56 protein-coding genes (2 of these 56 cut by a window edge) are annotated in these 54,934 nt (G+C 65.3%); 31 read left to right on the top strand and 25 right to left on the bottom strand.

The features are described 5' to 3' along the window. The 3 genes from AB7M16_RS07500 to flaF form a co-directional block, all read left to right on the top strand. Positions 1–1,768, top strand: partial view of a DUF1522 domain-containing protein gene (locus tag AB7M16_RS07500; protein WP_172782861.1) — the 3' portion only. The gene continues 512 nt to the left of window position 1, outside the view; only the last 1,768 of its 2,280 coding nucleotides appear in the window; the start codon falls outside the window, past its left edge; it ends in the stop codon at positions 1,766–1,768. Between the two features lie 219 nt (positions 1,769–1,987). After that, entirely contained in the window at positions 1,988–4,282 is a 2,295-nt protein-coding gene (locus AB7M16_RS07495) for a DUF1522 domain-containing protein (protein WP_172782862.1), read from the top strand. Between the two features lie 292 nt (positions 4,283–4,574). Further along, positions 4,575–4,943 (top strand): flagellar biosynthesis regulator FlaF, encoded by a 369-nt coding sequence (gene flaF / locus AB7M16_RS07490; protein ID WP_018642830.1) that lies wholly within the window; start codon positions 4,575–4,577, stop codon positions 4,941–4,943. A gap of 159 nt (positions 4,944–5,102) precedes the next feature. Here the strand turns inward: flaF and AB7M16_RS07485 are convergent, their stop codons facing one another. From AB7M16_RS07485 to AB7M16_RS07470, 4 genes are all read right to left on the bottom strand, one after another. Then, positions 5,103–5,462, bottom strand: coding sequence for a hypothetical protein (locus tag AB7M16_RS07485; protein WP_172782863.1), 360 nt, complete (start codon positions 5,460–5,462; stop codon positions 5,103–5,105). Positions 5,463–5,621: 159 nt separating this feature from the next. Beyond that, the gene (locus AB7M16_RS07480; RefSeq protein WP_172782864.1) at positions 5,622–6,119 is read right to left on the bottom strand and encodes a hypothetical protein; all 498 of its coding nucleotides are present in this window, start codon (positions 6,117–6,119) and stop codon (positions 5,622–5,624) included. 11 nt (positions 6,120–6,130) lie between these two features. Beyond that, complete coding sequence (gene flgJ, locus AB7M16_RS07475) at positions 6,131–6,499, bottom strand: flagellar assembly peptidoglycan hydrolase FlgJ (protein WP_453943523.1); 369 nt, start codon at positions 6,497–6,499, stop codon at positions 6,131–6,133. Then, entirely contained in the window at positions 6,499–7,617 is a 1,119-nt protein-coding gene (locus tag AB7M16_RS07470) for a flagellar basal body P-ring protein FlgI (protein WP_453943522.1), read from the bottom strand. Before AB7M16_RS07470 ends, flgJ begins: the two co-directional genes overlap by 1 nt. 286 nt (positions 7,618–7,903) lie before the next feature. Here AB7M16_RS07470 and AB7M16_RS07465 point away from each other — a divergent pair, with 286 nt between their 5' ends. Further along, positions 7,904–8,317, top strand: a complete 414-nt coding sequence (locus tag AB7M16_RS07465) for a flagellar assembly protein FliX (protein ID WP_172782866.1) — start codon at positions 7,904–7,906, stop codon at positions 8,315–8,317. Between the two features lie 155 nt (positions 8,318–8,472). On the opposite strand, the gene AB7M16_RS07460 is transcribed toward AB7M16_RS07465, so the two are convergent. Continuing rightward, the gene (locus AB7M16_RS07460; protein WP_025037390.1) at positions 8,473–8,844 is read right to left on the bottom strand and encodes a winged helix-turn-helix transcriptional regulator; all 372 of its coding nucleotides are present in this window, start codon (positions 8,842–8,844) and stop codon (positions 8,473–8,475) included. 163 nt (positions 8,845–9,007) lie between these two features. Here AB7M16_RS07460 and AB7M16_RS07455 point away from each other — a divergent pair, with 163 nt between their 5' ends. The 5 genes from AB7M16_RS07455 (at position 9,008) to AB7M16_RS07435 (ending at position 12,765) form a co-directional block, all read left to right on the top strand. Further along, positions 9,008–9,619, top strand: a complete 612-nt coding sequence (locus AB7M16_RS07455; protein WP_453943521.1) for an NAD(P)-dependent oxidoreductase — start codon at positions 9,008–9,010, stop codon at positions 9,617–9,619. Positions 9,620–9,836: 217 nt separating this feature from the next. Then, on the top strand, positions 9,837–10,202 hold the full coding sequence (gene dksA / locus AB7M16_RS07450) for an RNA polymerase-binding protein DksA (RefSeq protein ID WP_246571501.1): 366 nt from the start codon (positions 9,837–9,839) through the stop codon (positions 10,200–10,202). Positions 10,203–10,604: 402 nt separating this feature from the next. After that, positions 10,605–11,633: an SDR family oxidoreductase gene (locus AB7M16_RS07445; protein ID WP_453943520.1), complete on the top strand. Its 1,029-nt coding sequence runs from the start codon at positions 10,605–10,607 to the stop codon at positions 11,631–11,633. An 81-nt stretch (positions 11,634–11,714) separates the two neighbouring features. Next, positions 11,715–12,494, top strand: a complete 780-nt coding sequence (locus tag AB7M16_RS07440; protein ID WP_172782871.1) for a 2-keto-4-pentenoate hydratase — start codon at positions 11,715–11,717, stop codon at positions 12,492–12,494. 31 nt (positions 12,495–12,525) lie between these two features. Further along, positions 12,526–12,765 carry a hypothetical protein gene (locus AB7M16_RS07435; protein WP_453943519.1) on the top strand — a complete coding sequence of 80 codons (240 nt, stop codon included), beginning with the start codon at positions 12,526–12,528 and terminating at the stop codon, positions 12,763–12,765. A 230-nt stretch (positions 12,766–12,995) separates the two neighbouring features. Here AB7M16_RS07435 and flgH read toward each other — a convergent pair whose 3' ends face one another. From flgH to flgF, 4 genes are read right to left on the bottom strand one after another with little or no spacing between them, the layout of a single operon-like run. Continuing rightward, entirely contained in the window at positions 12,996–13,760 is a 765-nt protein-coding gene (gene flgH, locus AB7M16_RS07430) for a flagellar basal body L-ring protein FlgH (RefSeq protein ID WP_172782872.1), read from the bottom strand. Between the two features lie 4 nt (positions 13,761–13,764). Then, positions 13,765–14,889, bottom strand: coding sequence for a flagellar basal body P-ring formation chaperone FlgA (flgA, locus tag AB7M16_RS07425; RefSeq protein WP_453943518.1), 1,125 nt, complete (start codon positions 14,887–14,889; stop codon positions 13,765–13,767). A gap of 10 nt (positions 14,890–14,899) precedes the next feature. Beyond that, a complete protein-coding gene (flgG, locus tag AB7M16_RS07420) occupies positions 14,900–15,688 on the bottom strand; it encodes a flagellar basal-body rod protein FlgG (RefSeq protein WP_172782874.1) in 789 nt (262 codons plus the stop codon). Between the two features lie 16 nt (positions 15,689–15,704). Further along, positions 15,705–16,466 (bottom strand): flagellar basal-body rod protein FlgF, encoded by a 762-nt coding sequence (flgF, locus tag AB7M16_RS07415; protein WP_453943517.1) that lies wholly within the window; start codon positions 16,464–16,466, stop codon positions 15,705–15,707. 381 nt (positions 16,467–16,847) lie between these two features. Between flgF and fliL the strand changes: the two genes are divergently transcribed. The 5 genes from fliL to AB7M16_RS07390 all read left to right on the top strand — a co-directional run bounded on the left by fliL (position 16,848) and on the right by AB7M16_RS07390 (position 20,578). After that, positions 16,848–17,345, top strand: a complete 498-nt coding sequence (gene fliL, locus AB7M16_RS07410) for a flagellar basal body-associated protein FliL (RefSeq protein WP_172782876.1) — start codon at positions 16,848–16,850, stop codon at positions 17,343–17,345. A 19-nt stretch (positions 17,346–17,364) separates the two neighbouring features. Then, complete coding sequence (gene fliM / locus AB7M16_RS07405) at positions 17,365–18,567, top strand: flagellar motor switch protein FliM (RefSeq protein WP_453943516.1); 1,203 nt, start codon at positions 17,365–17,367, stop codon at positions 18,565–18,567. After that, positions 18,564–19,010 (top strand): DUF6468 domain-containing protein, encoded by a 447-nt coding sequence (locus AB7M16_RS07400; RefSeq protein WP_172782878.1) that lies wholly within the window; start codon positions 18,564–18,566, stop codon positions 19,008–19,010. Before fliM ends, AB7M16_RS07400 begins: the two co-directional genes overlap by 4 nt. A 9-nt stretch (positions 19,011–19,019) precedes the next feature. Beyond that, positions 19,020–19,781, top strand: coding sequence for a MotE family protein (locus AB7M16_RS07395; protein ID WP_172782879.1), 762 nt, complete (start codon positions 19,020–19,022; stop codon positions 19,779–19,781). Positions 19,782–20,380: 599 nt separating this feature from the next. Next, the gene (locus tag AB7M16_RS07390) at positions 20,381–20,578 is read left to right on the top strand and encodes a hypothetical protein (RefSeq protein WP_453943515.1); all 198 of its coding nucleotides are present in this window, start codon (positions 20,381–20,383) and stop codon (positions 20,576–20,578) included. 22 nt (positions 20,579–20,600) lie between these two features. On the opposite strand, the gene AB7M16_RS07385 is transcribed toward AB7M16_RS07390, so the two are convergent. After that, positions 20,601–24,695, bottom strand: coding sequence for a VCBS domain-containing protein (locus AB7M16_RS07385; RefSeq protein ID WP_453943514.1), 4,095 nt, complete (start codon positions 24,693–24,695; stop codon positions 20,601–20,603). A gap of 391 nt (positions 24,696–25,086) precedes the next feature. Between AB7M16_RS07385 and AB7M16_RS07380 the strand changes: the two genes are divergently transcribed. From AB7M16_RS07380 to AB7M16_RS07370, 3 genes are all read left to right on the top strand, one after another. Further along, a complete protein-coding gene (locus tag AB7M16_RS07380; protein WP_453943513.1) occupies positions 25,087–25,713 on the top strand; it encodes a FecR family protein in 627 nt (208 codons plus the stop codon). A 136-nt stretch (positions 25,714–25,849) separates the two neighbouring features. Continuing rightward, positions 25,850–26,680: a tetratricopeptide repeat protein gene (locus tag AB7M16_RS07375; protein WP_453943512.1), complete on the top strand. Its 831-nt coding sequence runs from the start codon at positions 25,850–25,852 to the stop codon at positions 26,678–26,680. A gap of 218 nt (positions 26,681–26,898) precedes the next feature. Further along, the gene (locus tag AB7M16_RS07370; protein WP_453943511.1) at positions 26,899–30,615 is read left to right on the top strand and encodes a tetratricopeptide repeat protein; all 3,717 of its coding nucleotides are present in this window, start codon (positions 26,899–26,901) and stop codon (positions 30,613–30,615) included. Between the two features lie 193 nt (positions 30,616–30,808). Here the strand turns inward: AB7M16_RS07370 and fliP are convergent, their stop codons facing one another. Together fliP and AB7M16_RS07360 are read right to left on the bottom strand one after the other, a co-directional pair. Further along, positions 30,809–31,567: a flagellar type III secretion system pore protein FliP gene (gene fliP / locus AB7M16_RS07365; RefSeq protein ID WP_453943510.1), complete on the bottom strand. Its 759-nt coding sequence runs from the start codon at positions 31,565–31,567 to the stop codon at positions 30,809–30,811. Continuing rightward, positions 31,564–32,538, bottom strand: coding sequence for a flagellar biosynthetic protein FliO (locus AB7M16_RS07360; RefSeq protein WP_453943509.1), 975 nt, complete (start codon positions 32,536–32,538; stop codon positions 31,564–31,566). The genes fliP and AB7M16_RS07360 overlap by 4 nt, the downstream gene beginning before the upstream one ends. Positions 32,539–32,893: 355 nt before the next feature. Between AB7M16_RS07360 and flgB the strand changes: the two genes are divergently transcribed. The 10 genes from flgB to AB7M16_RS07310 all read left to right on the top strand — a co-directional run bounded on the left by flgB (position 32,894) and on the right by AB7M16_RS07310 (position 42,210). After that, on the top strand, positions 32,894–33,298 hold the full coding sequence (gene flgB / locus AB7M16_RS07355) for a flagellar basal body rod protein FlgB (RefSeq protein ID WP_172782887.1): 405 nt from the start codon (positions 32,894–32,896) through the stop codon (positions 33,296–33,298). Between the two features lie 18 nt (positions 33,299–33,316). Further along, a complete protein-coding gene (gene flgC / locus AB7M16_RS07350) occupies positions 33,317–33,742 on the top strand; it encodes a flagellar basal body rod protein FlgC (protein WP_036013073.1) in 426 nt (141 codons plus the stop codon). A 16-nt stretch (positions 33,743–33,758) separates the two neighbouring features. Further along, entirely contained in the window at positions 33,759–34,067 is a 309-nt protein-coding gene (fliE, locus tag AB7M16_RS07345; RefSeq protein ID WP_172782888.1) for a flagellar hook-basal body complex protein FliE, read from the top strand. Positions 34,068–34,239: 172 nt separating this feature from the next. Further along, on the top strand, positions 34,240–34,503 hold the full coding sequence (gene fliQ, locus AB7M16_RS07340) for a flagellar biosynthesis protein FliQ (RefSeq protein WP_011088555.1): 264 nt from the start codon (positions 34,240–34,242) through the stop codon (positions 34,501–34,503). A 17-nt stretch (positions 34,504–34,520) separates the two neighbouring features. Continuing rightward, positions 34,521–35,291, top strand: a complete 771-nt coding sequence (fliR, locus tag AB7M16_RS07335; protein ID WP_212257968.1) for a flagellar biosynthetic protein FliR — start codon at positions 34,521–34,523, stop codon at positions 35,289–35,291. A 7-nt stretch (positions 35,292–35,298) separates the two neighbouring features. Then, positions 35,299–36,378, top strand: a complete 1,080-nt coding sequence (gene flhB / locus AB7M16_RS07330) for a flagellar biosynthesis protein FlhB (RefSeq protein ID WP_212257969.1) — start codon at positions 35,299–35,301, stop codon at positions 36,376–36,378. Positions 36,379–36,532: 154 nt separating this feature from the next. Next, entirely contained in the window at positions 36,533–39,118 is a 2,586-nt protein-coding gene (cckA, locus tag AB7M16_RS07325) for a cell cycle histidine kinase CckA (RefSeq protein ID WP_453943508.1), read from the top strand. A gap of 337 nt (positions 39,119–39,455) precedes the next feature. After that, positions 39,456–40,469: a Tim44 domain-containing protein gene (locus tag AB7M16_RS07320; protein WP_453943507.1), complete on the top strand. Its 1,014-nt coding sequence runs from the start codon at positions 39,456–39,458 to the stop codon at positions 40,467–40,469. Between the two features lie 145 nt (positions 40,470–40,614). After that, entirely contained in the window at positions 40,615–41,295 is a 681-nt protein-coding gene (locus AB7M16_RS07315) for a lectin (RefSeq protein WP_453943506.1), read from the top strand. Between the two features lie 207 nt (positions 41,296–41,502). Then, positions 41,503–42,210 carry a glutathione S-transferase gene (locus AB7M16_RS07310; RefSeq protein ID WP_453943505.1) on the top strand — a complete coding sequence of 236 codons (708 nt, stop codon included), beginning with the start codon at positions 41,503–41,505 and terminating at the stop codon, positions 42,208–42,210. A 28-nt stretch (positions 42,211–42,238) separates the two neighbouring features. Here the strand turns inward: AB7M16_RS07310 and AB7M16_RS07305 are convergent, their stop codons facing one another. The 3 genes from AB7M16_RS07305 to AB7M16_RS07295 form a co-directional block, all read right to left on the bottom strand. After that, a complete protein-coding gene (locus AB7M16_RS07305; RefSeq protein ID WP_453943504.1) occupies positions 42,239–42,913 on the bottom strand; it encodes a methyltransferase family protein in 675 nt (224 codons plus the stop codon). A gap of 117 nt (positions 42,914–43,030) precedes the next feature. Continuing rightward, positions 43,031–43,204 carry a hypothetical protein gene (locus tag AB7M16_RS07300; RefSeq protein WP_172782896.1) on the bottom strand — a complete coding sequence of 58 codons (174 nt, stop codon included), beginning with the start codon at positions 43,202–43,204 and terminating at the stop codon, positions 43,031–43,033. Positions 43,205–43,498: 294 nt separating this feature from the next. Next, positions 43,499–43,972: a hypothetical protein gene (locus tag AB7M16_RS07295; RefSeq protein WP_439366649.1), complete on the bottom strand. Its 474-nt coding sequence runs from the start codon at positions 43,970–43,972 to the stop codon at positions 43,499–43,501. Between the two features lie 212 nt (positions 43,973–44,184). On the opposite strand from AB7M16_RS07295, the gene AB7M16_RS07290 reads away from it, so the two are divergent. Continuing rightward, complete coding sequence (locus tag AB7M16_RS07290) at positions 44,185–45,840, top strand: fumarate hydratase (protein WP_453943503.1); 1,656 nt, start codon at positions 44,185–44,187, stop codon at positions 45,838–45,840. A 148-nt stretch (positions 45,841–45,988) separates the two neighbouring features. On the opposite strand, the gene AB7M16_RS07285 is transcribed toward AB7M16_RS07290, so the two are convergent. The 6 genes from AB7M16_RS07285 to AB7M16_RS07260 all read right to left on the bottom strand — a co-directional run bounded on the left by AB7M16_RS07285 (position 45,989) and on the right by AB7M16_RS07260 (position 50,250). Continuing rightward, a complete protein-coding gene (locus tag AB7M16_RS07285; protein WP_453943502.1) occupies positions 45,989–46,909 on the bottom strand; it encodes an SH3 domain-containing protein in 921 nt (306 codons plus the stop codon). 14 nt (positions 46,910–46,923) lie between these two features. Further along, positions 46,924–47,220, bottom strand: a complete 297-nt coding sequence (locus AB7M16_RS07280; protein WP_131871360.1) for a hypothetical protein — start codon at positions 47,218–47,220, stop codon at positions 46,924–46,926. 105 nt (positions 47,221–47,325) lie between these two features. Then, entirely contained in the window at positions 47,326–47,880 is a 555-nt protein-coding gene (locus AB7M16_RS07275; RefSeq protein WP_271500935.1) for an inner membrane-spanning protein YciB, read from the bottom strand. Between the two features lie 12 nt (positions 47,881–47,892). Beyond that, positions 47,893–48,465: a hypothetical protein gene (locus AB7M16_RS07270; RefSeq protein ID WP_453943501.1), complete on the bottom strand. Its 573-nt coding sequence runs from the start codon at positions 48,463–48,465 to the stop codon at positions 47,893–47,895. A 75-nt stretch (positions 48,466–48,540) separates the two neighbouring features. Continuing rightward, entirely contained in the window at positions 48,541–48,789 is a 249-nt protein-coding gene (locus AB7M16_RS07265) for a hypothetical protein (protein WP_453943500.1), read from the bottom strand. A 63-nt stretch (positions 48,790–48,852) separates the two neighbouring features. Then, positions 48,853–50,250: a carotenoid oxygenase family protein gene (locus AB7M16_RS07260; RefSeq protein WP_453943499.1), complete on the bottom strand. Its 1,398-nt coding sequence runs from the start codon at positions 50,248–50,250 to the stop codon at positions 48,853–48,855. 106 nt (positions 50,251–50,356) lie between these two features. Here AB7M16_RS07260 and AB7M16_RS07255 point away from each other — a divergent pair, with 106 nt between their 5' ends. Beyond that, complete coding sequence (locus AB7M16_RS07255) at positions 50,357–51,088, top strand: TetR/AcrR family transcriptional regulator (RefSeq protein WP_453943498.1); 732 nt, start codon at positions 50,357–50,359, stop codon at positions 51,086–51,088. Between the two features lie 10 nt (positions 51,089–51,098). Here AB7M16_RS07255 and AB7M16_RS07250 read toward each other — a convergent pair whose 3' ends face one another. Then, positions 51,099–51,704 (bottom strand): hypothetical protein, encoded by a 606-nt coding sequence (locus AB7M16_RS07250; RefSeq protein ID WP_453943497.1) that lies wholly within the window; start codon positions 51,702–51,704, stop codon positions 51,099–51,101. Between the two features lie 162 nt (positions 51,705–51,866). Between AB7M16_RS07250 and AB7M16_RS07245 the strand changes: the two genes are divergently transcribed. Continuing rightward, positions 51,867–52,430 (top strand): SET domain-containing protein, encoded by a 564-nt coding sequence (locus AB7M16_RS07245; RefSeq protein WP_453943496.1) that lies wholly within the window; start codon positions 51,867–51,869, stop codon positions 52,428–52,430. A gap of 14 nt (positions 52,431–52,444) precedes the next feature. Here AB7M16_RS07245 and AB7M16_RS07240 read toward each other — a convergent pair whose 3' ends face one another. The 3 genes from AB7M16_RS07240 to AB7M16_RS07230 form a co-directional block, all read right to left on the bottom strand. After that, a complete protein-coding gene (locus AB7M16_RS07240) occupies positions 52,445–52,624 on the bottom strand; it encodes a hypothetical protein (RefSeq protein ID WP_439366658.1) in 180 nt (59 codons plus the stop codon). Between the two features lie 1,053 nt (positions 52,625–53,677). Continuing rightward, positions 53,678–54,076, bottom strand: coding sequence for a hypothetical protein (locus tag AB7M16_RS07235; protein WP_453943495.1), 399 nt, complete (start codon positions 54,074–54,076; stop codon positions 53,678–53,680). 31 nt (positions 54,077–54,107) lie between these two features. Further along, entirely contained in the window at positions 54,108–54,338 is a 231-nt protein-coding gene (locus tag AB7M16_RS07230; RefSeq protein WP_453943494.1) for a hypothetical protein, read from the bottom strand. Positions 54,339–54,439: 101 nt separating this feature from the next. On the opposite strand from AB7M16_RS07230, the gene AB7M16_RS07225 reads away from it, so the two are divergent. Next, positions 54,440–54,934 carry the 5' portion of a helix-turn-helix domain-containing protein gene (locus AB7M16_RS07225; protein WP_453943493.1) on the top strand. The gene runs 327 nt beyond the window's last position, so only the first 495 of its 822 coding nucleotides appear in the window; its start codon is at positions 54,440–54,442; its stop codon lies beyond the right edge, outside the window.

Here is a 54,934-nt window from a genome sequence, read left to right as displayed (position 1 = left end):
CGACGGCACCACGGCCTTGACCGGCGCCATCACCCTGATCGCCACCAACGGCACGACTGCAACGGGCCTCGCCAGCAACGCCCAGCCCGCCGACGGCGACACGCTGACCGTCAACGGCAAGACCATCACCTTCCGCAGCGGCGCTGCTCCGGCATCGAGTGCGGTTGCGGCCGGCTCGGGCGTCAGCGGCAACCTCGTCACCGACGGCAACGGCAACACCACGGTCTATCTCGGCACCGCCGGCACGCCGGCTGCGACCGTCAGCGATCTCTTGACCGCGGTCGATCTGGCCAGCGGCGTCAAGACGGTGTCCATCAGCTCCGGTGCTGCGACGATCGCGACCAGCGTCAACCAGACCGCTTCGAGCGTTGGTGCGGGCGCCGTCACGCTGAAGAGCTCGACGGGTGCGGATCTGAACGTCACCGGCAGGGCCGACCTGCTCAAGGCGCTCGGCCTGACCACCTCGGTGGGCGGCGGCAACGCCACCGTGAGCGTCAACCGGACCACGAGCTCAACCTCGCTCGGTGCGACGATCGCCGACGGCTCGACGCTGAACGTCAACGGCCACGTCATCTCCTTCAAGAACGCGCCGATCCCGGGCTCGACCGGTGCTCCGAGCGTTCCGACCGGTTATGGTGCCAGCGGCAACGTCCTCACCGACGGCAACGGCAACTCGACGGTCTATCTGCAGGGCGGCACGGTCAATGACGTCTTGAAGGCGATCGACCTCGCCACCGGCGTGCAGACCGCGACGGTCAATGCCAACGGCACCGCGACGCTCGCGACCGCCACCGGCCAGTCGAACTCGACGATCAACACGTCCGGCCAGCTCAAGATCTCGACCGGCATCAACGCCGACCTCTCGATCACCGGCACCGGCAACGCGTTGAACGTGTTCGGCCTCGCCGGCAACACCGGCAGCGCCACCGCCTTCACGGCGGCGCGCACCTCCGGCATCGGCGGCATCGCCGGCAAGACCTTGACCTTCACCTCCTTCAACGGCGGCACGGCGGTCAACGTCACCTTCGGCGACGGCACCAACGGCACGGTCAAGACGCTCGATCAGCTCAACACCAAGCTGCAGGCCAACAACCTGTCGGCAACGATCGACGCCAACGGCCTGCTGACCATCACGGCATCCAACGACTATGCGTCCTCGACGCTGGGCTCGACGGCGGCCGGCGGTGCGATCGGCGGCACGCTCACCTCGGCCTTGACCTTCTCGACGGCTTCCACCCCCGTCCAGGATGGCGTTGCCCAGACGGCGCGTGCCAATCTGGTGTCTCAGTTCAACAACATCCTCAACCAGATCGATACCACCGCGCAGGACTCCTCGTTCAACGGCGTCAACCTGCTCAACGGCGATCAGCTCAAGCTGGTGTTCGACGAGACCGCCAAGTCGAGCCTGAACATCACGGGCGTGACCTACAACTCCAAGGGTCTCGGCCTCGCCTCGCTGACGGTCGGCGTCGACTTCATCGACAACGCCGCAGCAAATCGGGTGCTGACCAACCTGAACGCCGCCTCGAGCACGCTGCGCTCGCAGGCCTCGAGCCTCGGCTCGAACCTCTCGGTGGTGCAGATCCGGCAGGACTTCAACAAGAACCTGATCAACGTGCTGCAGACCGGTTCGTCCAACCTGACCCTGGCCGACACCAACGTCGAGGCGGCCAACAGCCAGGCGCTGTCGACCCGGCAGTCGATCGCGGTCTCCGCGCTGTCGCTGGCCAACACGTCGCAGCAGAGCGTGCTCCAGCTGCTCCGCTAACAAGCAACTGAAATAACTGAATAAAATCGGGCGGCGGGGCTTCTTGCCCCGCCGCTCTTTTTTGCGTCCGGGGCGGGCAGGGGCGTTCATTCGCCATTAACCCTATCCCTTAAACCGGCGTTAACCATACTTTAAAGGACACCTCCTAAAACTGGACAAAAGGCCCGCTTTCCAGTCCGCGCGGCCGATTCGTATCCGGTTCAAGAGGAAGACTCGCCAATGTCCAACATCGTTCTCTCGGCGTCCGTTCGCCAGAACCTGTTGTCGCTGCAGTCGACGGCCGACTTGCTGGCCACGACGCAGGAGCGGCTGTCGACCGGCAAGAAGGTCAACACGGCGCTCGACAATCCCACCAACTTCTTCACGGCGCAGGGGCTGGACAACCGGGCGAGTGACATCAGCAACCTGCTCGACGGCATTAACAACGGTGTCCAGGTGCTGCAGGCGGCCAACACCGGCATCACCTCGCTGCAGAAGCTGATCGACAGCGCCAAATCGATCGCCAACCAGGCGCTGCAGACCACGGTCGGCTATTCCACCAAGTCGAACGTCTCCACCACGATTCCCGGCGCGACGCCCGCCGACCTGCGCGGCACGACCTCCTATGCGAGCGCGACCGCCAAGAGCAACGTGCTCTATACCGGCGCGGCCGGCGGCGTGACCCCGGTTACGGGAACCGCCGCACTCGGTGCCTCGCTGGGCTCGACGGCCGGTACCTTTACCGGCACGGCCGCGCTCGCCGCCGACGGCACCACCGCGCTGTCCGGCACCGCGACGTTGCTCGGCACCACGGCATCGACCACCTTCAGCACGCCGCCCGCCGATGGCGACACCATCACGGTGAACGGCAAGACCATCACCTTCCGCACCGGCGTCGCGCCAAGCTCGCAGCCGACCGGCTGGGGTCTCGACGCCAGCGGCCACATCGCCACCGACGGCAACGGCAATTCGATCGTCTACGAGGGAACGCCGACTGCGCCCGGTGCGACCATCAACGACGTCCTCACCGCGATCGACCTCGCCAGCGGCGTCAAGACTGCAACTATCAGCGCGAGCGCGGCGACCATCGCCGTCAGCGGCGCGGCCGGTCCCGTCGGCACACTCCAGGTGGCATCCTCGATCTCGGGCGGCGGCCAGATCACGCTGAAGAGCTCGACCGGCGCCGATCTGAGCCTGACGGGCAAGGCTGACTTCCTCAATAAGCTCGGTCTGACGGCGGCGACCGGCGCAGGCAATGCGACCGTGACTGCGAACCGGTCGACCACCGCCGGCTCGCTCGGCACTCTCGTTCAGGACGGCTCGACGCTGAACATCGACGGCCACACCATCACCTTCAAGAATGCGCAGACCCCGCAATCGGCGGCGAGCGTCGCCAACGGCTTTGGCGTCAGCGGCAACGTCGTCACCGACGGCAACGGCAATTCGACCGTCTATCTCCAGAGTGCGACGCTGACCGACCTGCTCAACTCGATCGACCTCGCCACCGGCGTCAAGACCGCCAGCATCTTCAACGGTGCGGCGACCATCACGACCACGTCGGGCCAGATCCCGTCGTCGGTGAACTCCAGCGGCCAGCTGTCGCTCTCGACCGGCGTCAACGCCGACCTCTCGATCACCGGCACCGGCAACGCGCTCAGCGCGTTCGGCCTCAGCGGCAACACCGGCACGGCGACCGCCTTCACCGCGGCGCGCACCTCGGGCGTCGGCGGCATCAGCGGCAAGACGCTGACCTTCACCTCCTTCAACGGCGGCACGCCCGTCAACGTCACCTTCGGCGACGGCACCAACGGCACCGTCAAGACGCTCGACCAGCTCAACGCGCAGCTTCAGGCCAACCACCTGACCGCGACGATCGACGCCAACGGCGTGCTGACGGTCACCACCGTAAACGAATACGCCTCCTCGACGCTGGGTTCGACCACTGCCGGCGGCACGGTCGGCGGCACCATCACCGGCGTCCTCGCCTTCACCACGGCGCAGCCGCCGGTCCAGGATCCCGTCGCGCAGACCGCGCGCTCCAACCTGGTCAACCAGTTCAACAACATCCTGGCCCAGATCGACACGACGTCGCAGGACTCCTCCTTCAACGGCGTCAACCTGCTCAACGGCGACACGCTGAAGCTGGTCTTCAACGAAACCGGCAGCTCGACGCTCAGCATCAACGGCGTGGTGTTCAACGCGGCCGGCCTCGGCCTCAGCAACCTCGTCAACGGCGTCGACTTCATCGACAACGGCGCCACCAACAGGGTGCTGGCGAGCCTGAACGCCGCCTCGAGCACGCTGCGCTCGGAAGGCTCCTCGCTCGGTTCGAACCTGTCGATCGTGCAGGTGCGTCAGGACTTCTCCAAGAACCTGATCAACGTGCTGCAGACCGGCTCGTCCAACCTGACGCTCGCCGACACCAACGAGGAAGCGGCCAACAGCCAGGCGCTGTCGACGCGCCAGTCGATCGCGGTCTCCGCGCTGTCGCTGGCCAACCAGTCGCAACAGAGCGTGCTGCAGCTGCTCCGCTAATCCGCAGCGCAACTTCGCTATTGGAGATTTCGCGGCGGGGCTAACGCTCCGCCGCTCTTTTGAGGGAGATCGCTAAGACAAGATTAGCTGAGATCGACGCGCGTCACGACGAGCAAGTTTACATCGTGCATGCGTGCATCTAGCGTCGCGCTGACGAAGGACTCCGCGCCCGTAATTCTGCGGAGTGCTTCCAAGCACGGTACGTAAGCAAATCTTAAGCGGTGCTGCCTAGGGTTGGGAAAGAAATCCTTAAGCGCGTACAACGCGCTAGGTAACCTCCAGGGTGTGATTGATGTCGAATTCCGCTGCCTCGGCTTATGCGCGTGTTGCAACCACCACCGCATCTCCTCGCGACATCGAGGCGCAGACTCTGCTCAAGGCCGCCAACAAGCTCCAGGACGCGGTGAACAACGCCGATCCGCTCAGCGAGCAGACCATGCAGGCCCTGATGTTCAACCGCAAGCTCTGGACCATCTTCCTGAGCGAGGCGATGCGTGACAGCAATCCGCAGCCGATCGACGTCCGGCAGAAGATCGCCAACATCAGCGTGTTCGTGCTGAGCCAGACCGCCGCGCTGCAGATGAGCCCGCAGTTCGATCATTTCCGTCCGCTGATCGAGATCAACCGCAATATCGCGGCAGGCCTGTCCGGACGGCCGTGACCGGATTCGTGATGGTCGCCATCACGAGCACATCGGCGAAAACTCTCAATGTCGGCAGGATCTGAGCGCGGCTGGTGGTCTTGCTTCGGCATGCGAACTCCGCGCTGACCGGCGACGGCCAGACGCAGAGCAGAAACTACGGCATCGATCTCGTGATCGTCAGGCGCTGACGTCGGTGCTGAGCGGACGCGAGGGCTCGGACTTCATGTCCAGTGCATGGAAATAGGCACGCCGGCGCAGCATCGCCTCGTCCGGAAACTGGTTCACCACCGTGTCGGTCCTGTCATTGACGACCTGAAAGACGAAGGACGCGGCCGCCTGGTCGAACACGACCTGGCGCGAGATGTTCTCGTGGTTCGGCACATCATTGCGCACCGGCGCGCCGGTATCGGCCGCGGCGACCGTCTGGCTCACCGGAAGATCGGTTTGCACGGCCTCGTTCGCCGCCGCGTTGGACGTCGTCACGATCTGAATGGGGGCCGGGATCCCCACCGGCCTGATGCTGAAATCTGTACTCATGGCAGCCTCCTGGTTGCCTTACGTGAGTCAAATCCCAACCCCTCTAATCGCGCAAGCATGGAACACCAGGACTGAAGACCCGGTAAGGAAACGTGCCTAACCGCGCGACGCCGTGGCCGCGGGGTTTTTCGTAAAATTGTCGGTTGTTCTTTTGCCCGCTCAGAGCGAGCGGCTGACCGCCAGCGGGGTGATATGGCGCGGACCCGGCGCTGCGCGGCGCCCCGCGGCCGTATAGGTGTTCGGCACGTTGCGCTTCTGGATCTCGGCGTTGACGCCGCGCACGACGCTCTCGGACACCGCGTGCGCGGTGGCGAGCACGGTGAGATTGACCTGGAGCATCGCGCGGAACGCATCGTGGTGGCGATGCAGCGTCGAGAGCAGCTCGGGCGCGGACTTCGCGAGTTGCGGCTGGTTGGCCTTCAACTGGCTGACGGCGGCGACGTAGTTGCGCGACAGCTCCTGCTTCTTGCCTTCGAACGACATCGCCTCGCGGACCTTGCCGGCGCGGACGAGCTCGGTCTCGCGCTCGATCAGCGCGAGCAGGGCGTTCATCGCATCCATCAGCTCTTCGGCGAGCTTGCGCGCCTCGCCGCTGATGGGGGCGCTGTTCGGACGCTGGGTCTGCATCGGCTGACGTGAGGCGTTGAAATGGTTCATCTCGTTTGACCTTATGCCGTCCGGATCGTTTTCGCCTGCTGCAGGATGAGGGTACGGTAGACGTCGCTGGCGACGCCGACGCCGCCGGCCTTGGCGAAGTTCTTGGAATATTGCTCGGTCAGCATCGAGCGCCACACGCCGGTGCCGGGCGTGTCGCCGAACGGACCTTCGCCCTTCAGGCCCGAAGTCACCTGCGCGAACATGCTGTTGAGGAACATCGCCTCGAAGTCGGTGGCGGTCTTCTGCGCCTTGGCCTGTTGCTGCGGCGAGACCTTTTGGAGTGCCGCGGCGAGCTCGAAGTCCGGCCGGCCGTTGCGGCTCTCGACCGAGAAGGCCGAATTGGTGGCGAGGCGAGGGGTGTTGATCGCGATGGTCTGCATCACATCACCTCGATATCGGCTTCGATGGCGCCCGCGGCCTTGATCGCCTGGAGGATGCTGATCATGTCGCGGGGGCCGATGCCGAGGCCGTTGAGGCCGTCGACGAGCTGCTGGAGCGAGACGCCGTCCTTGACGAGCGCCAGCTTCTTGCCGTCCTCGGTGACGGTGACACTGCTGCGGGGCGCGACCACGGTGCGGCCGCGCGACAGCGGATTGGGCTGGCTCACCTGCGGGCTCTCGGAGATCGTGACCGTCAGGTTGCCTTGCGCCACCGCGACGGTGGCGACGCGGACGTCGCGGCCCATCACGATGATGCCGCTGCGTTCGTCGATGACGATCTTGGCGGCGAGATCGGGGTCGACCTGGAGCTGCTCGATCTCGGTGAGGAAGGCGACGACGTTGCCCTTGAACTCGGGCGGGATCGACAGCTGCACCGTCGAAGGATCGATCGGCTCGGCGGTCTTGACGCCGAGATAGTCGTTGATTGCGGCCGCGATGCGCTTGGCGGTGGTGAAGTCGGGGTTGCGCAGCGCCAGGCGGACGTTCGGCAACCGGTTGAGTGCGAACTCGATCTCGCGCTCGATGATGGCGCCGTTGGCGATGCGTCCCACGGTCGGCACGCCGCGCACGATCTTGGCGGCCTCGCCCTCGGCCTGGAAGCCGGAGATCGCGAGCGAGCCCTGCGCCACCGCATAGACATTGCCGTCGGCGCCGAGCAGGGGAGTGACCAGCAGGGTGCCGCCCTGGAGATTCTTGGCATCGCCGAGCGCGGAGACGGTGACGTCCATGCGCGTGCCCTGGGTGGCGAAGGCCGGCAGGTTGCCCGTGACCATCACGGCGGCGACGTTGCCGGTGCGGATGGTGGCGCCGCGGATGTTGACGCCCATGCGCTCCAGCATCGCCTGCAGCGACTGCTTGGTGAAGGGGATGTTGTTGAGCGTGTCGCCGGTGCCGTTGAGGCCGACGACGAGGCCGTAGCCGATGAGCTGGTTCTGCCGCACGCCCTCGATATTGGCGAGGTCCTTGATGCGCGAGGTCGCCGCCGCCGAGGTGACCGACAGCGCCAGCGCCGACAGCGCGGCGCAGGCCAACCCAACAATCCAACGAACGCCTGGCATCTCTGCTCCCCAAGGCCCTCTCAAAAAAGGCCCCTCAAATCGGAAAGGACTTGCACGACACTCCCATGACGAGCTGGTCCGGCGCTTTCCTTGCGAGCGCTGTGCCAACGCCTTATAGCGAGGGTAGGTGGCTGAATAGGTTGAATAAATCTGTTTCGACCGGTGTCAGCAGTCGTTCGCCCTGAGGAGCGAAACTGCCGCCTGTCGGCAGTTTTTGCCGGGCCGTTTACGCACCGTTAACCATAAGACAGCGAAGGTGAGGCATCGATCACCCGGATTCTTTCCGATGCGCATCTACGGACCGAACGGCACCACGCTTGGAGCGCCGGCCAGCCAGGCCAAGCGGACGGGTTCCGGCACCTTCGTGCTGCCCGACACCTCATCGGCGCAGGAGACGCGGAACGCTGCCGCACCGAAGGCCGCCGCCAACATCGATGCGCTGCTGGCGTTGCAGGGTGTCGAGGAGGATCCGGTCGAGCGTCGCAAACGCTCGGTCGCCCGCGGCAGGACTGCGCTCGACGTGCTCGACGATCTCAAGATGGGGCTGCTGTCGGGCAATCTCGACGCCTCGACCGTGATGCGGCTGCGCGATGCCGCGGCGAACCTGAAATCGTCCTCCGGCGATGCCGGGCTTGATGCGGTGCTCTCCGAGATCGAGCTGCGCGTCGAGGTCGAGCTGGCGAAGGCCGGGCAGGGGTAGTCGCGCAGGGTGTCGTCGCCCGGCTTGACCGGGCGACCCGGTATTCCAGAGAAAGTTGTGATTGAACCGATAGGCCGCGGCGTACTGGATGCCCGGGTCAAGCCGGGGCATGACAGCAAAGTTTGGGGCGAAACCGCGCTCCGCTTCCCGCGCGCCTACGCCGCCTCTTCCTTCAACTGCGCATCGTAGCGGCGCTGGGCGGCGAGCACGTCTTTCAGATTCTGCTCGGCCCAATCGCGTAATGGGTCCACCGCCGCCGCCAGCGTCAGGCCGAGCTGAGTGATCGAATATTCCACTGTCACCGGCACGGTTGCGATGGCACGGCGCCTGATCAGGCCGTCGCGTTCGAGCGACTTGAGAACCTGGCTCAGCATCTTCTGCGAGATGCCTTCAATCGTGCGGCGCAACTGATTGAAACGCATCGGCTCCTCGCGCAAGAGCAAGAGGATCAGCACCGCCCATTTGTCGCCGACGCGATCGAGGATCTGGCGGGTGGGGCAGTTCGCTGCGTAGACGTCGGGTTTCATCGTCGGTCCTCGGAGATCCATACCGTTGCTTGGGGTCCGCATGGCGGTTGTATGCGATCAGTTACCTCAGCGTAATCAGGTAAGCACAAAGTGCTCTCTTAACACCAGCATTCTTTGCGATATCTAGTCTCCGTTAGTTACCACAGAAGCAAAGGAGCCTTCCATGAAAATCGCAGTCGCTGGCGCCTCGGGCCGGGCGGGTTCGGAGATCACCAAGGAACTGTCCCGCCGCGGCCACGCCATCACGGCCATCGCCCGGAACCCCGAGAAGATCGCGGCCCTGCCGAATGTCACGCCGACCAAGGGAGATGTGCTCGACCAGGCGGGCCTTGCCAAGCTGTGGGCCGGTCACGACGTCGCCGTGAGTTCCGTGCACTTCCTGGCCAGTGATCCGCTCAAGCTGATCGGCGCGGCGAAGGACTCCAAGGTCGGGCGTTACCTCGTGGTGGGCGGCGCCGGCAGCCTCGAGGTTGCCCCGGGCGTGAAGCTGGTCACGACTCCCAATTTTCCAGCCCAATACAAGGCTGAAGCGGAGGCAGGATCGGCCTTCCTCGACCTGCTGCGGCAGGAAAAGGACCTGAACTGGACCTTCATCTCGCCCTCGGCGCTGTTCGTGGAGGGGGAACGCACCGGCAAGTTCCGGCTCGGGACCGATCAGCTTCTCGCAGATGCGAACGGCAAGAGCTGGATCACCTTTGCCGACTACGCCATTGCGCTTGCCGACGAGATCGAACGGCCAGCCCACCTGAAGCAGCGCTTCACGGTCGGCTATTAAGGCCCGCCGTCCGCCTCCGAGCCCTCAGGGATAAACCTTCCTGTGCAAGGGCTTGGGGGCGAGGACCGGGCGGTGAGGGAAATATTGTCTGTCACGGGAGGCCACTATATAAGGCCCGGCTCAACGGACCTCGGTCCGTCCACGAGTCGTTACTTAAGAAGATAGGCCTCCCTTGGAAAAGTTGAAAAACTACCGACCGACCGACAAAGAGCCTTTCATGAACGACCGGCAGAAGGAGTACTTCCGTGTGAAGCTCCTCGCCTGGAAGGATGAGATCCTCAAAGAGTCCAAGCTCACCCTGCAAGCCCTGCAGGAGGAGAACGTCAACCACCCCGATCTCGCCGATCGGGCCTCGTCCGAAACCGACCGTGCCATCGAACTCCGCGCCCGCGACCGCCAGCGCAAATTGATCGCCAAGATCGACGCCGCGCTCCAGCGTATCGAGGACAACACCTACGGCTATTGCGAGGAAACCGGCGAGCCGATCTCGTTGAAGCGGCTCGAGGCCCGGCCAATCGCGACGCTCTCGGTGGAAGCGCAGGAGCGCCACGAGAAACGCGAGAAGGTTTATCGCGACGAATAAAGGTCCGAGCCGCAGAGATGCGGCTCTTTGTTTTTGGACGCAAGGCGCCGTTTCGCGCCGTGCTCGGCATATTGCCCGCGGCTTGCCGTCGCGCCGACCATGGCGACGGTGCGATCGCGAAAAGTGAATCGCGATCAACGGGCTAGACTGGATTGCTCCGAGCTCACGTGAGTTCGGATGAGAAACAGCCTTCACTTCAGGTGCGGGAGGTTTTGCGAGTCGCATCAACGAGATCGACTCTGAAGTTGAGACGCTGATCCAGCTGCATCAAGCATCGCTGCAATCAGGCCTGCTGCGACGTCTCAAGACGTGTATCCCCATAAAGCCTGGACCAGCTCAATATTTCCTTAAACGCCGGCAACAGGCCACTTTGCCGGCCGTGCAATGAGGGAAATGCTGGTCATGAGCACTGTTCTGGTCACCGGCGGGTCGGGCTTGGTCGGTACCCATGTCGTCCTGCAACTTCTGGCCGCCGGCCACGCCGTGCGGACGACCGTGCGCCGGGTGGAGCGTCAGGCCGATGTGCTCGCCATGCTGCGCGAGGGCGGGGCAGCAGCGCCCGAGAGCGTGGCCTTCTTCAACGCCGATCTGATCCGGGACGACGCTTGGCAGGCGGCGGTCGCGGGTTGCGATTACGTTCTCCACGTGGCGTCCCCGCTGTCGACCACCGTGCCAACCGACGAGAACGAGATGATCATTCCGGCCCGCGACGGAACGCTCCGGGTGCTCCGGGCCGCGCGCGCAGCCGGCGTCAGGAGGGTCGTCATCACCTCGTCGCTGGGCGCGATCGGCTACGGCCATCCGCCGCGTGACAAGCCGTTCGACGAGACCGAATGGACCAATCTCGCCGGTGTCGACGGCCAACCCTACGTCAAGTCCAAGACGCTGGCCGAGCGAGCGGCCTGGGATTTCGTCGCGCGCGAGGGCGATGGGCTGGAACTGTCGGTGATCAACCCCGCCGGCATTTTCGGGCCCGTGCTGGGGCCGGACTTTTCCGGCTCGATCGAGATCGTCAGGTCGCTGCTCGACGGTGCCATGCCGGCCGTGCCACGCGTCTATTTCGGCGTCGTCGACGTCCGCGACGTCGCCGAGCTGCACCTGCGGGCGATGACCGCGCCGGAGGCGAAAGGCGAGCGCTTCATCGCGGTCTCCGGCGAGACGATGTCGATCCTCGACATCGCCCGCGTGCTGCGGCGGGAACTCGGGCCGCGGGCACGCCGGGTTCCGCGGCTCCAGGCTCCGGACTGGCTGGTGCGGCTGGCCGCGAGCCGGATTCCGCTGCTGCGTGCGGTGGTGCCGATGCTCGGAAAGGTCCGGCATTCCACCAGCGCCAAGGCACGGACGCTGCTCGGCTGGGAGGCGCGCTCCAACGAGGAGGCGATCCTTGCGACCGCCGAGAGCCTGATCCGGCTCGGCCTCGTCAAGCGCTGAGGGACGCCACCTGCGCTTGTCAGGCCGGAGCTGGGATGCTGAAGTGCCGCCTTGGACTGCGTAGCGTGGGAGGCGGCGCCGATGAACAAGACTCTCGAAGCCGCAAAGGCGATCGCGCTGGCGCGCCGCAACCATGCCCCACTCGCGGCGCTGGAGCGTCCCCCTGCGGATGAAGCCGAGGGCTATCAGGTCCAGCGCACCCTGCACGATCTGCTGCTGCCGCATGTCGGCCCGCTCGTCGGCTACAAGATCGGCTGCACCAGCCAGGTGATGCAGGACTATATCGGCATCCCGCACCCTTGCGGCGGCGGCGTGTTCCAGAAGGGGGTCCATGACAGTGGCGCCAAGCTCGCCGCCTCGAATTATGTCCGCGTCGGCGTCGAATGCGAGATCGCGGTGCGGCTGAAGCGGGACCTTGCCGCCGGCGAAGCGCCGTTCACGGCCGAATGGGTCGGCGAGGCGGTCGAGTCCTACCATCCCGCGATCGAGATCGTCGACGACCGCTACGTGAAATGGGAGACGATGGGCGCGCCGACCTTGATCGCCGACGATTTCTTCGCCGCCGGCTGCGTGCTGGGTCCCTCGGTCCCGCGCTCGTCGGTGCCGGACCTGAAGGCGGTCAAAGGCCGCGCCATCGTCAACGGCGAGGAGGTCAGCCACGGCACCGGCGCCGACGTGCTCGGCCATCCTCACAACGCGCTGGCCTGGCTCGCCAACCATCTCGCCGCCGAGGGCAAGGGGCTGCACGCGGCGCAGCTCGTGCTCACCGGCAGTCTGGTGAAGACGCTGTGGCTGAAGGCCGGCGACAAGGTGCGCATGGAGCTGGACGGGCTCGGCGTCGTGGAGGCGGAGTTTACGTGAGGGGTGCACGGCGTTTCGATGTCCACCGTCATTGCGAGGAGCTCTTGCGACGAAGCAATCCAGGATCCCGCGCACCGCGCTGCGAGCCTACAATGCCACCATCGGTTTCGAACGGCTCAGCGAGGTGCTGGACCGTCCGCCGAAAAGCCTGATGCGGATGTTCGGACCGCGCGGCAATCCGACGGCCGAAAACCTGATGGCGGTGATCCACGCGCTTCAGAGGGAGACCGGCGTGCATCTGGAGATACGCGCGGTGGCGAATGCAGCGTGAGGAGCAGTCTCTCATCTCAGTCATTGCGAGCGAAGCGAAGCAATCCAGAGTCTTTCCGCGGACACATTCCTGGGTTGCTTCGCTTCGCTCGCAATGACGGCGTGCGGGGCACCGTGCCACCCACACCAAAATACATGCGGCCCTCGCCAGGGGAGCTAGCGAGGGCCGCGTCGTACATCGTCGTTCGCGCCTTTAGTTCGCGAGCACGATGTGGGAGCTCTTGAAGAGGCTTAGAAGGGCAGCAGCACGTCCATGACCTGCTGGCCGTAGCGCGGCTGCTGCACGTCGGTGATCTGGCCGCGGCCGCCATAGGCGATGCGGGCCTGGGCGATCTTGGTGGAGTCGATGGTGTTGTCGCTCTGGATGTCCTCGGGGCGGACGATGCCGGCGACGATCAGCTCGCGAATTTCGAAATTGACGCGGATCTCCTGCTTGCCTTCGACCACCAGGTTGCCGTTCGGCAGCACCTGGGTCACCACGGCGGCGACGTTGGTCTGCAGGGCTTCCTTGCGGTCCACGCTGCCCTTGCCCTCGCTCGACGAGGTCGAGTCGGCGGTCAGGACGCGGCCCGGCAGGATCTTGTTGGCCTGGGTGATCGTCTGGGCGCCAATGAAGTTGGTGATTCCCGAATCTTCCTTGTTGGTGCGGCTGCGCGAGGTGTCGTTCTCGATGTTGGCCTTGTCGGTGATGTTCACGGTCACGGTGAGGAGGTCGCCGACCTGGCGGGCGCGCTGGTCCTTGAAGAAGGCGCGGCTGCCGTTGCGCCACAGCGAGTTCGGATTGTAGGAGGCCACCTCGGGCTTTGGCATCGGCATCTGCACCGGCTTGTAGCCGGGCTGCGTGGTCGGATTGTCGATGGCCGACAGCTTCGGCTGCTCGCCGATCTGCGACAGGCGGTCGATCGAGGAGCAGCCGCTCGCCAATGCGCAAGTCGCCAGCAGCAGGGCGGAGATCGCGATGCGACGAAGGCGGGAGGCCGAACTGAACGTGGACATGAATCTACTCTGACTTGGCTGGAGCTTGCGAGAGGCGAACTTGCGGAATCTGGGCTTGGGCGATCTCGGCGGTGGGCGTCTGGATCAGGCTCTGCGCGAGGGCAGCGGCCGCCGGCACGTTGTCGCGCTTGACCGACGAGGTCTGCTCGACCGCCGGCGCCATCGGCGCGGACTGGCTGGCGCCCTGGACGGTCACCTGGCCGCGGCCGGTGACTACGCCGGTCAGCGTGCGCTTGGACTGCAGATTGAGCACGCTGACGGTGTCGCCCTCGGCGCCGCTCTCGATCGCCTTGCCGCGCGTGGTGAGATAGAGGCCGGGCACCTGGTAGATGATGGTGACGGCCTGATCGCGCACCACGAAGTCGGGTCTGACGAGGTCGGCGGCGCGGATCGGCGTACCCGCGCGCATTCCTCGGCGCAGCTGCATGCCGATGCTGCGGTCGCGCGAGGCGGGCTCGCCGGCGACCTCGGCCTTCGGCCGGCGCTCCAACGACAGGTCGGAGGATTTCAGGAGCTCGGCGCGGTCGATGTCGCGGGTCAGCACGGCCACCTCCACCGTCTCGATCGCGATGCCCGTGAAGCGCAGCTTGGTCGGCGCGGCATTGCCGTCGTTGGCGATCTCGAAGGCGATGTCGAAACGGCCGCTGCGGGCATCATAACGGGTTGCGACCGGCTGCAGCGCGCCGCTGTTGGAGGCGTCCAGCCGCATCTCGGCGACGCTGCGGTCGAACGTGATGGTGAGGTTGGCGGCGTCTCCGAGGCCGAAGCGGCGCTCGAGCGCCGCGGCGACCGCGTTTTCGATATCCTTGCTCGCGAGGGTGCGGGCGAGGCGGGTGACCTGGACCTCCTTGATGTCGCCGGTCATGACGCCGATCACCTGCTTAGCGCGCAGCACCGACAGCACCTGGCCGACCGTCAGCGTGCCGGTGGTGCCGAGATCGGGCGAGCGGTAGACCGGGATCAGCGCGGCGGATCCGGCGTTGTCGATGAGATCGCCGACCCGCACCACGTCCGAGGTCACCGTGACGCTTGCGCGCAGCGTCGGCGCGGCGATGAAATCGTCGGCGGCCGCTGCCGGCAAGGCCAGCGCGAGAAGGGTGGAGATCGTGGCGAAGGTGGCGCGGATCATCGTCATCACCTCAGCGGAACAGCGCCGTCGTCGATTGCATCATCTGGTCGGCGGCGCTGATCACTTTGGCGTTCATCTCGTAAGCGCGCTGGGCGGCGATCAGGTCGCTCATCTCCGAGACGACGTCGACATTGGCCTGCTCGAGGCTGCCTTGCGTGATCTTGCCGTAGCCCTCGGAGTTCGCGGTGCCGTCCTGCGGTGCGCCGGACGAGGGCGTCTCGGTGAACTGGTTGTTGCCGACCGGCTGCAGGCCCGCCTTGTTGATGAAGCGGGTGATGCCGATCTGGCCGACGATCGAGGAGGTCGACGAACCCGGCAGCGTCACCGAGACCTGGCCCTGCTCGCTCACGCTGATGCCCGAGGCGTTGTTCGGGATGGTGATGGTGGGCTGCACCGGGTTGCCCTGCGCGGTGACGACGCGGCCCTGATTGTCCATCTGGAAGGTGCCGTCGCGGGTGTACTGGAAGGTGCCGTCGGGCATCAGGATCTTGAAGAAGCCCTCGCCCGAGACGGCGAGATCGAGGTCGTTGCCGGTCTGCGACAGCGTGCCCTGCGTCATGCTGCGCGGGGTGCCGACGGTCTTGACGCCGCCGCCGATGTCGACGCCGACCGGCAGGATGGTGCCTTGGTCCGACGATTGGGCGCCGACGCGGCGGACGTGCTCGTAGATCAGGTCCTGGAATGCCGCCGTCTGCTTCTTGAAGCCGGTGGTGCGGAGGTTGGCGATGTTGTTGGAGATCACCTGAACGTTGAGTTCCTGTGCCGCCATTCCGGTCGCTGCGGTGTGAAGCGCCTGCATCTCAGTTCTCCTTCAATCAGGCCGGAACGTCGGCGAGCTTGTCGATCGCCGATTTGTGGAGGTCGCTCTGCTGCTGCAGCAGGTTGGCGATCGCGGTGTAGCTGCGCATCACCTCGACCATGCGGGTCATCTCGCCGACCGCGTTCACGTTCGACTTCTCGATGTAACCCTGCTGCAGGGTGGACTTGGCGTCGGCCTGCTGGTTTGCCGAGCCGGCGGCATAGAGATTGGCGCCGAGCTTGGTCAGCCTGGCCGGATCGTCGAACGACACCATGCGGATCTTGCCGCGGATCGAGTCGGTCTTGGCCGTACCCTCGAGCACCGTGACGGTGCCGTCGGGCGCGACGTTGATGTCGTGGTCGGTCGGCTGGAAGGTGATCGGGCCGGCATTGCCGAGCACGAGATTGCCGTCGGCGGTGACGAGCTGGCCGGTGCTGTTGAGCGAGAACTTGCCGTCGCGGGTATAGAGCTCGCCGCCATTGGCCTGCACCGCGAAATAGGCGCCGCCGTTGATCGCGACGTCGAGCGGATTGTTGGTGGCCTCCATCGGCCCCTGGCCGATGTCGCGGAAGGTGCCGCGGTCCTGGACATAGGAGACCCGGCGGTCGCGACCGATGAAATTGTCCTCACGCGCGTTCGAGTTCAGATACTCCTCGAACAGCGAATGGTCGGCCTTGAAGCCGCTGGTGTTGGCATTGGCGACGTTGTTGGCGATGACATCCATCTGCCGCTCCAACGTCATCTGCCGTGACAAGCCGATCAGAAGCGCGTTCTGCATCGGAAATCTCCCCTGAGCGGATCTGCCATTTCGCTCTCCCAAGCGCCTTGGCGGACCCCGTGACCGAGACCGTCGGTTCTCCCAAACCGTGTGGTCTCGGCCCTTCCTCAGCGAAAGCCGTGCCAACCAAAAAAGATGAGTTTTATCAATATCTTGTCGATTTTTGAGGAGCGCGAACGGGCGGCAGAAAGGTTCTGTTAGCCATGTTTGCCCGGCAGATTTTTCCTAGCGGAGGCCCAATCGAAAGATTCCGTTAACCATTATTACCGTAGCGTTTGCGCATCAGAGGAGCGCACTGCGCTGGGCATTCGTATCGCGTCGTTGTCTGCCAGGAGGCTTCGCTCTTTCGACCCCTTTGAGAGATGAACGGGCGCGGCGACCATGGCAGAGAATGACGAAGGCGGCGCAGCCGCTGATGGCGCGGAAGCCGCCCCGCCGAAGAACAAGCTCAAGCTCATCATCATGGTCGTCGGCGCGCTCGCCGTCCTCGGCGGCGGCGCCGCGACCTGGTTCTTCTTCTTCCGTCATGGCGGCGACGAGCATCATGCAGAGGCCGCGCCGCCGCCGAAGCCGCCCGCCTTCGTCGACGTCCCCGACATGATGGTCAACCTTGCCGGCGCGCCGGGCGAGCGCGTGCAATATCTTCGGCTGAAGATCGTGCTGGAGCTGAAGGAAGAGAAGCAGATCGAGGCGATCAAGCCGACGATGCCGCGTGTCACCGACATCTTCCAGACCTATGTGCGCGAGCTGCGCCCGTCCGACCTCAACGGTTCGGCCGGCATCTTCCGCCTCAAGGAGGAGCTGACCAAGCGCGTCAACGCGGCGGTCGCCCCGGTCCAGGTCAGCGCCGTGCTGTTCAAGGAAGTCGTGGTCCAGTGAGCATGACGGACTAGGGATCATGGCGGGCAACGACCAAGTCGACCAGGATGCAATTGCCGCCCAGTGGGAGGCCTCGCTCGATAGCGAGGATCCCGCCGAGGCGGCAAAGGCTGCCGCAGAGAACGAATTATCCGAGACCATGGCCCTGCAATGGGCGGCCATGGTCGAGGACGGCAGCCGCGATCTCGGCAGCGGCAAGAATTCCGGCGAGCGTGTGCTGTCGCAGGAGGAGATCGACAATCTCCTCGGCTTCACCGTCGGCGACGTCACGCTCGACGACCATTCCGGCATTCGCGCGATCATCGATTCGGCGATGGTCTCCTACGAGCGCCTGCCGATGCTCGAAATCGTCTTCGACCGCCTGGTGCGGTTGATGACGACGTCCTTGCGCAATTTCACCTCCGACAACGTCGAAGTCTCGCTCGACCGCATCACTTCGGTGCGCTTCGGCGACTACATGAACTCGATCCCGCTGCCCGCCGTCCTCACCGTGTTCAAGGCCGAGGAGTGGGAGAACTTCGGCATGGCGACGGTCGATTCCAACCTGATCTATTCGATGATCGACGTGCTGCTCGGTGGCCGACGCGGCACCAGCCAGCTGCGCATCGAGGGCCGGCCCTACACCACGATCGAGACCGAGCTGGTCAAGCGGCTGGTCGAGGTGGTGCTGGCTGACGCCGAGCAGGCGTTCCGGCCGCTGTCGCCGGTGACCTTCACGATCGACCGGCTCGAGACCAATCCGCGTTTCGCCGCGATCAGCCGTCCCGCCAACGCCGCGATCCTGGTGCGCCTGCGCATCGACATGGAAGACCGCGGCGGCAACGTCGAGCTGCTGCTGCCCTACGCGACCATCGAGCCGATCCGGGGCGTCCTGCTCCAGATGTTCATGGGCGAAAAGTTCGGCCGCGACCCGGTCTGGGAGGGCCATTTCGCCACCGAGATCGTGCAGGCCGAGATCGCGGTCGACGCCGTGCTCTACGAGGCCGACATTCCGCTCAAGCAACTCATGCGGCTCAAGGTCGGCGACACGCTGCCGCTGGACATGCGCGCCGACGCCAACGTCACCGTGCGCTGCGGCGACGTCACGCTGACCGAGGGGCGGATGGGTCGGGTCGGCGACCGTGTCGCGATCCGTGTGACGAAACCCTTGCGCAGGCCAAGTACGACACTTGCGATGTTCGAGAAGGTTGACGAGCAGAACAAGATGATGGAGGCCCCATGAACCACTCCCTGGGAATGGCGATCGAGACGCTGGTGGCTATCCTGCTGATGCTGACGATCGTCTACTGCGTCATGCTCAACAAGCGCCTGACGCGGCTGAAGGCGGACGAGCATTCGCTGAAGGCCGTCATCGGCGAGCTGATCACCGCGACCGAGATCGCCGAGCGCGCGATCGGCGGGCTGAAGCTCGCCGTGCGCGACGTCAACGAGAACCTCGGCAGCCAGCTCGCCGCCGCGACGCAGATGTCGGACCAGCTCTACAAGCAGCTCGGCGAGGCCGACAACGTGGTGCGGCGCCTGTCCAAGATCGCGATCGCGGCGCGTCCCGTCACCAATCCGGAGACGGTCGCCGCGCCCGCGGCCAAGCCGTCGACCGCGAAGGCGGTGGCGGCCGCCGCCGAAGCCTTCTCCGAGCGCCGACGATCCAACGGCCTTGCCGCATGAAGCCTGGGTATGAAGTCCTTTCGTAACATCCGCGTCATTCCGGTCGTCCTCGTCGCCGTCGCAGGCCTCGCCACGCTGAAGGTGGTGGGCCTCGCGATCAACGGCGGCTATGTCTTCGACTACAAGCCGAACCAGACCAAGAAATCCTGGGCGCAGGAGAACCTGAATTTCCCCGGCCGCGAGGAGCCGGAAATCATCACCGGCTCGACCCATGGCGCGCCGAAGGAGGCGCCGAAGCCCGCCGCGCCCGAGACCAAGCCCGAGGGCACCGTGGTCAAGGTGGAGGAGGGCCAGCCGCAGGTCTCGGCCTCCGAGCGCGCGATCCTGGAACGGTTGCAGGCGCGGCGGCAGGAGATCGAGGCCCGCCAGCGCGAGATCGATATCCGCGAAAGCCTGCTCAAGTCGGCCGAGAAGCGCATCGAGGGCAAGGTCGAGGAGATGAAGGCGGTGGAAACCCGCATCTCCGCGACGCAGGCCGAGCAGAAGGCCGCCGAAGCCCAGCGCATGAAGGGCCTCGTGACCATGTATGAGGGCATGAAGCCGAAGGATGCCGCGCGGGTGTTCGACCGGCTCGAAATGGGCGTGCTGATCGAGATCGCCTCGGCCATCGCGCCGCGCAAGATGTCGGACATCCTGGGGCTGATGTCGTCCGAGGCCGCCGAGCGCCTGACCGTCGAGATGGCCCGCCGCGCCAACGGCGGCGGCGACCAGTCCGCCTCGGCGGGCGAATTGCCCAAGATCGACGGCAAGCCGACGCAAAAGCCGAACTGAGGGCTCGAGGCGAAGCGCGCTTTCGATTCGCGCGTTGTCGCGCGGTCGTTGGACTGGAGCCCAGCGAGACGCCTCGCGCGCTTAATTCGCGAAGGCCTGTTGCACCCTGCGAGCAGGCGGGCGCAACTGCTGCTCCACCCGAGCGAGGATATTGACCTGCTGCTTGATCAGCGCCCCCTTCGAGACGCGGGTCACGAGCTGCAGGGTGCTGTGGCAACAGGCGCACTCATATGTCTTCAGGGCATATCCTCTGGCGATCGGGACGATCGCGACGACCGCTCTTGCCCTGCTACACACAATGCAACCGGCTTCTCCGCTCATTGATTACCCCCAGAGCTAACCAATGCGATTTGCATCGCCGAGAGTCACATCTGATTCAGAGTCGCGCGCCAACCGCAACGAGCCGAAGGTTGTGAGTGCGCACGCTCGGCAACTCGACAAGGTGGAAATCAGAATCCCGTGCCGGATGCAGCCGGAGCAGGCGGCATCCTCTGGGACTGCGATGAGTTGACGCGCGCAGGTGTGAAGTGGCGTACAGTGGCGCTCAAGGCGCCGTCCTACGCTTCGGCCATTCGCAGTCCGCAGCGCAGGAGGAGGCGATGAACTACTCGTCCGCAGCAGAGCGCGTCATCGAGGCCGTCAACCGCCTGCTCACAGCGGCGATGACATCCGCATGGACATCCGCACTGAGCCATCAGCATGCGGCGCCGCCCGATGGCGAGGACGGCAGCGACGATGAATCTTCTCTCGGCGAAGAGAGCGCCTCGGCGCCCGATGGCGCCGGGAAGCAACACTGAAGGCGCCATTGGCCCGGCGGCGTCACACGATCAGATCGTGCAAGCCGTGGCCGTGAGCTGCAACTGGCCCATGAGGCGGATCAACATCGGGCGGAGATAGTTCAGGCGTGAACGCCAGTTCGGACCCGGGGCCTCCTCCGGCCTGGTCGTGATGACCGGCAAGGTCTATGAGATGATCCGGCACCACGCTGTGCTGTGAGCCCTGCGAAGCGTTATCCTTGAAATGGAATGAGTCGCCGAGCTGCTGCGTCTCGCTTGCAGGCGGGTGGCCGTTGCCTCCGGTCGATGACTTCGAAAGGCCTGGGTTGAGCGCCATGTCTGCAGTTTCATTGCTGCTACGACCGTGGGCATGAGCTGCCTGCTCGGCGCTTCCCGGGGGAGAGACGCCGTGATGTCCAGCATCGCTCCCGAGCGCAAGCCCGCGGCCGGCGTGCTGTTCGGCGGCAAGATGACCAAAGTTCAGCGCGTCGATGGCAATGTCAGCCATCTGGCCACCCCCAATCGCGCCATTCTTGCCAGCCGCCGAGGCTGTGTCGAAGCCCGTGAAGTGGAAGACGAAGCTGGCTTCCGTCGGTGCGGCGACGGACTGCAACGTCGTAGACGGTCCGCTGGCGGAAGGAGCTACCGCATCAATGTGGGACGTTTCAGTCGCGGCCGTTTGCATCGGATCCGAACTGGAGATGCTGGAATAGTCAGTTCCTCCGATCTGGTCCGAAGTTGAATCCAGGCTGTAGGTCGGCTCGCTTGACTGGATTGCCGGGCTCCCGGCTGCGAGAAGCGTGGCGTCGCCGCTTCCGGAATCCGACGAGATCTCGGCAGTGGTCGTCATGACCGCGGCCGCATCACTCTGCAGGGGTGCGGTGAGGTCGGAGAGCTCGCTGGCCGCCGCGATCACGGGTGCGGCCCCCGGCGCCAGGATGAAGTCCGAGGCGTCGACGGTTGCAATCCCCTGCAGATGGATTTCGAGCAGACTGGAATCGCCGATGTGCAGGGTCTGGTCGGTTGGATTGACGTACACGATGGTTTCATTCGCCGCGCTGTCATAGATCCAGGCGATCGTACGTGCGGGCACCGCCGTGCTGGTCGAGCTCAACGCCAGGATGGCGAACCCAAGCGCGCCAAAGGCGGTCAGGTCGATCTTGTCCGATCCCGACGCGAAGTCGGTGATGGTGTCGAACTGACGCGTGTTGGAATCGGCGACGAACAAATATGCGAAACGGTCGTTCCCATTGCTACCGGTGAGTTGGTCCGCACCAAATCCGCCGGTTATGGTATCGGCGCCGTTGTTGCCGTTGATCGTGTCGTTTCCCGAGCCGCCGTAGATAAAGTCATCGCCGTCATTGCCCTTGATCGTGTCATTGCCGGAGCCGCTGTAGAGAACGTCCGCTTTGCCGGTCCCGTTGACCGTATCGCTGCCGGCCCCCGCATAGATGACCTGACCTGTGCTGCCGCCGCCGGCAATGGTTTCGCTCCCCGGCGTTCCGTACACGTTCGGGGGATCGCTTATCACGATGGAGCCGGTGGCCAGGTTGTCGAAATCGTTGGGGTCCGCATCGCTGGCGCCATGAATGGCGACGGTCACCGTCTGCGTCGTACCGTCGATCGCAGTGACCGTGAATGTGTCGGTCAAGGTGTCGCCGACATCGAGAGCCTGAACCACGCCGTTGTTGTTGTCGAGCGTGTAAGTCCACACGCCGGCCGCGGTCATCGTGAAGGTTCCGTATCCGTCGTCGCTCGCGGTCGGCGAAGAGACTGCGGTGAACGTATTCGGCGCGTTGTCGACGTCTGTATCGGTCAGCGTGCCGGTCGCGATGGGCGCGCCGGGCGAGAAGGTTCCTGCCTCGGTCACTGAGCCGGTCGTGGTGCCGGAAATCAGGGCTGCGTCGTTGCTGCCGAAAATGGTGATCGTCACCGTCTGCGGCGTGCCGTCGAGGCTGGTGACGGTGAAACTGTCGGTGAGTGTATCGCCGACATTGAGCGACTGCACCGCGCCGCTCGCATTGTCGAGTGTGTAGGTCCACGCGCCGGCCGCGGTGATCGTATAGGCACCATAACCGCCCGTGCTCGCCTTGGGCGAGCTCACTGCCGTGAAGGTATTGGACGCATTGTCGACATCGGCGGCCACGAGCGTGCCCGTTGCGCTCGGCGCGCCGGGTGTGGAGTTGGCAACGCCTCCGGCCTCGGTCACCGATCCGGCGGCTGTGCCGGAAATCACGGCAGCATCGTTGCTGCCGTGGATGGTAATCGTCACCACTTGGGCGGTTCCGTCCAGAGTGGTCACCGTAAAGCTGTCGGTCAGTGTCTCACCGGCATTGAGCGCCTGCACCGCGCTGTTGGCGTTGTCGAGCGTGTAGGTCCAGACGCCCGCTGCCGTGATGGTGAACCTGCCGTAGCCGGCCGCGCTCGCGGTTGGCGAGCCGACTGCCGTGAATGCATTTGCGGTCGTGTCGACGTCGGTGTCGATGAGCGTGCCGGTCGCGGCAGGCGTACCGGGATTCGCATTGGCGATGCCGCCAGCCTCGATGACGGCGCCGGTCGTGTCGCCGGAGATGACCGCTGCATCATTGGCTCCGTGGATGGTGATCGTCACCACCTGAGGGGTGCCTCCGATCGTGGTCACGGTGAAGCTGTCGGTTAGCGTTTCGCCGGCATTGAGCCTCTGCACAGCCGGGGAGGCGTCGTTCAAGGTGTAGGTCCACACGCCGGAGGCCTTCATGGTGAAGGTGCCGTAGCCGCCGGCGCTCGCTGTTGGGGAGCTCACTGCGGTGAAGGTATTGGGCGGATCGTCGACGTCCGTGTCCGTGAGGGTGCCGGTCGCAACCGGCATGCCAGGCGTTCCGTTGGCGATGCCGCCAGCCTCGATCGTAGACCCTGTCGTGGTGCCGGAGATGATTGCGGCGTCGTTGACACCGTTGATGGCGATGGTGAAGGTCTGGCTGATAGAGGTAACTCCGTTGGAGGCGGTGATGACGAAGTCGTCTGTCGTGGGCGCCTTCAGCGCGTTGATTGCGGCATCGTCAGGCTCGAACCTGTAGGCGCCGCTCGTGCTGTTGACGTAGAGCACCCCATAGGGGCTCGCCTTCGACAAATCGTATGTCACTCCGCCGAGGACGGTATTGGTGGAAATCGCCCCGACGACGCCAAAGCTCAGCTGGCCGCCGCCGGTGCCGCTGTTGGCACTGAAGGTTCCTGTCGTCGCAGCGAAAGTATCGAAGACCACCGTGTCGAGCTCAATTGGCCCAGCCCCGGTGCTGAGACTCGGTGGTACAGGTTCAAGAGGCGCCAGGGTGATGAACGGCAGCGTACTCGGCGTAAGCTGCAGCGCAGGCGCATCCGGCTGAATGAAATTGATCGGCTGCAGTGACTGGGATTTGACGAAGGGAGGCGTGCTTGAGCCATGCGGCCCCTGTCCTCCGAGATTGGCGAGCACGTCCTGTTGCGCGGCGTGCAATTCGTCCATGCGAGCGGACGTGTTCGTGACCTGATTGACACTGATGCTGGAGCCCACCTTCTTCAGTATAATCGTCTCGCCCGGATCTTCGACGATGATACGCCGTGGGATCGGCTCCTTGGTCACGAGCTCGAATGCGCCATGCGCAAGGTCCTTGTAAGTGATGGAGTCCTCGTCCAGGAGCGTGACGTCCGGGTCAGCGGCTTCGGCATTTCGTCCGAGCGAGAAAGTCAATGCTGCAAGCGTCAGCATTCCCGAGCCGCCCGCGTGCCCTCGGGCGCGAATGCCTGCAACCGACGTGTTCAGCTGGAGAGGCCGGGTCTGTGCCACCCGGCCTGGTGCGGAAGTGAAGCTCCCTCGGGTCTCGTCGAACAGGGCTGCAGGTGGCTCGCCTTCGCCTTCGAACACGAATGCGCTCAGCGAGACGCGAGTGCCGCGGGAGATATTGAAGGAAGTACCGTCGATGAAGCGAACTGTGATCTGTCCGTCGGCATCGGTCTCGATCACGTCAGTCCGGTAGACAGGCGCGCCAGCTACGGCCTGCGTGGTGATGCCACTGGCTCGCGTGAGCGTACCGCAACCGATCACTGTCTGAATATGGCCGATGATTTGGACGGGCAAGGCCATTGCAGGCCCGGTACCAACCTGGATGTCGGATGCTGACATGGCTCGACCTCGCCTGGGTGATCGATTCAGGCTCGGCGTGCTGCCACGGTCTTTTTGGGGCGGCCCTCGCCAAGGGACAAATATCCTGGGCGCTGGCAGCCGAAGGCTTGCCCGCCGAAATCATCAAGTCTGCTATCGAGAGATGCATTGCGCGGCGACGGTGACGCGTACCGCCATTCGCGCACCCCTCCCGCCAAAGTGATAAAATTGACAAACGAGACGTATTTAATTTGTGGCATTTTCCTAGCGCGGCGATAAAGTAGGCCGGTTAACCAAATTAAACAAGAATTATGTTCGTTGTGATTGCGCTTCGCGGTTCGAAAATGAGCCGCCGACAGCGACAGGATCTCTCGAGAAAGGGGGGATCATGTGTAGACTTAAAATAACTGCTATGGCGGCGGGCCTGGTCTTGGCGCTGTTAAATTTCTTGCCGAGTGCGGCTCGAGCACAAATCGATCCCGCCGGGCCCGCCGTCGCCAGTTCGTCGTCCAAACCGATTGGGAAGGTGGTGGCGGCCACAGGCACCGTCACGATCGAACACGCGGGCGCAGTGATCGTTCAGGCGAATGTCTCAGGTGAGCCCGGTCGCGCCAAGGCGGGTGATCTCGTCTATCTCGGTGACGTGGTGCTGACCGGGGCCGACAGCCGAGTCGGAATAAACTTCAGCGACGGCAGCTCGTTCAATCTATCGAGCAACGCCCGTATTGTGCTGGATCAGTATGTGTATGAGCCGGCCGGCAGGTCCAATGCGGCCCTGTTCAGTCTCGCCAAGGGAACGTTCACTTTCGTTGCGGGCAATGTTGCGAAGACCGGCGACATGAAGGTCGATACGCCCGTTGCCACGTTAGGAATCCGAGGTACGACGCCGCACATCGAGCTTTCGGATGACGGGTCAGCCAAATTTTCGACGCTGATCGAAGAGGGCAAAAGCAAGCGCCTGAAGAAGCCGCCCGCAGGCGCGGCGCCGGAGCCCGATCGAAGCGCCAATCGCAGGCTCAATATCTGTCGGGGGTGCTGAGACGTTGCTTGGCCGAAGCCGCCCTGATGCCGGCCAGAGTCGGCTCGGCAGAGAGACAAGATGAGTGCTTCGTTCGCCTGGGGATTTGACGCCTGGTGTGAAAATGACCGCACGACCCAGTGCCATCAGGGCAGTGATGCTCATTCTCGTCGTTGGACTGGCCGGTTCGTCGGGCTTGGCGCAGACGCCGAAGAAGGGCAGCTCACTCAAGAACATCGAACTGTGTAACGGGTCGGATCGCCTCTCGCCCGAAGCTCGGATCGATGCCTGCACGGCGTTTATCGATGCGGGCGAGGGGAGCGCAAACGGCTTCGCCGTCGCCCACAACAACAGGGGCAATGCCCGTAGCGCCAAAGCCGACTACGGCGGCGCGATCAAGGATTTCCTTGAAGCGACCCGGCTCAACCCGAATTATGCGAAAGCCTTCAACAACCTCGGCGTGGCCTATCTGAGGACGGGCTCGCACGACCTCGCTCTTGGCGCTTTTCAGGAGGCGCTGAAGCTCAACCCCGACTATGCCACGGCTTTTGCCAACCGTGCGGCAGCGTACTTGAAGAGGAATGCGTACGACCGTGCCGCGCAGGACTATGACGAAGCAATTCGCCTTGACCCGAAGCTGGAGGCGGCGTGGAGCGGACGCTGCTGGGCCCGAGCCGTCCTCGGCGCCTTGCAGGCTGCGATGGAGGACTGCGACATGGTGCTTCGATCGGGAGCGGGCAACGCCGCGACATACGATTCGCGAGCCCTGATAAATCTGAAAATGGGACAACTCTCCGCGGCTATCGACGACTACAATGCAGCGCTGCGGTACGCGCCCAAGCTGGCGAGCGCGCTGTACGGTCGCGGGCTGGCCAGATTCAAGCTCGGCGACACGGATGGCGGCAATAGCGATATCTCGGCGGCCAGGAGAATCGAGGATGGAATCGCCGAAGACTTTGTCCGCTATGGGGTGCCGTCAAGGGACTGACGACCGCGACGGCACTGTCGTGCAGCCGTTAACGACTGCTTAACCGCCTGCGTCTCAAATTCAAACTGGCGGATCGGGCCCCGCTCGACCCGGCGGCGTGCTGTTCCCAGCGCAAATCAAGAGATAGCATTAACAAGTCCTTAATTGGCGAGACCTACAGTCGACGGCACCGCCGGCGCCATGCCGGCATGACCGCCGAACCGGAAGAAATACCGCCAATGGCGCGAAAGGCTGCCGCTGGATTTGTGTCGCGAGCCCGCGCTTCGGCGCGAGGCTTGGCGCGCCATGTCCGCAAGGCTTCTTTGCTGGCGGCCTGTGTCCTGATTGGCCTCGGTGCGCCGGTCCGGGCGGCCGATCCGATCAGGGGCGAGGCGACGTTTTCAGCCGGTGGCGGCTTTGCCCGTCTCGTCATCAAGCTCGGCGAGGACGTTCCCTCCGAGGTGACGACCGCAGGCTCCATCCTCATCATCCGCTTCGACCGGCCCGTCGATGTTCCCGTCGACCGCGTGCCGGAAGGCGCGCCCGATTACGTCAACTCCGCCCGCCGCGACCCCGACGGCGGCGCCATTCGCCTGTCACTGGCGCGGCGCGTCACCGTCAACACCATGAACGCCGGCGAGCGCACCTTCGTCGACCTGCTGCCCGAGGGCTGGAAGGGGCCGCCGCCGAGCCTGCCCATGGACGTGGTCAAGGAACTCGCGGAGCGGGCACGCGCGGCCGAGCGTGCGCTGCGCGCCCAGCGCGCGGCTGCGGAGGCCAAGAAGCGTCCGCAGATCCGCGTCCGTGCCTCGGTGCAGCCGACTTTCGTGCGCTTCGTGTTCGAGATGCCCGACGGGGTCGGCGTCTCCTCCGTGCTCAACGAGCAGAAGCTCACGCTCGTCTTTAACGCCAATCTCAATTTCGACCTGGCGGACGCAGTGGTCGCCGCGCCGCCGAACGTCGCCTCGATCAAGCAGAAATCCGATATCGACCAGACCAATGTCGAGATCGCGCTGATCGGCGATTCCGACGTGCATTCGTTCCGCGACGAGAAGAACTATGTCGTCGACGTCTCCTTCCAGCCCGACAAGAGCAAGTCGGCTGCGACGCCCGAGGCGACGATCGCGCAGATGAAGCCGGCCGGTCACGGGCCGGCAGCTAGCCCTGCGCCCGCGCCGGAAAAGCCTGCCGCCGAGAAAAAGGACGCCCACCGCGAGGTCGCGCCGCCGACCTCCGAGACGATCGCGCGCGAGGCCAAGATCGACATCAAGCCCGAGGTGAAGGTGGAAGCGCCCGCCGCGCTGCCGCCCGCCGATGCGCCGAAACCGGCAGCCCCTCCCGCGGCAGAAGCGGCGCAGGCTCCCGAGGGGCCCAAGGAGGCTGCGAAGCCGGGGCCGCCTGCGCCGGCGGCTGCGCCTGTCGAAGCGCCCAAGGAGATCGCGAAGGAACCGGCCAAGGATGCCGCCAAGGATGTCGCCAAGGCCGCGCCGGCCGAGGCGCCGGTCGCGCCGGCGATTGCCGGCGTCGATGCACGCCGCGACAGCGACGGCCTGCGCGTAACGTTCCCGCTTCAGGTCGCAACGCCGGCAGCAGCGTTCCGCCGCGGCGACACCGTGTGGCTGGTGTTCGATACGCCGAAGCCCGTCGATGTCGAGGCGATCCGCACCAAGGGCGGCGCGATGATCGGCGAGGTCGGCCGCATCCCGCTCGACAAGGGGCAGGCGGTACGCATCCGTCTCACCCGTCCGCTGGTCTATTCGCTGACGAGCGAGGAGGTCGGCAAGGAGACCAACTGGATGTTGACGCTCGCCGACAAGATCCAGGCGACGCCGTTGCCGCTGATGATGTCGCGCAACATCACCGATCCCGCGCTCGCGAACATCGCGATCCCGTTCGCCAATCCGGGCCAGCTGCACAAGCTCACCGATCCCGACGCCGGCGACACGCTCTATGTCGTCACCGGGCAGCGGCCGGTGCGCGGCTTCATCAAGCGGCAGGACCTCGTCGATCTCTCGCTGCTGGAATCCGCGCACGGCATCGCGATCCGGCCGAACTCCGACGAGATCGGCGTCGAGGTCGGCACCGACAAGGTCATACTCGGCAAGAAGGGTGGCTTGACGCTGTCGCCGGTCGACATCTCGGCCGAGCGGGCGCCGACCGCGGTGCGCCCGATCTTCAGTCCCGAAGGCTGGCGCAAGGGTCAGTCGGAAAACTTCATGACGCGCCAGAGCGAGCTGATGACGGCGATCTCGGCGGTCGAGCCGGCGCTGCGTTCGCTGCCGCGGCTCGACCTCGCGCAATTCTACATGTCGCGCGCGATGTATCACGAGGCCAAGGCCGTGACCGACGTGATGCTGAGCGATCCCCTCAACAAGGAGGAGAGCGGTGCGCTGATCATGCATGCGATCGCCAGCATCCTGATCGGCCGGACCGCGCAGGGCCTGAAGGATCTCGCCAATCCTGCGATCGGCAACAGCCACGATTCCCAGCTCTGGAAGGCGCTCGCCTATGCGCGCCAGGGCAAATGGGCCGATGCTCGCGAGAAGTTCAAGAACGTCGAATTCGCCATCGCCTCGCTGCCGCTCGACATCCAGCGCATCGTGACGATGGACGCGATGCGCGCATCCCTCGAGGTGAAGGACTATGCCGGCGCCTCCAAGCGCCGCAGCGAGCTCGAGGTGGTCGGTGTCCCGCCCGAGGCCGCGCCGGGCTTCGCCGTGCTGCGCGGCCGGCTCGCCGAGGCGCTCGGCCACGACAAGGATGCGCTCGACGATTACAAGTTCGCGGTCGCCTCGAACGACCGTCCGGCTGCGGCCGAGGCCAAGCAGCTCGAGGTCGCGCTGCGCCAGAAGCGCGACGAGATCGGCAAGGAAGAGGCGCTGCGCGAGCTCGAGACGCTGTCGATGACCTGGCGCGGCGACGCGATCGAGGTCAAGACGCTGCAGATGCTCTCGCGCCTCTATGCCGAGAACGGACGCTACCGCGATGCGCTCACCGCCGCGCGCACCGCGACCAGGCTCCAGCCGAACGCGGAAGCCTCGCGTCAGGCGCAGGATCTTGCCTCCGAGCTGTTCACGCAGATCTTCCTCGGGCCGAAGGGCGACGAGCTGCCGCCGGTCGAGGCGCTCGGGATGTTCTACGAATTCCGCGAGCTGACGCCGATCGGCCGCCGCGGCGACGAGCTGATCCGCCGGCTCGCCGACCGTCTCGCCGCGATCGATCTGCTCGACCAGGCCGCCGAGCTCCTGCAATACCAGGTCGATCATCGCCTCGAAGGCGCCGCACGCGCCCAGGTCGCCGCGCGCCTTGCCATGATCTATCTCGCCAACCGCAAGCCCGACATGGCGATCACCGCGCTGCGCGCGAGCCGCATCAGCGATCTCTCCGGGGAGCTCCGGCAGCAGCGCCTGCTGCTGGAGGCGCGCGCGCAGAGCGACGTCGGCCGTCACGATCTCGCGCTCGACATCGTCTCCAACGTCGCCGGGCGGGAGGTGCTACGCCTGCGCTCCGACATCTTCTGGGCGGCGCGGCGCTGGCGCGAGTCCGCCGAGCAGATCGAGCTCTATTACGGTGACCGCTTCCGCGACTTCAAGCCGCTCAATGCGGTCGAGAAGAGCGACATCATCCGCGCCGCCGTCGGCTACGCACTCGCCGACGACTCGATCGGCCTGTCGCGCTTCCGCGAGAAATACGCCCCGCTGATGAGCGAGAGCGCCGACCGTCTCGCCTTCGACATTGCGAGCAAGCCGGCCGCAGCCTCCAGCGCCGAATTCGCCGAGATCGCCAAGCTCGCCGCCAGCGTCGACACGCTCGACGGTTTCCTGCGCGAGATGAAGCAGCGCTTCCCCGACGCCACGGCGCGCGCACCCGGCGCTCCGCAGGCCAAGGACACGAGCGACCACACCGGCTCGCTGCCCACGATCCCGGTTGTCCGGCAGATCAAGATGACGCGGTAGAACTCGCTATCGCCCGAGGCGCGGCCCGCGACGGTTCCACGATCTCGTCATTGCGAGCGTAGCGAAGCAATCCAGAGTCGTTCCGCTGAGGCAGTCTGGATTGCTTCGTCGCAAGGGCTCCTCGCAATGACGGGGAGGGAGCGGAGGCGATCGCTGAGGGCGGAGGGGATGCAGGCATCGCCCGAAGGCCGCCTCACCCCCCGTAACTCTGCACCAAGCTCCCCGCCACCAGCGACCAGCCGTCGACCAGCACGAAGAAGATCAGCTTGAACGGCAGCGAGATCGTCGCCGGCGGCAGCATCATCATGCCCATCGACATCAGCACCGAGGCGACGACGAGGTCGATGATCAGGAAGGGCAGGAACAACAAGAAGCCGATCTCGAAGGCGCGCTTCAGCTCGGAGATCATGAAGGCGGGGACGAGAATGCGCAGTGCGAGATCGTCCGGCGTGGCGGGCGGCGCCTCGCCGGAGAGATCCAGGAACAGTTTCAGGTCCTTCTCGCGCACGTTCTTCTGCATGAAGCCGCGGAGGGGCACGGAGGCGCGCTGGAGCGCATCCTCGACGCCGATCTGGTTGGCGACGAGCGGGCGGATGCCCTCGTCATAGGATTTCTGCAGGACAGGTCCCATCACGAAGAAGGTGAGGAACATCGCGAGCGCGATGATCACCGAGTTCGGCGGGGCAGTCGCGGTGCCCATCGCGGTGCGCAGCAGCGACAGCACCACCACGATGCGCGTGAACGACGTCATCATGATCAGAATGGACGGCGCGATCGAGAGCACCGTGAGCAGCGCGATCAGCTGGATCGCGCGCTCGGTGACGCCGCCGCCGCCCGCGCCGCCGCCGAGATTGATGCTGATGTCCTGGGCATGCGCGAGGCTCGCGAGCGAAGCCGCGCCGACCAGGACAGAAAGGAAAAGAACTCTACGCGGGAGGGCCGACAACCTCACGAAGACGGCTTCGGACGGCCGAGCAGGGAGGCCATCTCGTCTTCGAGATTTTCAAAGCTGGTCTTTTCCGCGGCCGGCTTGGCCGGCGGGGCGGGCGGCGCCGGCGGCTCGCTGCGAGCGGCGCGCGCCGGAGCGGGCGGCGGCTCGGGCGCAACCGGGGGCGCGACCGTTTCCCCCGCCGGGCGGCGCAGGGCAGCCTCCAGGCGCTGCGCCATTTCGGCGAGATTCTGCTCGGCGCTCGAGGGCGCGGCAGCAGGCGCTGGCGGCGGAACGGGCGGAGCCTGCGGCACGGGCGGAGGAGGCGGTGGTGCGGCGGCGCGCTCGGCCCGCACCGGCGGCATCTTCATCGGCTCACTGCCGCGCGGCGGACGCGGCATCAGCGGCGGCTCGCCGCGGGCGATGCGCGGCGGCAGCGGCTCGGGCCGCGGTTCGCGCTCGGGACGTGGCGCGACCGGCTCCGGCGGAAAGCCGCCCAGGGCCGGCTCGCTGCGGCGTTCCGCCAGGGCAGGCGCAGGCCGGCGCACTTCGTCGGCGAAGGAGGGGCGCGCGGGCCGCGGCGGCGGTTCGGGCATTTGCGGCTCGGGATGATCGAGCAGCTCGGGCCGCGGCGCGTCGTCGGCCCAGCCGCCGGCATCGGGCATCGGCGCAAGGCGCGGCGGTTCGGCGGCATTCGGCCGTTGCGGGATCTGGTCGCGGCTGGGCGCGGCGCGAACGATGTTGGGCTCGACGACGATGTCGGTCGGGCCGCCGATCATCAGCAGATGCTCGACATTGTCGCGCCGGACCAGCACCAGCCGGCGCCGGCCGTCGACCGCGGCGGCGTCGATCACGGCGAGGCGGGGCATCCGGCCGCGCTGGGTGTTGGCGCCGATGCGGCTACCGGCGAATCGGCGAACCAGCCACGCAGCGACGCCGATCAACGCCAGCACGACGATGAACGCGACGATGAAGGTGATAGGGCTGCCTTGCATACTTGTCCCCGACAAATGGCGCTTTTCTCGTGCCCATGGTCAGTTGAGCCGACCACCGGCGGACGATGCCCCAAAACTGCGATTTCTTAACGTTCCACGGCAAGTTTTGCCGTCCCCAACTCTTAATAACCCATGAATCGCCCGATCCAAAACGACTTCTTGCCCTGTGCACGCGCCGCCAAACGGTTGGGTTAATGCCACTTTTCGCGGGGGCGAATCGCGCCGGCGCGAGAATCAGCTTCGGCTGGGAGCCATGCTTTGCGAGCGGTCCTTAACCAGCTGTTAACCATACAGGCGGCAAATTCTGCCTAGCGGCGGTCCCTGGGGTCCGTCCGGGGCGGAGGGAGCCGCGACGATGTCCATCAACGACCTTCCGGTGCTGTCGGCGCTTCGCACCAAGATGCAGTGGCACCAGGAGCGCCAGCGCGTCCTGTCCGAGAACGTCTCCAATTCCGACACGCCGAAATTCCGGCCGCGCGACCTGGTCGAGCCGAAGCTCGACAAGACCGGCGCCGTCACGGGGTCCATGGGGCCTTTGGCCATGACCCGGACCAGCGCCTCGCACATGACGCCGTCGGGGGCGCCTTCCGCCTTCGACCAGAACAAGAATGCCGGTTTCGAGACCCGCCCTGCCGGCAATGCCGTCAATCTGGAGGAGGAGATGATGAAAGCCGCCAGCAACCAGATGGATTACGCCGCGGCGACCTCGCTCTATTCGAAGAGCCTGCGCCTGCTCAAGACCGCGATCGGCAAGGGTTAGGTCTAAAGGAGGCGGATCATGGCAAATGACAGCAGCGACTTCGCCCGCTCCATGGCGATCGCGACCTCGGGCCTGCGCGCGCAGGCCGGGCGCATGCGGGTGATCTCGGAGAACATCGCGAATGCGGATTCGACGGCGCAGACCGCCGGCGGCGATCCCTACCGGCGCAAGGTGCCGACCTTCTCCTCCGCGCTCGACCGCACGCTCGACGCGCAGGTCGTCACCCTCGGTAGGATCAAGCCCGACCAGTCCGCCTTCCGCGTCAGATACGAGCCGAACAATCCGGCTGCGGATGCGAGTGGCAACGTCAAATATCCCAACGTGAACTCGGTGGTCGAGATGACCGACATGCGCGACGCGCAGCGGTCCTATGAGGCCAATCTCAACATCATCAGTGCGACGCGCCGGATGATCCAGCGCACGCTCGACATCCTCAAGAGCTGAACAGGACATTTGAGCCATGGCATCACCGACAATCGCCGCCAACGCCTACGCCAATCTCGCCCGCGTGCTGGAGAACAGCGGCGCCGGCAAGGGCAGCGAACCGAACGGGCAATCCTTCGCCGCGCTGCTGAAGGACGCCGTCGGCAGCGTCATGGAATCCGGCCGCAAGTCCGACGCGCAGACGGTGGCAATGGCCGCCGGCAAGGCCAACGTGATGGACGTGGTCACGGCGGTCGCCGACACCGACGTCGCGGTGTCCACGCTGGTCTCGGTCCGCGACCGCGTCATCGCGGCGTATGAAGACATCATGAAGATGCCGATCTGATTTTTTGCGCTGGCGCTCGTCCCAATCGTCATTGCGAGCGAAGCGAAGCAATCCAGAATCTCTCCGCGGCGGCAGCCTGGATTGCTTCGCTTCGCTCGCAATGACGGGGGAGGGGTCTTCGCATCGCTCGGAGCAGCGGTGGGAAGGTGGAAATGAACAAGGAAAGTTTGAAATGACCGGACCCGAGACCCTCGACGTCGCGCGTGATGCGATCTGGACCATCGTGATCGTGTCGTCGCCGCTGATGGTGGTCGGCCTCGTGGTCGGCGTCATCGTGTCGCTGTTCCAGGCCCTGACGCAGATCCAGGAGCAGACGCTGATCTACGTGCCGAAGATCCTGGCTATCTTCGCTACGATGCTGTTGGCGCTGCCATTCATGGCCGACTCGCTCCACGCCCACATGCTGCGGATCTCGTCGCGAATCATCGGCGGCTGAGGCACAATGCGTGAACTATGCGCATCGACGTCTCGCTGCTGCCGGCGCTCGCCGCTTCCTTCATGCTCGCCTTCGCCCGGGTCGGCGCGATGGTGATGCTGCTGCCGGGGCTCGGCGAGACCAACATTCCGACACGGATCAAGCTGTCGATCGCGTTGCTGCTCACGCTGATCATCCTGCCGCTGCATCGCAATGCCTACCAGGTCGACATGGGCTCGCTGGCGCCGCTGCTGGTCTTGATGCTGCATGAGATCGCGATCGGCATCGTCTTGGGCGCGACCGCGCGCGTGACGCTGTCGGCGCTCCAGGTCGCGGGATCCGTGATCGCGCAGCAGATGGGGCTCGGCTTCGTCACCTCGGTCGATCCGACGCAGGGACAGCAGGGCGTGCTGGTCGGCAACTTCCTGACCATGCTGGGCGTGACGCTGCTGTTCGCCACCGACAGCCACCATCTGGTGATCGCGGCGCTGAACGACAGCTACACGATCTTCTCGCCGGGCGAGACCGTGTCGAGCGGCGACATCGCTTCGCTCGCGACGCGCGCCTTCGCCGCCGCCTTCCGCCTCGGCTTGCAGCTCTCCGGGCCGTTCCTGGTGTTCGGCCTCGTCTTCAACATCGGGCTGGGTATCCTGGCGCGGCTGATGCCGCAGATGCAGGTCTATTTCGTCGGCGTTCCGCTGTCGATCTTCGCGGGCTTCCTGGTGCTCGCCGTGGTGCTCACCGCGATGATGGGCACCTATCTCGACTACTTCATCGGTGTCATGCACCAGATGATGCCGCTGAAGTAGGTGATCGATGGCGGAAGACAACGATCCCGAAAGTCAAACAGAAGACCCGACGCAAAAGCGTCTCGACGATGCGCTTCAACGCGGCGACGTCGCCAAGAGCCAGGAGATCAACACCTGGTTCATGATGGCGGGCGGCACGCTCGTGGTCTCGACCTTCTCGGGCTCGGTCGGCGGCGGGCTGCTGACGCCGATGCGCAACCTGCTCGCCAATTCCTGGATGATCAAGACCGACGGCAAGGCTCTGCTCGCGCTGATGCAGCAGATCGAATTCGCCGTGCTTGCAGCGATCGGTGTGCCCCTCTTGATGCTGATGCTGGCCGCGATTGCCGGCAACATGCTGCAGCACCGCCTGGTGTGGTCGACCGAATCCCTGACACCCAAGTTCAGCAAGATCTCGCCCGGGGCAGGCTTCAAGCGCATCTTCGGCAAGCAGGCGGCGGCCAATTTTCTCAAAGGCATCGGCAAGCTGGTGGTGCTTGGCGTGGTCATGACCATGATCCTGTGGCCGGAGCGGCATCGCATGGAGGCGATGGTCAGGCTCGATCCGGCCGCCATGCTCGGCGCCAGCACCAGCATGACGATCCATCTGCTCGGCGCGGTGGTCGCCGCACTCGCGATCGTCGCCATCGCCGACTACTTCTTCCAGTACCGCAGCTGGTTCCAGCGGCAGAAGATGTCGCTCCAGGAGATCAAGGAAGAGTTCAAGCAGTCCGAAGGCGACCCGCACATCAAGGGCAAGATCAGGCAGCTGCGGCAGCAGCGCGCCAAGAAGCGCATGATGGCGGCGGTTCCCAAGGCCTCCGTGATCATCACCAACCCGACCCACTATTCGGTGGCGCTGTCCTACGAGCGCGGCATGACCGCGCCGATCTGCGTCGCCAAGGGCGTCGACAACCTCGCCTTCAAGATCCGGGAGATCGCCCGCGAGCACGACATCCCGATCGTGGAGAACGTGCCGCTGGCCCGCGCGCTCTACGCCACCGTCGACATCGACCAGGAAATCCCGACCGAGCACTATCACGCCGTCGCCGAGGTCATCGGCTACGTCATGCGCCTGAAGCGGGGATTTGGCGCCGGACGGGGGTAGGATGCCCGAAAAGTACCGGAAATGGCCGTAATCTGGGAATCAGCGTACCTTTCGCCGCTGCTGCCCTTGCACCTCAGGGTCCGATTCAGGCAGGGAGGACCCCATGCGCCCCGTGGCGCGTTGATTCTCTGCCGACAGGCCGCGCCAGCTTGAGATGACCGCCGAGACCGACCACGACCTCACACGCGAGCCCGTTGCGGCGCACGAGCCCTCGCCGCGCTCGGGCAGCATTGCGCTGGTGCTGCTGGTGGCCGCCGGCCTCGTCGCCGTGGCCGTCGGGCTGATGACGCTCGGGCGCGCGCAGGCGCAGCCCTACATCCTCGGCATCCTCGCCGTGCTGGCGATGGTCGGCCTGTTCAACCTGTTCGCCTTCGCCGCCGGCATCATCCGCTTTGCCGACCGCAGTCTCGACGATCCCATCATCGGCCGCATCTCCGATCACGCCTTCGACGGCCTTGCGGTCACCGACGCGCGCGGACACGTGGTCTACTCCAATGCCGCCTATTTGACGCTGACCGGCGCCAGCGGCCCGCAGGACGTCCGCCCCGTCGAGCGCGTCTTCATCGGCAACCCCGACGTCTCGGAAGCCGTGTTCCGGCTGCTCAAGGCCGCCCGCGAGGGCAAGCGGCAGCAGGAAGAAGTGCGCATCTCCGGCCATGACGGCAGCCAGGGCCGCTGGCTGCGCATGCGGGTGCGCCCGCTCGGCACCGGCAAGCGCGAGGCGAAATACGCGGTGTGGTCGATCGCCGATATCACGCGCGACCGCGAGCGCCAGGAGGACGTGTTCCAGGAGCTCCAGCACGCGATCGAATATCTCGATCACGCGCCTTGCGGCTTCTTCTCGGTCAATCCGGCCGGCGAACTCGCCTATGTCAACGCGACGCTGGCGAACTGGCTCGACTACGACCTCGCCGAGATCGGCTCGGGCGGCCTGAAGCTCACCGACATCGTCTCCGGCGACGGCGCTTCGCTCTTGACCTCGATCGTGGCGGTCCCGGGCGAGGTGAAGACCGAGGTCTTCGACATCGACCTGCGCATGCGCACCGGCAAGACCATGCCCGTGCGGCTCTATCACAAGCTCGCCTTCGGCGCCGACGGCGCGCCGGGGCCCTCGCGCACGCTCGTGATCAGCCGCGCCCGCGACGAGCGCAGCGACCCCGACCGTGCCGCCGAAGTGCGCTTCATGCGCTTCTTCGACCACACGCCGATGGCGATCGCGACCGTCGACCGCGCCGGCAATGTGGTGCGTGCCAATGCCCGCTACGCCAAGCTTAGTCAGGCGCTCGGGCTGGACACCTCCTCCAAGTCGATCTTCCGCGCGATCAATTCGCGCGACCGGCACCTCCTGATCGCGGCCATCAACCAGGCCGCCGAAGGCAAGGCCGACATCGCGCCGGTCGAGGTGGCGCTGGAGGGAACCAAGGAACGCTGGGGCCAATTCTTCGTGACGCCGGTCGATTCGGCCGAGACGGAGGCGGAAGCCGCCATCGTGCACATGCTCGAGACCACCGAGCGGCGCGCGCTGGAGAACCAGATCAACCAGTCGCAGAAGATGGAGACGGTGGGCCAGCTCGCCGGCGGCATCGCCCACGACTTCAACAACGTGCTGTCCGCCATCATGATGGCGAACGACTTCCTGCTGAACGCGCACAAGCCGACCGACCCGTCGTTCCAGGACATCATGCAGATCAAGCAGAACGCAACGCGCGCCGCCACCCTGGTGCGGCAGCTGTTGGCGTTCTCGCGGCGGCAGACGCTGCGGCCGCAGGTGCTCGATCTCGGCGACGCTTTGAGCGATCTCACCATGCTGCTGCGGCGGCTGATCGGCGAGAAGGTCAAGCTCGACCTCGTCCACGGGCGCGACCTCTGGCCGGTGAAGGTCGACGTCTCCCAGTTCGAGCAAGTGATCGTCAATCTCGCGGTGAACGCGCGCGACGCCATGCCCGACGGCGGCAAGCTGATCATCCGCACCGCCAACGTCACCACCGAGGACGCGGGCAAGCTCGCCTACAAGGGCATGCCCGCTGCGGATTATGTTCGGATCGAGGTCGCCGACACCGGCACCGGCATCCCCGCCGACATCCGCGACAAGATTTTTGAGCCGTTCTTCTCGACGAAAGAGGTCGGCAAGGGCACTGGCCTCGGGCTCTCCACCGTCTACGGCATCGTCAAGCAGACCGGCGGCTTCATCTACGTCGATTCCGAGCCGGGGCAGGGCACCTCGTTCCACATCTTCCTGCCGCGCCACCACGCCGAGGCCGAGGTGCAGGTCGAGCAGCCAGCTGTGGCCAGCGCGACGGGCGGCGCCGCCAAGGAACCCGCGCCCGCCGCGGCGGCAGAGGCGAAGCCGCGCACCGACCTCACCGGGCAGGGCACCATCCTGCTGGTCGAGGACGAGGAGGGCCTGCGCGCGCTCAATGCCCGCGGCCTGCGCTCACGCGGCTACACCGTGGTCGAGGCCGAGAACGGCGTCGAGGCCATGGAGGTGCTGGACGAGCAGAGCGGCGCGATCGATCTCGTCGTCTCCGACGTCGTCATGCCGGAGATGGACGGCCCGACGCTGCTCAAGGCCATGCGCGAGAAGAATCCCGACATCAAGTTCATCTTCGTCTCCGGCTATGCCGAGGATGCCTTCGAGAAGAGCCTGCCTGAAGGGCAGCAGTTCGACTTCCTGCCGAAACCCTTCACGCTCAGCCAGCTGGTGGCGGCGGTGAAGGAGACGATGACGAAGCAGGGGTGAGGGGCGAGCGGCGCTGCGCCGTTCCCGCATTCTCCGTCATTGCGAGCGAAGCGAAGCAATCCAGACTGCGTGCGTGGAACCATCCTAGATTGCTTCGTCGCAAGGGCTCCTCGCAATGACGGTGGATAGAGTTGCGCTTCGCAACGGACGCGGGAAAAAGCTGAAATCCCGGCCCCAAGCCCACCGGTAACTGGCGACCGCGGTTCCCCGCGTACCTCGGCCAAACCCCCGCCAAATATGGGCTTTTGCCACATCCCCGCGACTGAGGGCCGCAGCCATGGGTTCCGAAACCGGCTTCACTTTTCGGGAAGTCTGACCATCTTAGGGGCACGTCCCCATGCCGGGGATTTGGGAAACGCACATGACTTTCTCGCAACGATCCCGCACTCTCTTCAAGACGATCGCCGTCGTGCTGGCGCTTGCGCTGCCGACCGCGCTGGCGATCTCGTCCGCCGACGCGCGCGTCGGTGGCGGCATGTCGTCGGGTTCGCGCGGCTCGCGCACCTATTCGGCTCCGCCGTCGACCACGACCGCGCCGGGCTCCACCTCGCAGTTCAACCGGACCTACACCCAGCCGGGTGCGGGCATGAACTCGGCTGCTTCCGCGCCCGCGCGCGGTGGCCTGTTCGGCCGCGCCGGCGGCTTCATGGGCGGCCTTGCGGCCGGCTTCCTCGGCGCCGGCCTGCTCGGCATGCTGTTCGGTGGCGGCCTGTTCGGCGGCCTCGGCGGACTGTCCTCGATCCTCGGCCTGATCATCCAGATCGCGCTGGTGGTCCTCGTGGTGCGGCTGGCAATGTCCTGGTGGCAGCGCCGTCACGCCCCGCGGGCGGCTTACGCCAATGCTGATTCCGGCGCAGGTCCCGGACCGCAGACGAACTATCGCAGCGGCCTTGGTGGTGGTCTTGGCGGCGGCCTCGGCGGCTTCGGCTTCGGCGCCAACAATGCGCCGCTCGAGATCAAGCCGGATGACTACGAGGCGTTCGAGCGGCTGCTCGGCGAGGTCCAGGCCGCCTGGTCGAACGAGGACGTGGCCAAGCTGCACACCCTCGCGACGCCGGAAATGGTCTCCTATTTCGAGCAGGACCTTGCCCAGAACCGCACCCGCAACGTGATCAACAAGGTCACGAACGTGAAGCTGTTGCAGGGCGACCTCGCGGAAGCCTGGCGCGAAGGCGAGACCGACTACGCCACGGTGGCGCTGCGCTTCGCGCTCACCGACAAGACGGTGGATCGCAACACCGGCGCAATCGTCGCCGGCAGCGAGCAGCCGGGTGAGGCAACCGAGATCTGGACCTTCGCCCGCCGGCCGGGCACCGGCTGGGAATTGTCGGCGATCCAGCAGACCAACTGATCGCGGACGAGATGAGGAACCAGGGCGTCGTGCTTCGGCACGGCGCCCTTTTCTTTTGGGGCCTCTCGCAGCACGGCATCGGAATAAGCGGGGGCGCCTCGGGTTGAAGTCAGGCGGCGAACAAAAACAACTTTGGGAGGACAGGATGATCCGTATCGACAAATCCATGACGATTTCCAGTGTTGCGCTGGCCATGGTCTTGCTTGCTGCCCCATCGGCGCGGGCGCAGTCGGCCGACATGACCTTCTTCGTGACCTCCAACGGGCCCGGCAAGGGCGCCGATCTCGGCGGTCTCGATGGAGCCGATGCGCAATGCCAGAAGCTTGCTCAGACCGCGGGCGCCGGCGCCAAGACCTGGCGCGCCTATCTCTCGACGCAGGCCGCCGACGGCAAGCCGGCCATCAACGCCAAGGATCGCATCGGCAAGGGACCGTGGCAGAACGCCAAGGGCACGGTGATTGCCAAGGACGTCGCCGAGCTGCACGGCGCGACCAACAATCTCACCAAGCAGACCGCGCTCAGCGAAAAGGGTGAGGTCATCAATGGTTCCGGCGACCAGCCGAACCGGCACGATATCCTCACGGGATCGCAACCGGACGGCACCGCGTTTGCCGGGCCCGACGATCGCACCTGCAAGAATTGGACATCGAGCACGCAAGGCGCCGCAATGGTCGGCCATTTCGATCGCCGTGGTCTGCGCGACGACGAGCCCTCGAAGTCGTGGAACAGCTCTCACCCCTCGCGCGGTCCCGACGGCGGCTGCTCGCAGGCCGATTTGAAGAGCACCGGCGGCGACGGGCTGCTGTACTGCTTCGCGGCGAATTGAGTTTTGGGCGCGAAGCTCTTTCCACCTGTCATTGCGAGGAGCCCTTGCGACGAAGCAATCCAGACTCTCTCCGCAGAGGCATTTCTGGATTGCTTCGCTACGCTCGCAATGACGGCGTATGTGGCGCGGCCGTTCCGTCCAATCTGACGGAACCCTGAGCCGCATGCTACATTGGTCCGATCGCCTCCATGCTCACGGACCTCTCCCATGACATACGAGCTTTACTACTGGCCCGAGATCCAGGGCCGCGGCGAATATGTGCGGCTGGCGCTGGAGGAGGCGGGCGCCGCTTACGTCGACGTCGCGCGCGGTCCACGCGGGGTGGCTGCGATGATGAAGATGATGGACGCAGAGAAGGGCACACCGCCCTTTGCACCGCCGTTCCTGAAAGCGGGCAAACTCGTCATCGGGCAGACCGCCAACATCCTGCTCTATCTCGGCACCCGTCATGGGCTCGCGCCGAAGATGGAAGCCGGCCGGCTCTGGGTGCACCAGCTTCAGCTCACGATCACGGACTTGGTCGTCGAGATCCACGACACCCATCATCCGCTCGGGCCTTCGCTCTATTATGAGGACCAGAAGGCGCCGGCGAAGAAGCGCACGGCCGATTTCTGGGGCGAGCGGGTGCCGAAATATCTTGGCTATTTCGAGCAGCTTCTCGACGCAAACGGCGGCACCTATGTCACCGGTCGCCGCCCGACCTATGTCGACCTCTCGCTGTTCCAGATCGTCGAGGGACTGCGTTATGCCTTTCCCAAACGCATGAAGTCGTTCGAAGCCGATGTCCCGGGTCTCGTCGGCCTGCACGACCGCATCGCTGCGCGGCCCAACATCAAGGCGTATCTTGCAAGCGAGCGCCGCATTCCCTTCAACGAGCAGGGCATCTTCCGCCGCTATCGCGAGCTGGATCGATAGCCGGTTTCGTGCAGGATGTGAGGCGTGTTCACCAGACGCCCGGGATGAGGCGATAGCGCACCCGCGCCGCATAATCGGTATAGCCCGGCAGGCCCTCGCGCAGCGTGCGCTCCTCGATCGGGATGCGGATCGCGAACAGGGCGATGAACAGCGGCATCATCGCAAGTCCCCACCACGACCCGAGCAGCAACGGCACGCCGGTGAAGAACAGGACCATGCCGCTATACATGGGATGGCGGACATAGGCGTAGGGACCGGTCGAGATCACGTGCTGCGCGCGCTCGGCTTGCAGCTTCACCACGGGCGCGGCGAACGAGTTCTCGCGGAAGACCCACATGGTGAACAGTGTCGAAACGAGGAACAGCCCGAGGCCGAGCACCTGCAACACGGTCGGCATGTCGGAGGATCGAACGCGGCGGTCGAGCCCCATCACGGCAAGCCAGGCCAGTATGGCGACGATGAAGAGGACCATGAACATCTTGTCGGCGGCGGGCTGATCCTTTTGCAGGACCGGCCGCAGACGTTCCGCGAGCAGCGCCGGATCCGTCCGGTAGAGCCACCAGCCGCAGAGCGGGCCGAGCAGGGCGGAGATGGCGAGGAAGGCCCAGGCCGATGGCCAATGCAGCGTCCCGGCGCACGCGAACAGCAGCGCACCCATGCCGACGACGAACACTGTGTTCTGCAACAGCAGCCGTGCGATCATGCGCAGGTCCCGGGTGAATGGCGCACGATCCTGGTCCGGCTATCCGGCAAAGATGCGGCCGGACACGCCAAAAGCCCGATCGACCGGATCGGGCGCTTTCGGCTTTGGCAGGCCTGATCAGGCGAGCTGGTCGATCCGCGTGCCCTGACCCGGCGGCAGCGGCGCCGGCGGCTGCGGCTTGAAGGTCGGATCCTCGTCCTTGACCTTGGTCTGATCGTCCTGCGGCTTGGTCGTGTCGTAGTTCGGAACCACGATCGCGATCGGCGGGGGCGCAACGGTGGAAACCTTCATCCGCAAATCCTCACACATGGAAACAAGCGAGCCTGCCCTGGGAGGAGCGAAATTTCCTTCAAGCCAATCGTTAAAATGCGAGGGAATTGGTGCGGGGGAAGGCCGCGTATGCGTGGCGCGACGCAGCTCACCACGTACTTCGTCATTGCGAGCGAAGCGAAGCAATCCAGAAATCTCTCCGCGGAGACAATCTGGATTGCTTCGTCGCAAGGGCTCCTCGCAATGACGGGGAAGGCCTCGTAGTCTCGGTTTGCACCGCGCGGATGAGACAGCGAAACGGAAGGCGCTCGCCCCCTATTCGTCCTTGCCGCGGGTGATCGCGATCGACGCTTCCGTCTTGGTGCGGGCGCATTCCATGTTGAGCCGGCGGTAGCGCATGCTGACCTTGTCGCCGCGGAGCAGGCCCATCCGCTTCAGGCAGCGCGTCGCGCCCGTCGTGGTGTCATCCTTGGTCACGGTGAAGACGATCGCCGCCATCGATCCGACCAGCGCATAGAACTCCGGCTTCGGATTGCGATCACCCTTGGCATAGAGCTCGATCGAATATTTGTCGCCGCGGCAGCCGACCGACAGCTCCTTGGCCGCGGGGTGCGTGAGATACACGACGTTGGCGGCGCGGAAATTCACCTTGAGACGGTCGACCTGGTTCGCCAGCTCCTTGGCGCTGTCGTCGCAGCGATCGGCGCGGGCGGGCGAGGTGAGAGCCACAAGGCCGGTGATGGCGGCGGCGACCAGGATCGCGCCGCGGACGTTCAGTTTCAATGTCATGATAAAAAGCCCCTTAGGGCGCGCATTCAAGCGTCGGCCGACGCGAATCGCAAGGGTGGGCAGAGGCATTTCCACGAGCTGCGCCAATGCCTTCCCGTGCCGGATCTGCCCCTCCCATGCGCACCGCTCCCTTTCTTTTCTGGCTAAAATGCGCTTAGAACGCTTCTATGCTGAGAGGCCCGCCAGGGCCCCAAAACCCCGAGATTTGCCCCATGAACGCTCCGACAGCCTTCCCCGACCAGTCCAAGCCCGTTCCGCCCTACAAGCACACCCCGCTGTTCCCGCTGGGCAAGGACGAGACGCCCTACAAGAAGATTTCGTCCGAGGGCGTCAGGGTCGAGAAGGTGCTCGGCAAGGACATGCTGGTGGTGTCGCGCGAGGCGCTGCGGGCGCTGTCGGAGGCGGCCTTTGGCGACATCAACCATTATCTGCGCCCCGGCCATCTGAAGCAGCTCCGCGCGATCCTGGAAGACAGTGAGGCCAGCCCGAACGACAAGTTCGTCGCGCTGGACTTCTTGAAGAACGCCAATATCGCGGCCGGCGGCGTGCTGCCGATGTGCCAGGACACCGGCACCGCGATCATCATGGGCAAGAAGGGCTGCAACGTCATCACCGACGGCGACGACGAGGCGGCGCTGTCCGAAGGCGCGCGCGATGCGTATCTGCGCCGCAATCTGCGCTACTCGCAGGTCGCGCCGCTCTCGATGTACGAGGAGAAGAACACCGCCAACAACATGCCGGCGCAGTGCGAGATCTACGCCGAGGGTGACGACGCCTACAAGTTCATGTTCATGGCCAAGGGCGGTGGCTCCGCCAACAAGAGCTTCCTGTTCCAGGCCACGCCCTCGGTGCTGACCAAGGACCGGCTGCTCGCGTTCCTGAAGGAGAAGATCCTGACGCTCGGCACCGCGGCGTGCCCACCCTATCACCTCGCCATCGTGATCGGCGGCACCTCGGCCGAGCTGTGCATGAAGACAGTGAAGCTTGCCTCCGCCCGCTATCTCGATGCGTTGCCGACGCACGGCTCGCCTGACGGCAACGCCTTCCGCGACGTCGAGATGGAGAAGGAAATCCAAAAGATGACGCAGTCGCTCGGCGTCGGTGCGCAGTTCGGCGGAAAATACTTCTGCCACGACGTGCGCGTGATCCGCATGCCGCGTCACGGCGCTTCGCTCCCGATCGGGCTTGGCGTGTCTTGCTCGGCCGACCGCCAGGTGCTCGGCAAGATCACCAAGGACGGCGTCTATCTCGAGGAGCTCGAGCACAACCCGGCGCAATACCTGCCGCAGGTCGAGCAGTCGCTCGGCGGCGAGGTGGTCAAGATCGACCTCAACCAGCCGATGAAGGACATTCTGGCGACGTTCTCGAAATATCCGAACAAGACGCGGGTCTCGATGACCGGCACCATGATCGTCGCGCGCGACAGCGCGCATGCCAAGCTGCGCGAGCGGCTGGAGAAGGGCGAGCCGCTGCCGGACTACTTCAAGAACCATCCGGTCTATTACGCCGGTCCCGCCAAGACGCCCGAGGGCTACGCATCCGGCGCGTTCGGTCCGACCACTGCGGGCCGCATGGATTCCTTCGTCGACCAATTCCAGGCCGCCGGCGGCTCGATGGTGATGGTGGCCAAGGGCAACCGGGCGCCGGCCGTGCGCGAGGCCTGCAAGAAATACGGCGGCTTCTATCTCGGCTCGATCGGCGGCGCCGCGGCGAACCTCGCCGAGCACTGCATCAAGAAGGTCGAGGTGCTCGAATATCCCGAGCTCGGCATGGAAGCGATCTGGCGCATCGAGGTCGTCGATTTCCCGGCGTTCATCATCATCGACGACAAGGGCAACGACTTCTTCAAGGAGTTGAATTTGGGCTGAGGCGGTGTTCCCCGGATGCTGCGGAGCATGACATGCTGCGCTGCTGATCCGGGGTCCATCGTGGAGCTTGGGTCCCGGCTCTGCGTCGCATCACTTCGTGCTGCGCCGCGTCCGGGACACGAGCGTGGCGCTTGCTCGCTCTATCTCGCTAACTGCAATTCGTGACCTGGTTGGAGCACAGCGCGCGCCACCAGCCGCGGACGCCGTCGTGGCTCTCGACGAGGCCCCAGAGCCCGCTGCAGGCGAAGATGCGCTTCGGGCCGCCGTCGGTGTCGATCTCGCCGCCGAGCTCGCGCTGGGCCGGCATCCATTTGGCATCGATGAAGGGCGCCTGAAACAGCCCGCCCATGCGCGTGGCGCCGTTGGCGTAGGCCGCGCCGACCTTGTTCGAGGCGACCCAGCCGCGGCCGGCATAGGGCTTTGGCGCGCTGCGCGGATATCGCTTCTCGTCCTCGTAGTCCTTGCCGGGCGGCGTTGCGCCTTCGATCAGGAACCAGCCGTCCCTGAAGCCGATGATGCGGAATTCGGTCAGCCAGCCGCCCTCGGGCGTGTTCTCGGCACCGCCGAGCTTGAGCCGGTAGGGCGGCGGCAAAGTGCCGAGCACGCGCGCCTTGACCGACGGCTCGGCGCGCACGTTGAGGCCGCCAGGGTCCTTGTCGATGGACCAGGCGCCGAGATCGCAGGGCTCGGTGCCAGCAGGGAGCGTCGCGCGCTTGGCGGCCAGCTCGGCGTGCAGCCTAGCGAAATCGCTGTCGTCGTTGTCGGGCTCCGGCTCGGTGCGCGGCTTCAATTCGGCCGAAATTGCCCGCGTCGCATCCGCCGTCAGCGTGACGACCAGAGCCTGGCGCGCCGCAAAGGCGCTTGCCGGTGTCTTCGGATCGTTCGATGTCGCCAGGTAGACCGCGAGATAGCCGGTCGAGCCTTCGGTTCGATAAGCGGTGCCGGCAACATAGCCCGCCGGCACCAAAGCGAGCGCGCTTGCGCGCCACGCCGGTTCGCTGTCATCCGCGCGCGCTGCCTGTGTTGCGACAGACAGGACGATCGCCGCGATGAATCGGAGCGCGCGCATCAGTGCAGCGTGCGTTACGCCCGCGCGCCCGTGAATGGGAAGCTGCCCATCGGCCCGATGCCCATCTCGCCGCTGATGCTGTCGCCGGAGACCGTGCCGGTGAATTCGAGGGTGAGCGGCATCGGCTTGTCGATCGAGGCCTTCCAGGAGACGTTGTCGCCGGAGGCGGTGCCGTCGAAGATCTCGGTGGTGTTGCCTTGCGCGCCAAGCGTGCCCGTGAGCGTGCCGCCCGCAGCCTTCAGGCTCAGCGTGGCCTGCTGTTCGCCCATCGGCGTCGTCATGGTCAGATTCCAGTTGCCGTCAACGGCCATTCCCGTCTCCCGAACAAATCTCGGCGGTCCGCGACGATCCGCGGCCGTCCTCAAGCGAGCCTATAGCGCAACTCGCAGGTCCTGCCTAACCCTGCGATGTGGCAATCAGGCGCGGGCGGCGGCGCGGCGGCGGCTGGTGACGATCAGCCGCAGCACCACATACTGCACGGCGAAGGCCAGGATCTTGGCGCCGCCGGCGACCACGGTGATGTAGAATGCCCACAGCTTCAGATCGCCGGTGGAGGCGACCACGATCATCCCGGCGCCGATCACGAACATCAGCGCCGCCCAGGCATAGCCCGCAGCCGTCACATATTCCGGAACGGTCTCGGCGACGATCGGCGGCATGTAGCGCAGCATCCAGCCGCGCTTGAGCATGATGAGGCCGATCGCGAAATGCGCGATCGAGGGTTTGGCCAGCATGAAGCGCGGATCGTGGGTTAGAAGCGTGATCGCGCCCAGCACGACGACGAGCGCGAGGCTCGCATAGGTCATGTAGTTGAGCGCCTGCCCCTTGAGGCGGGCGTAGATCACCTGCGCGATTGCAGCGGCGATCGCCACCGATGTCGCCAGGATCACGTTGTCGGTGATGAGGTAGACGGCCAGGAAGATGATGGCGGAGAGGAAGTCGGAGGCGAGGCGGGCGAATACGTCCTTCATCGTCGATCCTGTTCAGGCGTCTGGGAGGGCGCGGGCGGGCGTACCGTACTTGATCTGGCGATACTCGGGATACCACTTTGTGAAGTAGATCGCACTGTTGCGGGCGGCAAAGGCCACCGCAAGGCTCGACCAGAGCGGCAGGCTGGGGACGTAGAGCAGCACGAGATTGGCCGCCGCCATCAACAGCGCGGCCGCGGTCCAGGCGCCGGTGATGATGTAATTGGCGCGGAGGAAGCCGGGCATCGCCGCGGTCTCGGCCGGCACCGCTTCAAGCGCATATTGCAGCGTGAAGGGATGGCGCAGCAGCATCGAGCCCAGCGCGATGACGAAGATTCCGACATCGACCGACAGCTTGACGCCGAGCGTGCCGAGCGCGGGGTCGATCAGCGCGAGGTAAAGGCCGATCGTGGCGAATACGAGCGCCGAGCCCGCGGCCAGGATCTTCACCGAGCGGCCGCGTGCGACATCGATCGCGACGGTGGCGAGGCAGATCGCCGACGCCGCAAACACGCTGAGCATTGCCGACGACACCAGCATCAGGAAGGCGAAGGCGCCGTAGGGCGCGAGGATCAGGAAAATCGCCATGGGCCGCCTCGGTGGGTCTATCTTGACGATGTAAAGATCAATAATGACCCGGCGACGCCGGGTCAAGCGAAATCTTTACAGTGTCAAAATGACGTAAGCGACCTCCAAGGCGTGAAGGGCAGCAACGGCTTGGTCCAATGCCTCCTCGGCCAATTCGGCCCAGGGCACGAGCGGCAGTGCGGCGGCGATCAGCAGACCGAGGCACAGCAGGATGCCTCCGTTGAAGACGGTGTGGCGGCTTCGCCGCAGCAGGATCAACTGGAACGCGAGCGCAGCGCCGGCGAGGAGGACAAGCGAGCCTGCGGTGATCGAGGGCATGGACATGCAAAACTCCTTCTTCGTCGTCCCGGCTTCGCGCCAAGTGGCGCGCCTCGGAATGACGAGGGGCTACGCCGCGCCGACCCAATTGCCGTGGAAGCCATCTGGCACGCGATGGCCGAGCTGGACCAAGGCCGCGGGGCCGGCCTCGATATCGGTGGCATTGAAAACGGCGAGATCGCTGCGATTCTCCCGTGCGCGCCAGACCACCGCGAGCAGCCAGCCGTCGCCCTCGGCCGCATCCGTCGACCGTTCAACGAACACCGGCTCGGAGATGGTGTCGCCGACCGGCAGCAGGTATTGGCCGAGCCGCCTGCCATTGCCATCGACATGGACGATGCCTGAGAGCGCGCCGAACATCGGCAGTTTCGGATTCGCGCAGGCGTACCAGCCGTGACGGCTCTTCAGCCCGGCGCGGCGGTCGTCGATGCGCGGGAATTCGCCCGTGAGATCGTCCAGGTAGGTCTGCTGGAAGCGGTCGGTATTGCCTGCGAGATCGAAGGTCCAGCGGCAATGGCGGGCGCGCGATTTCTCGGGATCGGTGGGACGGCCGTCCGGATGCGGAAACAGTGGCGCCTCCTCGAACTGCATGACGTCGGCAACGATGCGTTCGCCGTCCTCCCACGCGTTCATGACATGGAAGACGTAGCAGGCCTCGGCGCGAAACCAGACGATGTCCTTGGCGGTGCCGCTGCGCTTCATCACCCCGACATAGGCGCCCTTGTCCGGCTCCCAGGCATAGGGCGGCTTTCCGCTCATCGCGCGCTCCATGCTGCCAGTGATCGGCAGGATCGGAAACAGCACATGGTTCGCGGTGACGATGAAGTCGTGCACCATGCTGGCATAGGGCGCCTCGAACCGCTCGAAGCGCGTCGCCTTGCCTGTTGCGTCGATCGATCCGTAGGAGAGGGCAGGGGTCAGCGGCCCCGCGGCATTGTAGCCGAAGAATACCAGTTCGCCGGTGACCGGATCGATCTTGGGATGCGCGGTGAAGCTGCCGGCGACGCGGCCCTGGTAATTGTGATAGCCGCGCGTCGCCAGCGTGCCCGGCTCGATCTCGGTCGGCAGATGCGCTTCCTCCAGCGCCAGCAGCTTGCCGGCATGGAAGATGATGTTGGTGTTGGCGACGCCGCCGTCGGTCAGGTTCGCCGGCGCATCCGGCAGCTTGCGGCCGAAGCCGCCGAACAACGCGCGGCCAGCATCGTGCTCGGCCAGCCATTTCGGCGTGCGGACCCAGCGGTTGCGGTAGCTGGCGCGGCCGTTCTCGAGATGAAAGGCGTGCAGCATGCCGTCGCCGACGAACCAGTGCGCGCCGGGCGAATCGAACTGCGGATTGGGGCCGTTGCGGTAGAGCGTGCCGTTCAGCTCGCGCGGCAATTCGCCGATAATCTTCAGGAAGGGCGCATCGGCCTCGAACGGGATCGGCGCGAGATTGTTGCGGCGCTCGGCCAAGGCGTCGTGCTGCACGGCGAATCCTCCCCTATCTTTACATCGTAAAGATCGAATAGGCCCGATTGCAGCTTTCGTCAAGTGAAATCTTTACACTGTCAATATTGCGTCATATAGCTTGCAAATGGCCAAGACCGACACCAAGGGCGAAGCGGCGCGAAGCTCGCGTGCCCCGAGAAAAACGACCCCGACCGCGGCATCGCGCACCTCGCGCCGGGCCAGAAGCGCCAAGACCGAGACGCCATATCACCACGGCGCGCTCCGCGAAGCGCTGCTCCAGGCGGCCGAACGGGTGCTGGAGCGCGAAGGGCTTGCCGGCCTGACATTGCGCGCGGTCGCCCGCGAAGCCGGCGTTTCGCATGCCGCACCGACCCATCATTTCGGCGACCTGACGGGCCTCCTCAGCGAGCTCGCGGCCGTCGGCTTCCGCCAGTTCAATGTGGCAATGGCCGCATCGTGCGATGCCGCCACAACGCCGCTCGAAGCCGCGCTGGCGCGGCCGAAAGCCTACGTCGCCTATGCGCAGGCCCATCCCGGCATGTACGGCATCATGTTCCGCACCGAGCGGCTGGATTATTCAAGGCCGTCGCTGCACGAGGCGGCCGAGGCGTCTTTCGCCGGACTTGCCAATGCGGTCGGCATGATGCGGCAGGAGCAGATCAGCGGCGATGCGCTGACGCTGAACCAGGGCGCCGCGATCGCACGCGCCTGGTCGCTGGTGCACGGCTTCACCATGCTGCTGCTCGACGGGCGGCTGAAGGACATCCTCGCGCGGCTGCCGGAGGGGACGACCGCCGAGCGGCTGCTCGAGACGATGCTGACGGCGCCGGTGATGCCGAAGCTTCCCGGCTGTTGAACCGCAAAGTCTAGCGCATCGTGGCCAGCTCGACGGCGCGGCCGCTTGTGCCGATGATCTTGACCTCGTCCTTGCCGCAAGCGAAGCCGCGGGCGAGATCGTCGGCGGCCTTGCGCGCGAGCTCGTTGGCGTTCGGGTTGGCGATCGCATCGACATAGGCGACGTGGCAGACCGGGCCCGGCGGCAGTCGGGTCACGACCAGCATGGCCTTGGTGTTCGGCCGCCCCTGCTTGTCGGGATCGGAATTGTCGGCAATGTGCCAGCGCTGGATGATCGCAAACGGCTTTGCGCCGGCCGCACGCCATTCAATGGTGGTCTCCGACGAATTGAACGGCGCGAACCAGACTTTGGCCGCCGGTTCCTCGGCTGCTGCCTTGCGGCTGCGCCCGACCGAGACGATCTCGCGAAGATCGTCCTCGGCGATCAGCACCATCAGGCCGTCCTTGCCCGGACAAACCCGCGTGCTGCTGCCGTCGAGCGCGCTGGGCTTGCCGACCTGTCGGCAATCTTTTGGTGCCGTCGAGGTGTAGCTGCTGCCCACGGATTGAGCGTCGGCGCTGTTCAGGCCGATGCAAGCCATCAGGGCGGCGAAGCCTATCGTGGTGATACGGTTCATGTGAGGCTTTGATGTCCTGGGAACTTCGTCCCATCAGACGTCTTGATTGTGGGCAAGGTTCAAACCACGGTGGGATATACCTGACAGCAGCGCGGAATCGTTCTACAAGAGCGGCTTCGCTTGGGCTCTTCCTGCCTCGTTCGCGTTCTCATTCTCCAGATCATGCCAGCCACCTCGAACAAACCTTATCGCGTCGGCCGCTCCAAGACCGGGCTCGGCCTCTTCGCCACCAAGCCGATCAAGAAGGGTAGCCGGATCATCCGCTATTTCGGACCGATCCTGGACTCGCGGATTCCCGAGCAGGACGAGATCGAGAACAAATATCTGTTCGAGCTCAACGGGCGCTGGACCATCGACGGATCGGTGCGCAAGAACCTCGCGCGCTACATCAACCATTCCTGTCGCCCCAACGCCGAGTCTGACGTCCGGCCGCGCGAGCGCAAGGTCTATATCCGCGCCATCAGGAACATCGAGCCGGGCGACGAGATCAACTACGACTACGGCACCGACTATTTCAAAGCCTATCTGAAGCCGATCGGCTGCAAGTGCGATTCCTGCGAGAAGAAGCGCAAGAAGCTGCGCGCCGAGGCGAGGGCGGAAGCCGCCAAGGTGAAGGCGCGGGCCGAGCGCAAGGCGCAGAAGGCGGGCGCCAAAACCGCGTCCGTGAAAAAGAAGAAGCTGAACGGCAAGCACTTTGCCGGCAAGGTCGGCCGCGCGAACGCGTAGCCCCGCGCACTCCGTCATTGCGAGCGCAGCGAAGCAATCCAGAAACCCACCGCGGAAAGACTCTGGATTGCTTCGCTGCGCTCGCAATGACGCTGTTGATACAGCGCGTTCAGATGTCTGACCGTCACCCTGAGGCGGCCGCCTCTTCGACGGCCCTCGAAGGGCGACGGCCCGCTTGCATCGGGGTCGTTCATCCTTCGAGGCTCGCTGCGCGAGCGCCTCAGGCCCCGTAAGTTGGGTCGAGCCCTTGCGAAACCCATCGCTTTTCCGCGCCGCTCGCCGTACTCGCTGCCTGCCGGCGAGGCGTCGGGCAAAACACCCAAATCCAGTCAATCCCATCGCGCAAAAATATATCGCTTTTCCGAATTTCGGATTTGTGGCATACAGCGCCCATCCCGGCCCTGCCAGAGGGGCGCTTCGCGATCGTCACGAGATGCGGGCCGGGGTGCGGTGGACGCGGTAGCGCCGGCGCGGTTTGCGTGATGACAGGGCGGGCAACCGTGAGTCGCACGCGACGCGGTACGACACGGTGCGGTCACAGCGGTCTTGTCGATTGCCGGGGGTGAGCACACGCAAGCTCCTGATGATCCGGCAAGACAGTCCGCGGACGGAGAAGTCGTGTGGTCCTGACGCCCGGGGTCTGTGCGTCAAGGCTTGCGGTGATGCGGCGGCCCGACCGGGTGCGTGCATCAGAGAAGCCGTAAGGCGACGGGGGCAATAGTGCAACGCTCCCCGAGGAGAGCACGAAGGAGACCGTTAAAACCATCCGCGCAGGGAAGGCCGGGCGACCGGCAACACCTGTAGTCCACCCCGTGTGCATTTCCTTGTACACGGACTCGGGTGCCGCCGGCGCCCGGCCTTCCCTGCGCCCTCCGGCAATCGAAGGGCGCAAGACGGCAGAAAAGCTCGGGCGAAACGCGCCGCGAGAACGCGGAGATATGTCTGCAATGAAGAGAGCGGATGAAGAGCGCAAACTGGTGCCGCACATTCCGTCATTGCGAGCGCAGCGAAGCAATCCAGAATCTTTCCGCGGAGGCGGACTGGATTGCTTCGCTGCGCTCGCAATGACGATTGTGGAAACAGGCACGCCGAAAAGCCAAGATCCAGTGCCCCGGACGCAGCGCAGCGCGCACTTGCGCGATTCGCTGCAGAGCCGGGGCCCATGTATCGGTGTGGCATGCGGCCGCTGGGTCCCGGCTCTGCGCAGCAGCGCAAGAGCGCTGCAGCGCGTCCTGGACACGAGAGCGTCAAGCAACTGCCGCGCTGCCGCTTCGACGCAATCCCACATATTGCAGCTCGGCGAACACGCCGGTGGCGATGGCTTGCGCGACGACCATGAGCTCGCCGGCGAGGTTCGGCGATACCGCGCCCGAGAGCAGCAGCGCGATGCTGCCGACGGTCCAGACCGCATTGCCGATCACGACCAGCAGGACCAGCGGCTTTGCCAGCGTCGCTCGCGAGGCGAGCCAGCCGACCAGGGCGGTGTAGGCGATCAGGAACAGGCCGGTCTCGCGCAGCAGCGCTTCGGGCAGGTTGAACAGCGCTGCGAACGTGCTCGCGCCGAAGGTGAAGCCGAGCGCGGCGATGCCGCTGAAGATGGCGTCGGCGAAGAGGGCGCGGCGCAGGAAGGTGGATGCATCGATCATCTCAGGTCTCCTTGGTTGGGCTGGGTGGAACTCAATGCCGACCGCGCCACCAGGCGCGGAGCAGACGGGCGAGACGGAACGGGCAGAGGCTCCTGCCGACGCCGTGCTCGAAGGCGATGACCTGCGCCACGACGTAGTCGCCGGTCGAATGCACCAGGGGCTCCGGCATGTTGAGGCTGCGCGCCAGCATCCGCGTTGCGAACGCCATGGCCCAGGGCAAGACGTGGTCAGAGAGGGTCCGGTAGAGCAGCAGCGCGATCATGGTCATCTCCTGTTGCGATCCAAGATGCGCGCGGTCGCGGCTCAATTCGATTACCTCGCGGGTAATGGAAGGGCTGAAATCTCCATGTTAGGTTTCCGGTCATGAACGCACATGCATCCACCGCACGCACCGAACGCAGCCAGCCGGTCCATATCGGCGACCATTTGCGCGAATGGCGGCAGCGCCGCCGCATGAGCCAGCTCGATCTCGCGGGCGAGGCCGAAATCTCGGCGCGGCATTTGAGCTTCGTCGAGACCGGCCGCGCCGCGCCCTCGCGCGACATGGTGCTCAGGCTCGCCGAGCGGCTCGACGTGCCCTTGCGCGAACGCAACGTGCTGCTGGTCGCCGCCGGCTTCGCGCCGGCCTTTCCGCAGCGCCCGCTGGAGGATCCCGCCTTGAAATCGGCTCGCCACGCGATCGACCTCGTCCTCAAAGCACACGAGCCCAATCCGGCGCTCGCGGTGGACAGGCACTGGAACCTGGTCTCCGCCAATCGCATGGTGGCGCCGCTGCTCGATGGCATCCCGCAGCATCTGCTCGGCCAGCCCGTCAACGTGCTCAGGCTGGCCTTCCATCCCGAGGCGCTGGCACCGCGC

Source organism: Bradyrhizobium sp. USDA 372 (genome assembly GCF_053629095.1).
Note: the sequence above shows the minus strand (reverse complement) of the source record. Positions and strands in the feature narration are given on the sequence as shown.

Coding starts and splice junctions, on each gene's coding strand:
- AB7M16_RS07495 (WP_172782862.1), top strand. CDS start 1,988: ATGTCCAACATCGTTCTCTCGGCGTCCGTTCGCCAGAACCTGTTGTCG.
- flaF (WP_018642830.1), top strand. CDS start 4,575: ATGTCGAATTCCGCTGCCTCGGCTTATGCGCGTGTTGCAACCACCACC.
- AB7M16_RS07485 (WP_172782863.1), bottom strand. CDS start 5,462: ATGAGTACAGATTTCAGCATCAGGCCGGTGGGGATCCCGGCCCCCATT.
- AB7M16_RS07480 (WP_172782864.1), bottom strand. CDS start 6,119: ATGAACCATTTCAACGCCTCACGTCAGCCGATGCAGACCCAGCGTCCG.
- flgJ (WP_453943523.1), bottom strand. CDS start 6,499: ATGCAGACCATCGCGATCAACACCCCTCGCCTCGCCACCAATTCGGCC.
- AB7M16_RS07470 (WP_453943522.1), bottom strand. CDS start 7,617: ATGCCAGGCGTTCGTTGGATTGTTGGGTTGGCCTGCGCCGCGCTGTCG.
- AB7M16_RS07465 (WP_172782866.1), top strand. CDS start 7,904: ATGCGCATCTACGGACCGAACGGCACCACGCTTGGAGCGCCGGCCAGC.
- AB7M16_RS07460 (WP_025037390.1), bottom strand. CDS start 8,844: ATGAAACCCGACGTCTACGCAGCGAACTGCCCCACCCGCCAGATCCTC.
- AB7M16_RS07455 (WP_453943521.1), top strand. CDS start 9,008: ATGAAAATCGCAGTCGCTGGCGCCTCGGGCCGGGCGGGTTCGGAGATC.
- dksA (WP_246571501.1), top strand. CDS start 9,837: ATGAACGACCGGCAGAAGGAGTACTTCCGTGTGAAGCTCCTCGCCTGG.
- AB7M16_RS07445 (WP_453943520.1), top strand. CDS start 10,605: ATGAGCACTGTTCTGGTCACCGGCGGGTCGGGCTTGGTCGGTACCCAT.
- AB7M16_RS07440 (WP_172782871.1), top strand. CDS start 11,715: ATGAACAAGACTCTCGAAGCCGCAAAGGCGATCGCGCTGGCGCGCCGC.
- flgH (WP_172782872.1), bottom strand. CDS start 13,760: ATGTCCACGTTCAGTTCGGCCTCCCGCCTTCGTCGCATCGCGATCTCC.
- flgA (WP_453943518.1), bottom strand. CDS start 14,889: ATGATCCGCGCCACCTTCGCCACGATCTCCACCCTTCTCGCGCTGGCC.
- flgG (WP_172782874.1), bottom strand. CDS start 15,688: ATGCAGGCGCTTCACACCGCAGCGACCGGAATGGCGGCACAGGAACTC.
- flgF (WP_453943517.1), bottom strand. CDS start 16,466: ATGCAGAACGCGCTTCTGATCGGCTTGTCACGGCAGATGACGTTGGAG.
- fliL (WP_172782876.1), top strand. CDS start 16,848: ATGGCAGAGAATGACGAAGGCGGCGCAGCCGCTGATGGCGCGGAAGCC.
- fliM (WP_453943516.1), top strand. CDS start 17,365: ATGGCGGGCAACGACCAAGTCGACCAGGATGCAATTGCCGCCCAGTGG.
- AB7M16_RS07400 (WP_172782878.1), top strand. CDS start 18,564: ATGAACCACTCCCTGGGAATGGCGATCGAGACGCTGGTGGCTATCCTG.
- AB7M16_RS07395 (WP_172782879.1), top strand. CDS start 19,020: ATGAAGTCCTTTCGTAACATCCGCGTCATTCCGGTCGTCCTCGTCGCC.
- AB7M16_RS07390 (WP_453943515.1), top strand. CDS start 20,381: ATGAACTACTCGTCCGCAGCAGAGCGCGTCATCGAGGCCGTCAACCGC.
- AB7M16_RS07385 (WP_453943514.1), bottom strand. CDS start 24,695: ATGTCAGCATCCGACATCCAGGTTGGTACCGGGCCTGCAATGGCCTTG.
- AB7M16_RS07380 (WP_453943513.1), top strand. CDS start 25,087: ATGGCGGCGGGCCTGGTCTTGGCGCTGTTAAATTTCTTGCCGAGTGCG.
- AB7M16_RS07375 (WP_453943512.1), top strand. CDS start 25,850: ATGCTCATTCTCGTCGTTGGACTGGCCGGTTCGTCGGGCTTGGCGCAG.
- AB7M16_RS07370 (WP_453943511.1), top strand. CDS start 26,899: ATGGCGCGAAAGGCTGCCGCTGGATTTGTGTCGCGAGCCCGCGCTTCG.
- AB7M16_RS07360 (WP_453943509.1), bottom strand. CDS start 32,538: ATGCAAGGCAGCCCTATCACCTTCATCGTCGCGTTCATCGTCGTGCTG.
- flgB (WP_172782887.1), top strand. CDS start 32,894: ATGTCCATCAACGACCTTCCGGTGCTGTCGGCGCTTCGCACCAAGATG.
- flgC (WP_036013073.1), top strand. CDS start 33,317: ATGGCAAATGACAGCAGCGACTTCGCCCGCTCCATGGCGATCGCGACC.
- fliE (WP_172782888.1), top strand. CDS start 33,759: ATGGCATCACCGACAATCGCCGCCAACGCCTACGCCAATCTCGCCCGC.
- fliQ (WP_011088555.1), top strand. CDS start 34,240: ATGACCGGACCCGAGACCCTCGACGTCGCGCGTGATGCGATCTGGACC.
- fliR (WP_212257968.1), top strand. CDS start 34,521: ATGCGCATCGACGTCTCGCTGCTGCCGGCGCTCGCCGCTTCCTTCATG.
- flhB (WP_212257969.1), top strand. CDS start 35,299: ATGGCGGAAGACAACGATCCCGAAAGTCAAACAGAAGACCCGACGCAA.
- cckA (WP_453943508.1), top strand. CDS start 36,533: ATGACCGCCGAGACCGACCACGACCTCACACGCGAGCCCGTTGCGGCG.
- AB7M16_RS07320 (WP_453943507.1), top strand. CDS start 39,456: ATGCCGGGGATTTGGGAAACGCACATGACTTTCTCGCAACGATCCCGC.
- AB7M16_RS07315 (WP_453943506.1), top strand. CDS start 40,615: ATGATCCGTATCGACAAATCCATGACGATTTCCAGTGTTGCGCTGGCC.
- AB7M16_RS07310 (WP_453943505.1), top strand. CDS start 41,503: ATGACATACGAGCTTTACTACTGGCCCGAGATCCAGGGCCGCGGCGAA.
- AB7M16_RS07305 (WP_453943504.1), bottom strand. CDS start 42,913: ATGATCGCACGGCTGCTGTTGCAGAACACAGTGTTCGTCGTCGGCATG.
- AB7M16_RS07300 (WP_172782896.1), bottom strand. CDS start 43,204: ATGAAGGTTTCCACCGTTGCGCCCCCGCCGATCGCGATCGTGGTTCCG.
- AB7M16_RS07295 (WP_439366649.1), bottom strand. CDS start 43,972: ATGACATTGAAACTGAACGTCCGCGGCGCGATCCTGGTCGCCGCCGCC.
- AB7M16_RS07290 (WP_453943503.1), top strand. CDS start 44,185: ATGAACGCTCCGACAGCCTTCCCCGACCAGTCCAAGCCCGTTCCGCCC.
- AB7M16_RS07285 (WP_453943502.1), bottom strand. CDS start 46,909: ATGCGCGCGCTCCGATTCATCGCGGCGATCGTCCTGTCTGTCGCAACA.
- AB7M16_RS07280 (WP_131871360.1), bottom strand. CDS start 47,220: ATGGCCGTTGACGGCAACTGGAATCTGACCATGACGACGCCGATGGGC.
- AB7M16_RS07275 (WP_271500935.1), bottom strand. CDS start 47,880: ATGAAGGACGTATTCGCCCGCCTCGCCTCCGACTTCCTCTCCGCCATC.
- AB7M16_RS07270 (WP_453943501.1), bottom strand. CDS start 48,465: ATGGCGATTTTCCTGATCCTCGCGCCCTACGGCGCCTTCGCCTTCCTG.
- AB7M16_RS07265 (WP_453943500.1), bottom strand. CDS start 48,789: ATGTCCATGCCCTCGATCACCGCAGGCTCGCTTGTCCTCCTCGCCGGC.
- AB7M16_RS07255 (WP_453943498.1), top strand. CDS start 50,357: ATGGCCAAGACCGACACCAAGGGCGAAGCGGCGCGAAGCTCGCGTGCC.
- AB7M16_RS07250 (WP_453943497.1), bottom strand. CDS start 51,704: ATGAACCGTATCACCACGATAGGCTTCGCCGCCCTGATGGCTTGCATC.
- AB7M16_RS07245 (WP_453943496.1), top strand. CDS start 51,867: ATGCCAGCCACCTCGAACAAACCTTATCGCGTCGGCCGCTCCAAGACC.
- AB7M16_RS07240 (WP_439366658.1), bottom strand. CDS start 52,624: ATGAACGACCCCGATGCAAGCGGGCCGTCGCCCTTCGAGGGCCGTCGA.
- AB7M16_RS07235 (WP_453943495.1), bottom strand. CDS start 54,076: ATGATCGATGCATCCACCTTCCTGCGCCGCGCCCTCTTCGCCGACGCC.
- AB7M16_RS07230 (WP_453943494.1), bottom strand. CDS start 54,338: ATGATCGCGCTGCTGCTCTACCGGACCCTCTCTGACCACGTCTTGCCC.